The organism is Collinsella sp. AF11-11 (genome assembly GCF_003465485.1).
In the GTDB taxonomy this organism is placed as follows: Bacteria; Actinomycetota; Coriobacteriia; order Coriobacteriales; family Coriobacteriaceae; genus Collinsella.
On record NZ_QSAS01000002.1, the window covers coordinates 1 to 57,671 of the forward strand.

Consider the following 57,671-nt stretch of genomic DNA (forward strand, 5'->3'; position numbering starts at 1 on the left):
GTTATACCCTAAGAGCAAACCACCCTTTTTAAGGGTGGTTCTGATTGTGGGTCAAATATGAACGTTGTGTTAACGACTCGGTGGACGGTGGTGTTTTTCGGTGAGCGGCGTATCCTTCCAACGGTTTATCTAGTGTGTCAGTTGAAAGGAAGAGGGCGCTCGTCATTGTTTGAATGTGAACTACCGTTTGACCATAAGACGTTGCATCTAGAGCTCGAGGATAAGAACTTCGCGGGTGTGATGGAAGGCCATCAAAACGAGTTTAAGACTACAAAATCGCAGGAAGAGCTGGTAGAGGAGTCGCTTGCCAACCCTTATGGCTCACCTTCGCTCGAGGAGCTTTGTGCTGGCAAGAAGGATATCGTCATCATTAGCTCCGACCATACGCGCCCCGTTCCCTCGCGTGTGACGATGCCTATTCTGCTGCATCACATCCACTCCGCTGCGCCTGAGGCACGCGTTCGCATTCTGGTTGCTACGGGTATGCATCGTCCGTCGACGCACGAGGAGCTCGTCAACAAGTACGGCGAGGAGATCGTTGCCAACGAGGAAATCGTTATGCACGTCGCGACTGACGACAGCATGATGAAAAAGATCGGCACCCTGCCTTCTGGCGGCGAGTGCATCATCAACAAGATTGCCGCCGATTGTGATCTGCTGCTTGCCGAGGGCTTTATTGAGCCGCACTTCTTTGCCGGTTTCTCTGGCAGCCGCAAGTCCGTGCTGCCCGGCATTGCCAGCTACAAGACCATCATGTACAACCACAACGGTCAGTTTGTGAACGATTCCCATTCGCGTGCCGGCAACCTGTGCCACAACCACGTGAACGAGGATATGTTTGCCGCTGCCGAGATGGCTCACCTTGCCTTTGTGCTTAACGTGGTGCTCAACGGCAAGCACGAGGTCATCGGCTCCTTTGCCGGCGACATCCACAAGGCGCACGAGGCCGGCTGCGAGTTCGTGAAGAGCCTTGCCGGCGTTGAGCCCGTCGAGTGCGAGATTGCCATCACCACCAACGGCGGCTACCCGCTCGACCAGAACATCTACCAGGCCGTGAAGGGCATGTGCGCTGCCGAGGCCACGCTTCCCGAGGGCGGCGTGATCATCGATGTCGCCGGTTGCGCCGACGGTCACGGTGGCGAGGGCTTCTATCACAACATTGCCGACAACGATCCGGCAGAGTTTGAGCGCGCCTGCATCGACCGTCCTAAGGACGAGACCCTGCCCGACCAGTGGACGAGTCAGATCTTTGCCCGCATCCTGGCGCATCACCCCGTGATCATGGTCACCGACCTGTGCGATCACCAGATGATCAAGGATATGCACATGACGCCGGTCAACACCCTCGAGGAGGCGCTCAAGCTCGCCTTTGAGATGAAGGGTGCCGATGCCAAGGTTGCCGTCATTCCCGATGGCCTGGGCGTTGTCGTCGCGCAGCACTAGTACGCGGCCTAAACGAATCGTTTATAACCGACAAGAAAGATAAGGTTTTATGCTTACCAAACTCCTCTGTGAATTCGGCGCAACGGCCCTCATGATCATCTTTGGCGTGGGCGTGCACTGCGATACCGTGCTCAAGGGCACTAAGTATCAGGGCTCCGGCCATATGTTTGCCATCACCACCTGGTCTTTTGGCATCTCGGTCTGCCTGTTTGTCTTTGGCGGCGCCGTGTGCATGAACCCGGCTATGGTGCTTGCCCAGTGCATCGTAGGCCTGGTGCCGTGGAGCAGCTGCATCCCCTTCATGATTGCCGATATGCTCGGCGGCTTTGTGGGCGCCGTAATCGCTTGGCTTATGTATGCCGATGAGTTCAAGGCTTCCGAGGGCGTCGTCGACCCCATTGCCCAGCGCAACATCTTCTCGACCAACCCCACCACCGAGGGCACCAACTATGCCCGCAACTTCTTCTGCGAGGCTATCTGCACCTTCGTGTTCATCAGCGCCATCCTTGCTGCCGCTAGCCGCGCCGGCGAGAACGTTCTGATGCTCGCCATCTGCGTCGGCCTGATCGTTTGGGCCGTTGGCATGGGCATGGGCGGCATCACCGGCTTCGCCATGAACCAGGCTCGTGACCTTGGTCCTCGCATGGCCTATCAGGTGCTGCCGATTAAGAACAAGGCCGACAACAACTGGAAGTACGGCCTGCTTGTTCCTGGCATCGCACCGTTTATCGGTGCCGCTCTGGCCGCACTGTTTGTGCACGGTTTCTTGGGCATGTTCTAGCCCAAGGCTACATAGGTTGTTCGCCGTCCGCATGGGGTAACTTCCCAGCGCGTCTTCGGACATGCAAAAAGGCTCGCTGCGCACTTTGTGCGGCGAGCCTTTTTGCGTCCTGCGGAGTGCGCTGGGAAGTTACCCCATGCGGACGGCTGCGGGGTCTTCGTTGCGTTCGTGCAAGCAACCCAACATATATATCTGAATTTGGATGGGAGGGGCTTGTTGCTGGTAGGGGCGTTGGGCTGTTGTTGACACTTTGGGATGGATTGTGCTTTGGGTTGGGGCGGGGCTTTGAGATGAGGGCGGAACTTTGGGATGAGGGGTTTACTTAGTTGAAGAGGGGTTTTATGGCTGAGAGGTAGTCTTTGGCTACGTTGGCTTTGTCTGCTTGAAAGTTGTGCCAGGCCCACCATTGGACGGTGGCTACGAAGCTTGAGGCTATGTGGTGTAGTAAGAAGCTGCGGTCCATGGTGCCGGCAGGACCTGCGGGGTCGACGGGGACGGTTTCGGCTGCTCGTGACATGATGGTCTTGCGTAAGCAGTCGGCAAAGACGCGTGAGCCGGCGCCGGCTACGAGGGCGCGTACGCCCTGGCGGCGCTCCCAGAGGTTGTTGAGGATATGCTCGACCTGCACGAGTGGGTCGTCGAGGGGCGTACCGTCATCGTCGAGGGCATGGGTGCAGATATCGCACACGAGCTCAGCGAGTAGGTCATCTTTGCTCTTGAAGAGGCCGTAGAACGTGGCCCGACCCACATGGGCGCGAGCGATGATGTCACCGACGGTGATCTTGCCGTAGTCCTCTTCGCGCAGCAGCTCGGAGAACGCCGTAACGATGGCGGCGCGGCTTTTTGCCTTGCGGGCATCCATGGCTAGGCGTCCGCGTGAACGAGCAGGCAGCGGAGCGTACCGGAACAACCCTCGTAGGGGCGCTTGCCGGCGCCGTAGCCGACGGCTTCGATGCGGTAGCGTGAGGGCAGTTGGTCGGACGTGCGCAGCGCGGTGACGATGGCGGCGCCCGTGGGCGTCACGATCTCGCCGGCGACCGGTGCAGGCGTGAGGGCGATATTGCCCGCCTGGCACAGGTTGACGACAGCGGGGACGGGAATGGGCATGAGACCGTGGGCGCAGCGAATGGTGCCGTGGCCCTCGGAAAGCGACTCGACCACGATGTCCTCAATACCCAGGTCGTCGAGGCAGATGGCGACCGAGCAGACGTCGACGATGGAGTCGACGGCGCCCACCTCGTGAAACAGGACGGTGTCGGGCGTTTTGCCGTGAGCCTTGGCCTCGGCAGCAGCGAGTACGGAAAAAATGGCGAGGGCGCGACGCTTGGCGCCATCGCTTAGCTGCGAGCCATCGATGATGGCGGTGATGTCCGCCAAAGAACGGTGGTGATGGTGGTGGGCGTGATGATGGCCCTCGTGGCCATGACCGTGGGCCTCATGGTCATGGTCGTGGCAGTGCTCGTGCTCGCCATGGTCATGATGGTGGTGTTCGTGTTCGTGCATATGCTCGACAGCTGCTTCGTTGCCGTAGAGCCAGGCCATATCGTGATCGTGGTTCTCGAGCTCCTCTGCAAGCTGGACATCGAAATCGCAGGCGTCGATGCCGTGCTTGTTTACGCGCGTCACGGCAATCGAAAAGCCGTCGACCGGCAGCGTGGCGAGCTGCTCGTGCAGATGCTCCTCGCTGGCGCCCAGGTCGAGCAGGGCCGCGACGGTCATATCGCCGCTGATGCCCGAGGTGCCGTCGATGATAAGCGTATGCTGATGGTTGGACATGGAATGCTCCTTAGCGGGCGCGGGGTGTGCCGGCGCTCAGATGATTGATAAGACTTGCCTGGTATGCGGCACCAAAGCCGTTGTCGATATTGACGACCGAAACGCCGCTGGCGCAGGAGTTGAGCATGGCGAGCAGTGCGGCTACGCCACCAAAGCTCGCGCCGTAGCCCACGCTGGTGGGAACGGCAATGACCGGACAGCTCACCAGGCCGCCGATAACGCTCGCCAGCGCGCCTTCCATGCCGGCGATGGCGATGACCACCTGCGCCTGGGCAAGTTCCTCGGCATGCGCGAGCAAGCGGTGCAGGCCGGCGACGCCTACGTCGTAGAGGCGGTCGACCTCGTTGCCATAGAACTCGGCCGTCAACGCGGCTTCCTCGGCGACGGGCAAGTCGCTCGTGCCGGCGCAGGCGACGACGATGCGTCCGTTACCGGTGGGGGAGGGCTTGCCGCCCACGAGGGCGAGCTGCGCGTCCGGGACATATCCCAGGTCGATGCCGTTGTCGAGGAGCTCCGAGATGCGGGCTGCTTTTTCGCTGTCCAGGCGTGTGACCAGGATGCGCTCCTGGCCGGCATCGCGCAGCGCTTCGATAATGGCGGCAATCTGCTTGGCGGTTTTACCCGCACCGTAGACAACCTCGCCGGCTCCCTGGCGCACCCCGCGCGAAAGATCGAGCTGCGCAAAGCCCAAATCGGCGGTCGGAGCCGTCTGGATGCGCGTAAGGGCGTCGGCGGGGGTGACTGATCCGCCGGCAACATCGCTCAGCAGCTGCTCTAGATCTCGCTTATCCATATATGTTCCCTTCGACGGCGCAAAGTCTAGCACTCAAAGGGTATGTTTCCGAACACTAAGACAAAATTGTTCGGAAACTATAGGACGGATTGATTCAATTGTTAGACGGATCGATTAGTCACGCAGGATGATGTCCATGGCGAGCATCAGGTTGCGCTCGTCGATGGCAAACGGGGCAGCTTCGCGCGTCTTGGGCTTGGCGCAAAACGCGATGCCCGTGCCCGCGGCCTGAATCATGGGGATGTCGTTGGCGCCGTCGCCGATCGCGACGGTATGGGCCATATCGACGCCGCACTCAACTGCCCAGTCCAGCAGCTGGATGAGCTTGGACTCCTTGGTCACAATGCCGGCAGCCAACTTACCGGTGAGCTTGCCGTCCACGACTTCCAGGCGGTTGGCCAGGCAAAAATCGATACCCGCGGCGGCTACGATCTTGTCAGCGATCTCGTGGAAGCCGCCGCTTACCACGCCGACCTTCCAGCCCTTGCTGTGTGCCGAACGCACAAGCTCCAGCGCGCCGGGGGTAAATGTCACGCGTTCAAAGGTGCGCTCGAACACACTCTCGTCCAGGCCGGCGAGCAGCCCCACGCGCTCCTCGAGCGCTTGCTTAAAGTCCAGCTCGCCGCGCATGGCGCGTTCGGTGATCCGCGCAACTTGCTCGCCCACGCCTGCCTCCTCGCCCAACAGGTCGATGACCTCCTGGTTGATGAGCGTGGAGTCGATATCCATAACGATGAGGCGTGCAGTCATGGCGGGCCTTTCCGAGTGCAGTTGTATTGGGGCACATTGTCGCACGCGGCGCGCCTTGGCGACGGCCAGGCCGCGTCAATTGTTTCGTCTCCGTCAAGTCTTTGGGCGAGAACTACTTTTCCGCGGCACATCGACACAGGTGCGATAAGATAGAACGCCATGTCTGGCTGCGCGGTTTACGCAGGCTGGGCAAATCTGTACGACGCCGCCCGGAACGACACGGGGCGGCACAGATCCATAAAGGAGGATCACTGGTATGAGCCAGACCCGTCCCATCGACGAGCATTCCATGCACACCCGTACCTGCGGCGAGCTTCGCCGCGAGAACGTGGGCGAAGAGGTCACCCTCACCGGTTGGGTGAGCCGTCGCCGTGACCACGGCGGCCTTATTTTCTGCGACCTTCGTGACCGCGAGGGCATCACGCAGCTCACCTTCGACCCCGAGCACTCTGACGGCGACGCATTTAAGATCGCCGAGACCATGCGTCCCGAGTGGCCCATCAAGATCCACGGCGTCGTGCGCTCCCGTGGCGAGGAGACCACCAACGCCAAGCTCGCGACCGGCGAGATCGAGGTCCTGACCGACCACGCCGAGGTGCTCAACACGTCCGTCACCCCGCCGTTCCAGATTGAGGACGGCATCGAGACCAGCGAGGACACCCGTCTGCGCTATCGCTATCTGGACCTCCGTCGTCCCGAGATGATGGCCAACCTCAAGCTGCGCTCCGACTTTACCTTTGCCATTCGCGAGGCGCTGCACAACCGTGAGTTCATGGAGGTCGAGACGCCCTCCCTGTTTAAGTCCACGCCCGAGGGCGCTCGTGACTTCATCGTTCCCAGCCGTATTCAGCCGGGCAACTTCTACGCCCTGCCGCAGTCCCCGCAGCTCCTGAAGCAGCTGCTTATGGTCGGTGGCGTCGAGCGCTACTATCAGGTTGCCAAGTGCTTCCGCGACGAGGACCTGCGTGCCGACCGTCAGCCCGAGTTCACTCAGGTCGATATCGAGATGTCCTTCGTGGACCAGAACGACGTTATGAGCGCGCTCGAAGAGGTCCTGGCCGATGCCTTCGGCCGCATGGGTGTCGAGATGCCCACGCCGCTGCGTCGCATGAACTACTGGGAGGCCATGGACACCTATGGCTCCGACAAGCCCGATACCCGCTATGGCATGCATCTGGTCGACCTGACCGACATCTTTGCCAACTCCAAGTTCAAGGTCTTTGCGACTGCGGCAAACGAGGAGGGCTCTGTCGTCAAGGCCATCAACGCCAAGGGCGCCGGTGCCTGGGCACGTGCCAAGATCGATAAGCTTGCCGGCGTGGCCTCCACGTTTGGCGCCAAGGGTCTGGCGTGGATCGCTTTCCGCGAGGACGGCTCCATCAACAGCCCCATCGTCAAGTTCTTCTCGGACGAGGAGATGGCGGCTCTGCGCGAGCGCATGGATGTCGAGCCCGGCGACCTTGTGATGTTCGCCGCCGGCCCGCGCCTGCTTTCCGACGAGATCCTGGGCGGCATGCGTTCCCACATGGCCAACGCGCTTGAGATCAAGCGCGAGGGCCACGACTTCCTGTGGGTCGTCAACTTCCCGCTGTTCCACTGGGATGAGGACCGCAAGGCCTATGCAGCCGAGCACCAGCCCTTTACCCTGCCGACCGAGACCGACATCGCCAAGATCGAGGCCGACCCGTTGGCAGCCGGTTCTTGCACCTACGACTTTGTCATGGACGGCTTTGAGGCCGGCGGCGGCGGTATGCGTATCCACAACGCCGAGATGCAGATGTCCATGCTCAAGCTCCTGGGCTTCACCGAGGAGCGCGCCGAGTCTCAGTTTGGCTTCCTCATGGAGGCCCTCAAGTTTGGTGCGCCCCCGATGGGCGGTTTCGCTCTGGGCCTGGACCGCGTGTGCATGCTGCTCACCGGCTCCGACTCCATCCGCGACGTCATGGCGTTCCCCAAGACGGCCAGCGGCTCCGACCTCATGTCGGGCGCTCCGAGTGCCGTTTCCGGCGCCCAGCTCAAGGACGTCAGCCTGCGCCTGATGTAGGCAAGCGGCTACATATTGCTTGCAACGAGGGAAGGACGTGTGCTTTCCCTCGTTTTTTATACGCCGAGGTTGCGAGGGCATAGGGTGACCGGACGTCGCGGAAACTGCGACCCAGAATCCAGCCAAATAACGGGTCGCACTTTCCGGTTGAGCTTCTGGCGGAAAGTACATCCCAGAATCGGCGTTCGGAATGGGCCGGGCTTTCCGCTAAAGCAGCCTAGCGGAAAGCCCGGCCCAGTTTCCTACAGTGAGTCTCTCTGAACGAGCTGCATGTGCATGACGGTGGTGGTGGGTACGGCGCCATTGATCATATCGAGCGCAATGCCTGCGGCCATGTGGCCTTCCTCGCGAAGCGGCTGACGAATGGTCGTCAACGCGGGGACGCTGCGAGCTGCGACCTCGTGGTCATCGAAGCCCACGACCGAAACGTCTTTGGGTACGCTAATTCCTGCTTCGTTGAATGCGGCGATAACGCCGGTTGCGATACGGTCCGATCCGCATAGCACGCCGTCGGCACGTATTTCGCGCGCGAGCAACCGCCGCGTGGCTTGGTAGCCGTCTCCGCTGCTCCATCCGGTATAGATGACATTTTCATCCGGAAGGCTTTCGCCCAAAATTGCACGGTAGCCGCGAAGGCGGTCGATGACGGCGGGGTTATCCTGCGGCCCCAGCACGGCAACGATGTCCTTGCGTCCGCGATCTTTCATAGCGAGCGCCGCAAAGCGTCCGCCCTCTTCGTCGTCGGAGTAGACCGTCGAGAACACGTCGCGATAGGGATGGCCCTCGAGCTGGCCGCATAACACAGTGGGTACGCCCAGCTCGCGCAGCACCTCGAGCAGCTCACTGCCCTTGTAGGGCGAGACGTCGATGACGGCGTCAAACGAGCGGCGCTCAAAATGCTCGCGTGCGCGGTTGCGCTCATGCGAGGAAGATGCCTGCAAGATCACGGGCAAGTAAGACGACTCCGAAAGTTCCTCGGTAATGCCGCTTAAAAACTCACTGTAGGTGGGATCGCTAAACAGCTCGCTCAAAGGCTCGGTAACCAGCACGGCGATAATTTCCGTGCGTCCGACGGCGAGCGCCCGGCCGCGTGCGTTGGGAACGAAGTTAACCTTTTTCGCCGCTGCGCGGACACGCTTTTTAGTTTCCTCGCTAATGCGGGGGGAGTCGTTGAGGGCGCGCGATGCCGTGGAGCGCGAAACACCGGCAGCTTCAGCAACCTCGGCAAGCGTGGGTGCGGTGCGTGCTGGTTGGGTCATGGCGTCTCCTGTGCAATTGGGTCGGTGGGCTATCGATAAAGGCTAATGCGGATACAGATTACTATAGCGCGCGTGAACGGCGTCCATGGTATCCGGTGACCGGTGTCGTTTTGCAATCAAACTGCGACTGAGCACGGCATGTATGGGCGAGACATAGGCAGGCGCGACAGTTGCCTGTGAGTTCAAGAACGATGCCCCGTGCTGTGCGCCTAAGCTTAGGGTGACATAAGTAGCATGGTTGTACAACCGGTTGCACCGTTAATCCGACAAAATCGACCGTTCGGCGGACAACCGGTTGCACAGATTTTTGTACCGCCCGTAAGATAAGGACAACCGGTTGCACAAAGAAGCACTACGATGACGAAGGAGCATCACCATGGACGCCATTAACGATTGGGAAAACCAAGCGCTCACCCACAGGAACCGCCTGGCACCCCATGCGTACTTTATGGGTTATGAGGCCGCCGATCTCGCCGCTACGTACAGCCGCGAGCTGTCGCGCGGATTTGTCCAGCTGTCCGGCTCGTGGCAGTTCCGCCTTTTTGAGGGCCCCGCGGCCGTCTCCAACGAAGCACTTTGCACGTACAAGCCCGAGTGGGATCACGTGGAGGTTCCGCACCTGTGGCAGGTAGACGGCTATGGCAACCTTGCCTACACCGACGAGGGTTTTCCGTTCCCGGTGGATCAGCCGTTCGTTCCCTCCGACGACCCTACGGGCGTCTACCAGCGCATCGTCAAACTTCCCGCCGTGCCTGCCGGCGCTCGCGAGATTATTCGCTTCGACGGTATCGAGAGCTACGGCGAGCTGTATGTCAACGGCAAGTTTATCGGCATGACCAAGGGTTCGCGCCTGTCCGCCGAGTTTGACGTGACCGACGCGCTCGTCGAGGGCGACAACCTGTTTGCGGTCAAGGTTCTGCAGTACAGCGATGGTAGCTACATCGAGGACCAGGACATGTGGTGGGCATCGGGCATCTTCCGCGATGTGTACCTCATGCAGCGTCCCGCCGCGCATCTGGTCGACTTTAGGTTCCGCACGCACCGCGAGGGCGATGCCGCTCTGATCACGCTCGATACGGTTGCCGAGGGCGCAAGTCGCGTCGTGTATACGCTCAGCGATGGCCAGAATGTGGTCGCTACGGGCGAGTGCGTCGACGGCCATGCCGAGTGCAGCGTTGCCGATGCCCACTTCTGGAACCCCGAGGACCCCTTCCTCTATGACCTTACGCTTGAGGTCTACGACGGCGACGAGGTCAGCGAGTACGTTCCGCATCGCCAAGGCCTTGCCGAGGTGACGGTCGAGGGCAATCATATCTACCTCAACGGCACCTACTTTAAGATGCATGGCGTCAACCGCCACGACCACGACGATCACAAGGGCCGCGCCGTGGGTCTCGAGCGCATGCGCCGCGACCTGGAGCTCATGAAGCAGCACAACATCAACGCGGTGCGCACGTCCCACTACGCCAACGATCCGCGCTTCTACGAGCTGTGCGACGAGTACGGCATCATGCTGGTCGCCGAGACCGATATGGAGAGCCACGGCTTCGAGAATATCGGCAATATCGCCCTGGTCACCGACGACCCTGCCTGGGAGCCGGCTTACGTTGACCGTGTTGAGCGCCTGGTGATGCAGGAACGCAACCACGCGTGCATCATCATGTGGTCGATGGGCAACGAGAGCGGCTATGGCTGCAACATCCGCGCGATGTACGCCAAAGCTCACGAGCTCGACGGTCGTCCGGTCCACTACGAGGAGGATCGCAACGCCGATACCGTCGACGTCATTTCCACCATGTACTCCCGCGTGTCGCAGATGAACGACTTTGGCGAGCATCCGTTCCCCAAGCCGCGCATCAACTGCGAGTACGGCCACTCCATGGGTAATGGTCCCGGAGGCCTGTCCGAGTACCAGGAGGTCTTCGATCGCTGGGATTGCATCCAAGGCCAGTTTATTTGGGAATGGTGCGACCACGGTTTGGCTGCTGTGACCGAGGACGGCGTTGCCTACGACATGTATGGCGGCGACAACGGCGATTACCCCAACAACAGCAACTTCTGCATCGACGGCATGGTGTTCCCCTGGCAGCAGCCGAGCCCGGGCCTTACCGAGTACGGCCAGGTCATCTGCCCGGTTCGCATGGCCTACGATGCCGAGGCGGGCGAGCTGACCGTCACCAACAAGCGTTGGTTTACCACCCTCGAGGATGTCTGCCTGTCGGCGGAGACCCTGGTGGACGGCGACGTGGTCTGCCGCAAGACGCTCATGCCCGGTGCGGTTGCCCCCGGCGAGTCCGTCCAGCTTCCGCTGGTGATTCGCGAGGCCGCAGTGGGCGAGACCCTGCTGACCGTGCACGCCTACACCATGGCGGCTCACGCCTGGTGCGAGCCGATGTTCCAACTGGGTGCAAGCCAGTTTGCCATCGCAAACCATCCGGCGCCGGCAATTGCCGCCCCCACTCGTCCTGAGCTTACGGTCGAGGAGACCGAGCAGGAGATTCGTATTCGCTCCCTCAACGGCGAGCTGACCTTCAGCAAGGTCAACGGTACCGTGAGCGAGTGGAAGGCATCCGGTCGCGACGTCATGACCTCCGGTCCCCAGGTTGGTTTTTGGCATCCGCTCGTCGATAACCACGCCCAGGAGTACGACTCCCTGTGGAAGGATAACTTCATCGATGTGATGCAGACGTCTACCCGCAATGTTTCTTGGAAGCAGGACGACAATGCGGTTGTCGTTACCGTGAGCCAGCGTATCGCTCCTCCCGTCCGCGCGTTCGGCATGCGCGTCGAGCTCGTCTATACCGTGCTTCCGAGTGGCCGCGTCGACCTCAAGGTTTCCGGCGAGCCCTACGGCGACTATTCGGACATTATCCCGCGCATCGGCATCTCCTTCGAGGTCCCCGGTTGTGATCGTGCCGTCGAGTGGTATGGCCACGGCCCGGGCGAGAACTATCCGGACTCGCTGCGCGCCAACCCGGTCGGTCATTACCGCACTACGGTCGACGACATGTTCACGCCCTACGTTATGCCCCAGGACTGCGCCAACCGCGAGGGTACCCGCTGGGTCGCCCTGCGCTCCAGCCACGGTGACGGTCTGGTCGTGACGCGTCCGAGCGACGCCGCTTCCAATCCGTTCTCGTTCTCCGCATGGCCCTATAGCTGCGAGGCTATCGATAATGCCAAGCATGTCTACGATCTTGTCCCGGGCGACACGGTTACGGTCAACATCAACGACCAGCTGCTCGGCCTTGGCTCGAACTCTTGGGGTTCCGAGGTGCTCGATTCCTATCGCACCCGTTTTGAGAGCTTCAGCTTTGAGGTGTCCCTGCGACCGCTGACGTCTGCCGATCTGGCTCAGGCGCTGGCACCCATTAAGGAGGCATAAGTCATGCATATCTTTAACTCGCGTGCCGATTTCGACGCCCAGATGAAGTCCGTCAAGAAGTGGATGCGTACCGGTCAGGCACTCGACGGCGTTTCTGAACTGCAGCACGATGTGGCGTACTCTATCGGCGACTCGCTGGTGTATTGGTGGGTGAACGCCCACGAGGCGGCTACTGCCGATCTGGTCGGTCACCGTCGCTACCATGCCGTGCTCGCCCCGCTCGACGGCAATCTGACCGTTGAGGTGGCTTCCAAGGCCGATCTTACCTGTACGCGCGCCTACAGCGATATCGAAGATCGCGAGCGCTTTGAGGGTACGGGGGAGACCGTGACGATTCCCACCGGCGGCGTTGCCGTCGTCGAAATTGACGAGGCCTACCGTGTCGTGGCCGATGCCGCGGATCCCCGCGTCGTGGTGCTGCACGTGACAGTCGAAGGTTATTCCTTCCCCAACAAGTAGTATTCGTCCGCCTGGACGTTTGCTTCGCGCCGTTAAGGGGGATGGCTTTGTTGACTCCCTTTTCCCCATTCCCCTTAGCAGGTGCGCCGTCCGTGTTTGCACTTGCAGCTCGGACGGTTTTAGATGACATTTAACAGATGATTGGGAGGGCTTATGAGCTCTGAAAAACGAGGAACGATTGGTTCGTTCGCTCTGCTGGGCATGACGGTCGCCGCCGTGTTCGGTATCAAGAACATCATCAACAACAACGCGGCCATCGGCTTGGCAGCTGCGCCGTCGTTCTTCTTCGCCACGCTTTTGTACTTTGTCCCCTATACCCTGGTTACCGCCGAGTTCGTCGGCCTCAACAAGGACTCCGAGTCTGGCGTGTACGCATGGGTTAAGACCTCGATGGGTGGTCGCTGGGCGTTCCTGACGGCATTTAGCTACTGGTTCGTTAACCTGTTCTTCTTTGCGTCCGTCCTGCCCAACGTCATCATCTACGCGAGCTACGTGTTCTTTGGTGCCAACGCCGAGCTTTCGCAGCTGTGGATCACCATTATCGAGATCGTCGTCTTTGCTATCGCCACGTGGGTTTCGACCAAGGGCGCTAAGTGGATCGGCTCCATTTCCTCCTTCGGTTCGACCGCGGCTCTCGGCCTGACCGCCGTGTTCATCCTGCTGTCCCTGGCTGCTGCCTTTGGCGGCGTTGAGTTCGCTACGGCTCCTACTCCCGCTAACATGGCTCCCGACATGAGCAACTTCGCAACTGCGTGGGGCTTCTTCGGTACGCTTGCCTGGATCATCCAGGGCGTTGGCGGCGCTGAGTCTGTCGGCGTGTTCCTTAACGACCTTAAGGGTGGCGTCAAGGCCTTCGTGCGCACCGTCGTTATCGCCGGCCTGACCATCGGCCTTCTGTATGCAGGCGCTTCGCTGCTGGTTAACCTGTTCATCCCCGAGGGCGGCGTTGCCATCTCCACCGGTATCTTCGACGTATTCGGCGCTGTCTTTGCCCACTTTGGCATTCCCATGGAAGTGTCTACGCGCGCCATCGGCTTGATCCTTCTCGCCGCCACGCTGGGCTCCCTCATGATGTGGACCTCTGCTCCCATCAAGGTTTTCTTCACCGAGATCCCCAAGGGCGTCTTTGGTAGCAAGATCGTCGAGCTCAACGAGCATGGCATTCCTGCCCGCGCTGCTTGGCTGCAGTTCGCCATCGTCGTCCCCATCCTGATCATTCCGGCCCTGGGCTCCGGTAACCTCGACGACCTGCTCATGATCGTTACCAACATGACTGCTGCCACCGCTCTGCTCCCACCGCTGCTGATTTTGCTTGCCTACTTTATGCTGCGCAAGAACTTTGACGCCGCTCCCCGTGGCTTCCGCATGGGTTCGCGCCGCTTTGGCCTGGTCGTTGCCGCATTCCTGCTTGTGGTCTTCTGCTTCGTGCTTATCTGCGGCACCATTCCGCTCGATCAGCCGCTGTGGCTGACGCTGGTCTACAACGTTGGCGGCGTGGTTGTCTTCTTGGGCCTTGCCGTGATGTGGTACAACCGCTACATCAACCGCCTGCGCGAGACCGATCCCGAGGCCGCCGAGAACGAGCTTCGCCCTTCCGTCCTCGATATGATGGAGTAGCGGCTAGGATTAATCTACGGCTGTGGAATAAATCGATTCCCTTTCCTAAGGAGGGGCCTTACGAGGCCCCTCCTTTTGTGTTTTGGGGCATGGTTTTGGCCCCCGTGGTCAAAAAATGCCAAATATGAGTACTGTTGCAAAAGAAGTGCCATATTTTTCGGCCTGCTCTGAGCGAAAATGGGCTCAAAATCGATTTATCTAACTCCCTTTAAAGGGCGTTTGACGGCTTTCAACCTCTTCGAATCGCTCAAGCTAGGCAATTTGCTCTCGATTTTGCTGCTACTAAATTTGTGACAGTACTCATATTTGCCACTTTTTGACCACGGGGTATCCGGAGGGGCCCTCGATAAGCATCTAACGCTACAATAACTACCACGTGGCTGGGTTTGCCGGCCGAATGTGTGATGTCGTGGGAGGGGACATGGTCGAGTTTACAAAGACGATTAAAGATCCGTTGGGACTACACGCCCGCCCGGTTGCGCTGCTCTATGACATCATTGCCAAGCACCGTAGCGACGTGTCGGTCAGCATCGGCGACCGCCATACCGACGGTCGCGATGTCATGGGCCTCATGGCTCTCTACGGCGAGTGCGGCGAGGACATCATCTTTCGCGTTTCGGGCGTAGACGAGGCTTCCTGCGTTACGTCGATCAGAAACCTCTCGCTCTAAGCATGACAGGGCGCGGCAAAGGACAGCTCTTTGCCGCGCCTTTTTGTTTCATATAGGAAACTTTTTCGAAATCTGAATAGGGACCCTTTCCAAAAAGTTAACCACGTGCTAGTTTACTAAAGCGAACATAGACGTGGTTAACTTTTATCGCGTCGATGTTGAGGACGAACTGACGTTAGGAGCCACTCATGTCTTGCGGACCGCAGATGCCGGCCATGCCGCTTTCGATGGTAAAAGCGGGCGAAACCGTGCGCGTGTCTCGTGTAAAGGGCAATGAGGACATGAAGCACCACCTCAAGGACCTCGGCTTTGTCGAGGGCAACGAAATCCACGTGGTGAGCTCGAGTGGCGCCAATATCATCGTCACGGTGCTGGGCGCACGCTTTGGCATCGATTCCAAGGTTGCCATGCACATCATGACCGTCGGTTAGTCCGCAGCATTTCATAAAAACTGAAAGGGGGACAAGAGGATGAAGACGTTGGGTGACGTTAAGGTGGGCGAGAGCTCTACCATCGTCAAGCTTCACGGTGAGGGTGCGCTTCGCCGTCACCTTATGGACCTGGGGCTCATCAAGGGCACTTCGTTCAAGGTCGTGAAGGTTGCACCGCTCGGTGATCCGGTCGAGATCAACGTGCGCGGCTACGAGCTTTCCATCCGCAAGGAGGAGGCTGCCGTCGTCGAGGTCCAGTAAGGGCTCGCGGCGCATATATCTGCAGATAAAGTTAGGTTTTTCTAACTTAATGCAGCATCTTTGAAGCACATTATCCAGCCTGCGCGGAGAAAGCAGCGCAGGCACACAAGGAAGAAGGATTGAATGGCGGATTCTCAGATCCATGTCGCGCTGGCGGGTAACCCCAACTGCGGCAAGACCACGCTTTTCAACCTGATCACCGGCGCCAACGGCTACGTTGGCAACTGGCCCGGCGTCACGGTTGAGAAAAAGGAGGCCAAGCTCCTAAGCGACAAGAACGTTACCATCACGGACCTCCCTGGCATCTACTCGCTTTCCCCCTACAGCCCTGAGGAGCAGTGCTCGCGCGATTACCTCATGAGCGGCGAGCCCGATGTCGTCGTCCAGGTGGTCGACGCCACCAACCTCGAGCGTAACCTGTACCTGGCGCTTCAGGTTATCGAGACCGGCCTGCCCGTGGTCGTTGCCCTCAACATGGCCGACCTGGTCGAGAAGAACGGCGATAAGATCGACACGGACAAGCTCTCCAAGAAGCTCGGTTGTCCGGTCATGATGATCTCGGCCCTTAAGAACAAGGGCATCAAGGAGCTGTTCGAGCAGGTCAAGAAGTCCGCTGCTTCCAAGGGCCAGGTGCCGGAGCACAAGTTCGATTCCTCCATCGAGGACGTTCTGGACCACATCGAGAACAATCTGCCGGCGAGCGTTCCCGCCAACAAGCGCCGCTACTACGCTGTCAAGCTGTTCGAGCGCGATGCGGACGCCTGCAAGCTCATCAACCTCACCAAGGAGAAGGCCGCTCGCGTCGAAGGTCTGGTCGCTCAGTGCGAGCAGGACTGCGACGATGACGCCGAGTCCATCATCACCGGCGAGCGTTACGGCGTGATTGCCCACATCATTGACGAGTGCCTCACCAAGGCTCCGGCAAAGATGAGCACCTCCGAGAAGATCGACCGCGTGGTTACCAACCGTATCCTGGGCCTGCCGATCTTTGTGGTCATCATGTTCTGCGTGTACTACATCGCCGTTTCTACCTTGGGCGGCACGGTGACCGACTTCACCAACGACCAGCTCTTCGGTACCGACGGTTGGTACGTGCTCGGTCAGGGCCGCGACGCCTACGACGCGGCCGTCGAGGCTGCGGGCGACAATGCCGACTCGGTCGACCCGGCACAGTACGGCCCCTATGTTCCTGGTATTACCACCATGGTCCACGACGCCCTTGTGGCGGGCGGCACCGAGGACGGTGGCCTGGTCGATTCGCTGGTCTGCGACGGCATCGTCGGCGGCCTGGGCGCCATCTTCGGCTTTGTCCCGCAGATGTTCCTGCTGTTCGTCATGCTGTCCTTCCTGGAGGACTGCGGCTATATGGCCCGCGTCGCCTTCATCATGGACCGCGTGTTCCGTCGCTTTGGCCTGTCCGGTAAGTCGTTCATCCCCATGCTCGTATCCTCGGGCTGCGGCGTCCCCGGCGTCATGGCCACCAAGACCATCGAGAACGAGAAGGACCGCCGCATGACGGTCATGACCACCACGTTTATTCCCTGTGGCGCTAAGCTGCCGATCATCGCCCTGCTCATGGGTTCCATCATCGGCGATTCTTCCACCACCGCCGCGTGGATCAGCCCGCTCTTCTACTTCCTGGGCGTCTTTGCCGTCATCGCTTCGGGCCTCATGCTCAAGAAGACCAAGCTCTTCGCCGGCCGCCCGACGCCGTTCGTTATGGAGCTTCCCGCCTACCACTTCCCGGCGATCCGCTCTTGGGCGCTGCACGTGTGGGAGCGCTGCTGGGCCTTTATCAAGAAGGCCGGCACGGTCATCTTCGCGTCCACCGTCGTTGTTTGGTTCCTGTCCAACTTTGGTAGCTACAACGGCACGTTTGGCTTCCTGCCTGCTATGGAGGGCATCCCCGAGGAGTTCATGGACTACTCCGTGCTTGCCATGCTGGGCAACCTGGTCGCCTGGATCTTCGCCCCGCTCGGCTTTAGCACCTGGCAGGCAACTGCGCTGACCGTCTCGGGCCTTGTCGCTAAGGAGAACGTCGTCGCCACCGCCGGTTCGCTGCTGTCCGTCGCCGACGCCGGCGAGACCGACCCGAGCCTGTGGACCGCGTTCGCCGGCATGTTCCCGACTATGGGCGCTTGCGTTGCCTTTGGTGCGTTCAACCTGCTGTGCGCTCCGTGCTTTGCCGCCATGGGCACTATCCGCAACCAGATGGATTCCGGCAAGTGGACCGCCATCGCGATCGGTTACGAGTGCGCCTTTGCTTGGGTCATTGGTCTGTTCATCAACCAGTTCTACAACCTGTTCGTTCTTGGACAGTTTGGTATCTGGACGGTTGTGGCCATCGTGCTGCTGGTTGCGATGCTCTTCCAGATCTTCCGTCCCATGCCTAAACATGCTTGGACCGACGAGGACGAGACCAACACTGCTTCCGCCGCAGTTTCCGCTTAAGTCCGAATAAGGATTAGCCCCTTTCCATGAGCCCGGGTGTCCCAGCGACACTCGGGCTTTTTGGTGCAATGGGGGACAGATTGCTTTGCTCCAGAAGTAAGATGTGGCGTTTCCGCAGATAAAACCGACCAAAACAAACCTGTCCCTTTTTGGCAGGTGGAAGATGGGGTAAAGTAAGTGGTGGTTAACTAGAGGAGGCTTACTATGGCACCTATCGATATTGTTGTGTTGGCTGTTATCGGCATTGCGTTTGTCGCCGTGTGCGTGCGTATCTACCGAAAGGGCACCTGCGCCGACTGCGCCCAGGGTGGCGTTTGTACGGGGCATTGCTCCAACAAAAAGACCTGCGCCGCACTTAAGGGCGTAGACAAAATCGCCGAAGACTTGGGCCGCGGTATCAAATAAAGGTCCAGGCACCCAAGCGCCTCGCGAGCATCCGTTCGCGGGGCGCTTTGCACATTTGGGGGAGAGTGTGGCGAGTTGAAGAGTATTTTTGGGTATCGCTAACTATGTGGTCAACGGCCCGCTCACCGTGGTCCATGCCGTAGCGAGCGCCAATCTCGCCGTCGAAGGCATGACCAACTACCTGGGCCTCTAACTCCATCCCGCCCATCAGTTGCGGTGAAATACAGACTGTTTTGGCCGTCAAAGGCCTTATCTACTCCGTATTCCACCGCAACTTTTTTGTGGGGTGGGCTAGAGACGCTGCATGCGGTACCCGACACCCATGTGCGTCTGAATCATCTTGGGGTGAGAGGGGTCTGCCTCGATCTTCTTGCGCAGGGTGCGCATGAACACGCGCAGGCTCGCCAGATCGCTGTCCCAGCTCGTGCCCCATATCTCGCGGGTGATGAAGGTGTGGGTGAGCACCTTGTCGACGTTTTTCGCCAGAAGGACGAGCAATTTGTACTCGGTTGGGGTGAGCGAGAGCTCGCGTCCGTCTTTCGTCGCGTATCCCGCGGCGTAGTCGATATGCAGCGGACCGTTGTCGAACGTGCTCGCTTCTGTCGATTCGCTTGACGCCATCGAGGAGCGCCTCAAATTCGCACGGACGCGCGCGAGCAACTCATCCACAGAAAAGGGCTTGGTGAGGTAGTCGTCTGCCCCTGCGTCAAGTGCTGCAATCTTGTCGGAATCTTCGGTGCGCGCCGAAATGACGATAATGGGGACTGCCGACCAGCTTCGGATCTTCGTGATGACCTCGATACCGTCAATGTCGGGAAGGCCGAGGTCGAGCATGATGAGGCTGGGGCCGTGCGACACCGCATCCATGATGGCGGCCTGGCCGTTGCAAACCTTGCTCACGACATAGCCGTGGAGGTCAAGCGCGGTCGAAACGAGGTTTTGAACGGTCAGGTCATCTTCGACCAGGAGGATGCGTGGCTTAGCGGCATTATTCATGAATCTCGATCTCCTCGGCGGGCAGGGTAAAACGGAAGACGGCCCCATGGGGGTGGTTGTCGCGAGCTTCGATGACGCCGCCATGCGCCTCCACGATGGAGCGGCAGAGCGACAGCCCAAGGCCGATGCTTCGACGCGAATCCACGGGCCGCGTATTGCGTGAGGTGAAGAAGCGCTCAAAGATATGAGGCTTGTCGCAGTCTGCCACACCCGGCCCATCGTCTGCGACGTCCACCACGACGAACGCACCCTCGCGACGTGCGCTGATGGTGACAGTCGAGTCCTCGGGCGTGTATTTGAAGGCGTTCATGATGAGATTCGTAAGCACCTGCATGATGAGATGGACGTCGATGCGTACCAGCAGGATGTCGTCAGTGTGCTCGATGGTGACGGTACGTCCATGCGATGCTTGGGCGACATGGCTGAGGGCGGCCTCGATGACCTCGTCGATGAGCTCGGATGTGAAGTTGAGGCAAATGGTGCCATCCTCGACGCGTGTGATGGCGAGGAGGTTCTCCACGGTATCGATAAGCCAGAGGGAGTCGTCGTAGATGGCATCGGCAAGATCGCAGCGTTGTTCGAGGCTGAGCTTCTCGTCGCTCTTCCGAAGGATTGCCGCAGATCCGGATATAGCCGTGAGTGGTGTCCTCAAATCGTGGCCGATGGAGCGCAAAAGGTTGGCGCGCAGCTGCTCGTTTTTCGCCAAGACCGCAGCCTCTTCGCGCTCTTGCGCCGCCCGGTCGCTTTCGAGCGCCAAGGCGCATTCGCCTACGATAGATAGGACGATCGAATGCTCGAAGGCTTCGATCTCGCGCCCCTCCAGGTCGATGCCGATGACACCGAATACCTTGTCGCCGGTGCGAACCGCGAGGTAGAGGCAGCGCGCCTCGGGCAGGGTCCGCGTGCTTGCGCCCGCGCGTTTGTTGTTGGTGTAGGTCCAGGTTGCAACAGCGCGCTCGTAGTCGGTGAGCAGCGACGCGGATCGGTTTTCGGTGCCAGCGGACTCATAGAGCGTCTTGCCGAGCGTGCCGTGTTCGGCGGTGTAGAAGACCACGTCGAGTTTTAGCAGTTTGATGAGTTGGTTCATGGCGACGCGGGCACACTCCTCCGCGCTATGGGCTTGCTGCAAGAGCTGGTTCGTTTCGAGGAGTACGCGCGTTTTGAATGCGTTCTCGGCGGAGGTACGGGCGTTGTCGGCGATGCGCGCAGTTAACTCGCCGGCGACCATAGCGGTAGCGAACATGATGCCGAACGTGACCAGATAGCTTCGGTCGTAGCTGGCGAGCGAAAACAGAGGCGTTACGAAGCAGAAGTTGTAAAGCACTACAGAGAGCACGCTCGATACGATCGTGCAGATACGCCCCGTCGTGGTGACGGCGGTCAGCAGGGCCGTGAGGATATAGAGGGATATGATGCTGGAATCGGCAAATCCCAGATGGCGGAAAGCCGTGCCGATCGCTGTGGCGACAAGAGAGAGGGCCAGCGTGCGAAGCACGTTTCGGCTGCTGGGCGGCTGCAGGGCGAGCGCATGGCGGCGTCCTTTGGGTCGGGAGGGCGGAGTCGACTGGTCTGGAATGATGTAAATGTCGAGGTTCGGGGCGAATGTTATGAGCTGTTCTACGAGAGATTTGCGGCCAAAGAGGGCCTGACGGACGCTGCTGTGCTCGCCCGTGCGCCCCATGACGATCTTCGAAATACCCGACAGGCGTGCGAACTCGGAGATCTGAAACGCGACGTCGTCGCCATAGACGGTTTCCATATGTGCTCCGAGCTGCTCGGCTAGGGCGATATTGTCTGCAAGCTTGGCGCGCTCATCATCGCTCATGGCTTGCGTGCGCGGGCTCTCTACGAACAGGGCGACGAGCTCGCTGCGAAACGCTTTCGCCATGCGTGCGGCGGCACGGACGATGCGGGGATTGGTCGGCGCCGGGGAGACACAGACTAAGATACGCTCCCTGGTGTAGTAGTCACGGTTTCCCAGCACGCGTGCGGCGTCTGTGAGGTGGCCGGTGCGATCGGCGCAGCGGCGCAGCGCGATTTCTCGGAGTGCGGTGAGGTTCTCGACGGTAAAAAAATGCTGTTGCGCTCGCTCGGCTTGTGCGGGACGGTAGACGAGGCCGGCGCGAAGGCGCTCAAGTAGGTCTTCGGGCTCTATGTCAACGAGCTCGACCTGGTCGGCATCATCGAAGATGCGGTCGGGGATTCGTTCGCTCACGACAACGCCGGTGATGGATGCAACCATGTCGTTTAGGCTCTCGATATGCTGAACGTTCACAGTCGTATAGACGTCGATGCCTGCATGTAGAAGTTCCTCGACGTCTTGATAACGTTTGTCGTGGCGAGACCCCGGCGCATTCGTATGGGCGAGCTCGTCGACAAGGATGAGCTGAGGGGCGCGTTCGATAGCCGCATCTAGATCGAACTCGCTGAGCGCAATGCCGTTGTGCTCAGCGAGTTTACAGGGCACGTTCTCAAGCCCTTGTGCAAGATGGGCAGTTGCCGGACGTTCGTGCGGCTCGATGTATCCCGCGACGACGTCGACACCTCGCCGCTTGGCGGCGTGGGCGGCTTGAAGCATCGCATAGGTTTTGCCTGCACCAGCAGCGTAGCCAAAGAAAATCTTGAGGTGTCCCCGGCTGGTTCGAGCGTCATCGGCGGCCTCGTCTTTCTCAATTGCCTTGAGGATGAGGTCTGGATTGACGCGAGTGTCCGATGCGTCGCGCTGCATAGCGTAGCCTTTCTGAAACGTTGCCCATGCGTGCATACGCGGTGAGGACGCCACTGTATGCTCGCGAGGTCGAGTATAGGCGCACTGCAGCCGCAATAGTGCTTTCTACCTGCATCTTTACGGCATCTTAAGGTCGTGAGCCCCGGCCCTCACGCCTCTTTAATCTCTAGAAGCGTTTACTGTCCCCAGGCGCTTGCGAGAGCAGGCGTCCGAGACATCGGACCGCGCGTGAAAGGGGCGGTAAATGAACATCCTCATTCCCATCATCGGAGTCGTCTGCATTGGACTCCTTATCTATTACATCTACATTCTGATGAGGAGTGATTCGTAAACTATGGACGCTGCGATTCAGTACATCTTGTACTTTGCCGTGCTCGTCGTCCTGGCCGTTCCGCTCGGTCGGTTCATGGCCCATATCATGGATGGTGAGCATACGTTCCTGTCGCCTGTGATTGCTCCTGTGGAGCGTGGCGTCTATCGTCTGCTTCGCATCGACGCGGCAGAGCAGATGGGGTGTAGGCGCTACCTGGCGAGCGTGCTGGTCTTTTCGGGGATCGGCCTCGTGGTCCTTGTGGCACTTCAAGCGCTTCAGTCCTTCTTGCCAGGCAATCCCCAGCACCTGCCGGGTGTGCCATGGGACCTGTCGTTCAATACGGCTGCTTCCTTCATAACCAACACCAACTGGCAGTCCTACTCCGACGAGACCACCCTGTCCTACCTTGTGCAGTTCATGGGTCTCACCGTGCAGAACTTCGTTTCCGCTGGCACCGGTATCGCGGTCATGTTCGCGCTGATTCGTGGCTTCCGTCAGGTCAAGGAGCAGAGCTTGGGTTCCTTCTGGGTCGACCTCACCCGCACCGTCCTGTATGTGCTCATCCCGCTGAACCTCGTGTTCGGCATCTGCCTGGCTGCCGGTGGCGTCATCTCCAACTTCCAGCCGGCTCAGAAGGCTGAGCTCGTAGAGCCCGTCGCCGTCCAGCCTAATGCAGACGGCGGCTGGAGCGTCCTCGACGGCGCCCAGATCGAGGGCGACACGGTCAAGGTCGACGGCAAGGTTGTCGAGGGCGCGCGCGTGGTCACCGAGCAGTTCCTGCCCCAGGGTCCTGCGGCTCCTCAGGTCGCCATCAAGCAGTCCGGAACCAACGGCGGCGGCTTCTTCGGCGTGAACTCCGCCCATCCGTATGAGAACCCCAGTGCCTTCACCAACATCATCGAGATGACCAGCCTGCTGCTGATCCCGGCTGCCTGCTGCTTCACCTTCGGTATCGGCGTCAAGAACACCAAGCAGGGCAAGGCCATCTTTGCCGCCATGTTCATCCTGCTGGTGATCTTCACCGGCATCATCGCCGTCAACGAGCATGCGGGCACCCCGCAGCTGGCCGATGGCGGAGCGGTCAATATCGAGATGACCGACGGCCAAGCCGGCGGCAACATGGAGGGCAAGGAGAGCCGCTTCGGTATCGTCACCTCCTCCACGTGGTCGGCTTACACCACCGCCGCTTCCAACGGCTCGGTTAACTCCATGCACGACTCCTACACCCCGCTGGGCGGTTTTGTCCAGATGCTCCAGATGGCTCTGGGCGAGGTTGTCTTCGGCGGCGTGGGCTGCGGCCTGTACGGCATGATCGGCTTCGCCATCCTCACAGTGTTCATCGCCGGCCTTATGGTCGGCCGCACGCCCGAGTTCCTGGGCAAGAAGATCGAGCCGGGCGAGATGCGCTGGGCAGTTGTCCTGTGCCTGGCAACTCCGTTTGCCATTCTGGTGTGCTCGGCCATCGCCTGCATGGTGCCCGGTCTTGCCGACCAGCTCAACAATGGTGGCGCGCACGGCTTCTCCGAGGTGCTGTATGCCTTCACCTCATGCGGCGGCAACAACGGCTCGGCGTTTGCAGGTATGAACTGCAACATTCCCTGGATCAACGTCATGCTCGGCCTCGAGATGCTGTTCGCCCGCTTCATGCCCATCATCGGTACGCTGGCTATCGCCGGCTCGCTGGCCAAGAAGGGTAAGGTCGCCGAGAGCGCCGGTACCCTGTCTACCACCAACGGCATGTTCGTATTCCTGCTCGTGTTCATCGTTCTGCTGATCGGTGCCCTGAGCTTCTTCCCGGCCCTGGCGCTTGGCCCCGTTGCCGAGTTCTTCCAGATGATTGCGTAAAGGAGGGCGCAGATTTATGACTATGCAAAAAGACATGATGGGCCGCGCGGTCCGCGACTCGTTTGCCAAGCTGGACCCTCGCGTCCAGATTCAAAACCCGGTCATGTTCCTGGTGTGGCTTTCAGCCGTCATGACCTCCGTCCTGGTCGTCGCTTCCATCTTCGGTGTGCGGGACGCGGGTGTGCCCACCTACTATGTGGTCGCCATCGCGGTCATCCTGTGGCTCACCGACCTGTTCTCGAACTTCGCCGAGGCGCTTGCCGAGGGCCGCGGTAAGGCTCAGGCTGATTCTCTGCGTGCGGCCAAGAAGGATGTCGAGGCCCATCGCATCGAGTCCGTTGAGGACAAGGAGCACTTCACCGTCGTTCCCGGCACCGAGCTCACGCGCGGCGACCTGGTGATCGTACGCGCCGGCGAGCAGATTCCCGGCGACGGCGACGTCATCGAGGGCGCTGCCTCCGTTGACGAGTCCGCCATCACCGGCGAGTCCGCCCCCGTGGTCCGCGAGGCCGGCGGCGACCGCTCTGCCGTTACCGGCGGTACCACGGTGCTGTCCGACTGGATCATCGTCAAGATCTCCAGTGAGCCCGGCCAGAGCTTCCTGGACAAGATGATCGCGATGGTCGAGGGTGCCGCGCGCAAGAAGACCCCTAACGAGATCGCTCTGGAGATCTTCCTGGTGGCCCTTTCCATCGTCTTTATTCTGGTCACGCTGGCCCTGTATTGTTACTCCTGCTTCTCGGTCGGTCTTAACGACATGGTCAACCCCACGGCCGTGACCACGCTCGTGGCGCTGCTCGTGTGCCTGGCTCCCACTACCATCGGCGCCCTTCTGTCCGCCATCGGCATCGCCGGCATGAGCCGTCTGAACGAGGCCAACGTGCTGGCCATGTCCGGCCGCGCCATCGAGGCCGCCGGCGACGTCGACATCCTCATGCTCGACAAGACCGGCACCATCACCCTGGGTAACCGCCAAGCCGCCGAGTTCATCCCGGTCGACGGCGTCGATCCCGCGGAGCTGGCCGATGCCGCCCAGCTTTCCTCGCTGGCCGACGAGACCCCCGAGGGCCGTTCCATCGTCGTGCTCGCCAAGGAGCAGTTCGGTCTGCGCGGCCGCACGCTCGAGGATAAGGGCATGGAGTTCATCCCGTTCACCGCGGCAACGCGTATGTCCGGCGTGAACTACGAGGGCAATGAGATCCGCAAGGGCGCTGCCGATTCCGTGCGCACCTATCTGGAGGCAGCCGGCGGCGTGTTCTCCCAGGAGTGCGAAGAGGCCGTCGAACGCATCGCCAAGGCCGGCGGCACCCCGCTGGTCGTGACCAAGAACTGCCGCGTGCTGGGCGTTGTGTACCTCAAGGACATCATCAAGTCCGGCGTTAAGGAGAAGTTCGCCGACCTGCGCAAGATGGGCATCAAGACCATCATGGTGACGGGCGACAATCCGCTCACCGCCGCGGCAATCGCCGCCGAGGCCGGCGTTGACGACTTCCTGGCCGAGGCCACCCCTGAAGGCAAACTCGAGAAGATCCGCGAGTTCCAGCGTGAGGGTCACCTGGTCGCCATGACCGGCGACGGCACCAACGACGCGCCCGCTCTGGCCCAGGCCGACGTCGCCGTGGCCATGAACACGGGCACCCAGGCTGCCAAGGAGGCCGGCAACATGGTCGACCTCGACTCCAGCCCCACCAAGCTCATCGAGGTCGTGCGTATTGGCAAGCAGCTGCTCATGACCCGCGGCTCGCTCACGACCTTCTCGGTGGCCAACGACGTGGCGAAGTACTTCGCTATCATCCCGGCCCTGTTCTCGCCGATCTATTCGGGACTGGGCGCCCTCAACATCCTGAGCCTCACCAACCCGTTGACGGCCGTGCTGTCCGCCATCATCTACAACGCGCTGGTCATCGTCGCGCTAATTCCGGCGGCTCTCAAGGGCGTCAAGTACCGCGAGGTTCCATCCGGCCAGCTGTTGACCCATAACCTGCTGGTGTGGGGTCTGGGCGGCATCGTGGCGCCGTTCGTATTCATCAAGATTATCGACATGCTGCTGGCCTTGTTCGGCATTGGCATGATGTAGACGGAGGTTTGTATGTTCAAAGGTATCGCATCGCGCGCACTTGGCGTGTTCGCGCTGTTTACCATCGTCTGCGGCCTGGGATACACGCTCGTGGTGACCGGCGTCGTGCAGCTTGCGTTTCCGTACCAGGCGAACGGATCGCTTATTACGGTCGACGGCAAGGTTGTGGGTTCCGAGCTCATCGGCCAGAACTTCGATGACGAAGCCCACATGTGGGGTCGTATCCAGAACGTGTCAATTGTCGAAGGCGAAGACGGCGAGCTCATGGCGTATGGTGCCCCGTCCAACCTGTCCCCGGCGAGTGAGAAGTATCGGCAGCTTGTGGATGCGCGCGTGAAGAAGATTCGCGCCGCCAACTCCGATGCCGATATGGACGCTGTGCCCGTCGACCTGGTGACGTGTTCGGGGTCCGGCCTCGACCCGGAGATCTCTCCGGATGCCGCCGAGTACCAGGTCCCGCGCCTTGCCAAGGCCACGGGCAAGAGCGAAGACGAGGTGCGCGAGATCATCGCCCAGTGCACCAAGGGCCGTTTCCTCGGCGTGTTCGGCGAGCCCACGGTTAACGTGCTCAAGGTGAACCTTATGCTGGACGGCGCGCTGTAAGTGAGGGAGTGGCGGATGAGGGCATGACTGACTATCTGAGCCCTCAATTCCACCCCGCCCATCGGTTGCGGTGAAATACGGACTGTTTTGGCTGTCAAAAGTCTCATCTACTCCGTATTCCACCGCAACTTTTTTGTGAGGGTCGGGATTGAAGGTGGGGAGTGCGAGCGAGTGCGAATGCGGCGGATACTGATACGATAAGTACGTTAGTAACTGCCGCCGAGCGGCTCAAACGAAAGGAAGCCTGCATGGAGTCTTCTGCCTATCCAATGCTCTTTAGCCCGATCAAGGTCGGTACGACCGAGGTCAAGAACCGCGTCTTTATGCCGCCAGTGTCAACCAACCTGGCCGATCATGGCTATGTGACCGACGACTTGGTCGATCATTACCGCGCCCGCGCCAAGGGCGGCGTGGGCCTCATCATCACCGAGGTCGTGACGGTCGAGCCCACCTATACCTATCTGCCGGGTGACATGTGCTGCTACGACGACACGTTTATCCCCGGCTGGGAAAAGCTCGCCGCGGCCGTCCACGAGTACGGCTGCAAGATCATGCCGCAGCTCTTCCACCCCGCCTACATGGCCTTTAACATTCCAGGCACGCCGCGCCTGATCGCCCCGTCCTTTGTGGGCCCGTCCTATGCCCGCGAGGCACCGCGTCCCATCACGGTTGACGAGATCCACGAGCTCACGCATCAGTTCGGCGACGCTGCCGTGCGTATGCAGAAGGCCGGCGTCGATGGCGTCGAGGTCCATGCGGCGCACGCCCACGGTATGCTCGGCGGCTTTTTGACTCCGCTCTACAACAAGCGTACCGACGAGTACGGCGGCTCGCTCGACGCCCGCATGCGCTTCCTGCTCGAGGTCATCGCCGAGATTCGCGAGCGCTGCGGCAAGGACTTCATTATCGACGTCCGTATCTCGGGCGACGAGTACACCGATGGCGGCCTGACCCTCAACGACATGATCTACGTCTCGCGTCGCCTGGAGAAGGCCGGCGTCGACATGATTCATGTGTCGGGCGGCACCACCATCAAGCGTGGCTCCGCAATTCCCGCCGCCGGTACGCAGCAGGCCTCGCATGCCGCCTGCTCGCGCGAGATTAAGAAGCACGTCAACATTCCCGTTGCCACGGTCGGCCGCATCAACGAGGCCTGGATCGCCGAGGAGCTGATCGAGGACGGCGCCGCCGACATCTGCATGATGGGCCGCGCCAATCTGTGCGATGCCGAGTTCTGCAATAAGGCGGCTGCCGGCAACGCCGACGAGATCCGTCCCTGCATCGGCTGCCTGCGCTGCCTGAACGGCATCATGTTTGGCAAGCGCATCTCCTGCACCGTCAACCCGGACGTCGAGCGCGACGAGGCCGGCTACGAGCCTGCCGCCGAGGCCAAGAACGTGCTCGTCGTGGGCGCCGGTCCCGCTGGCATGGAGGCGGCCTACATTGCCGCCAAGCGCGGCCATAACGTGGTGCTCGTGGATAAGCAGGACGAACCGGGCGGCGAGATGCGCATCGCGGCCGTTCCGCCGGCAAAGCAGGAGCTCACTCGTGTGATCAAGTACCAGTACCGTCGCCTGGCCGAGGCCGGCGTCACGTGCGTATTTGGCACTGAGCTTACTGCCGAGGACATTCAGCGTGACTACGCCGGCTACGAGGTCGTCCTAGCTTATGGCGCCGAGCCCATCGCTCCGGCCTTCATGCAGGGCTTTAAGCAGGTTATGACGGCTGACGACCTGTTGGGCGGCAAGGCTTTTCCGGGCAAGAAGATCGTCATCGTGGGCGGCGGCACCGTCGGCTGCGAGACGGCCGATTACCTGGCCCCGTTGGTCAACGACCTGTCGCCGGCCAATCGCGATGTCACCGTCATCGAGATGACCAAGACGCTCGCCGCCAACGAGGGCGGTGCCGGCCGCGCGGTGCTCATCACGCGCATGCTCTCCAAGGGTGTCCACGTGCTGACTGAGGCCAAGGTGACCGAGATTACCGAGGATGCTATCAGCTACGAGAAGGACGGCGAGGTCCACACCATCACCGGTGCCGATACGCTGGTGCTTGCCATGGGCTATCGTCCCAATACCAAGCTGGCAGACGACCTGGCTGCAGCCGGTGTTGCCACCCACGTGCTGGGCGATGCCAACAAGTGCGGTAACATTCGCGACGCCATCGGCGATGGCTACAAGGTTGCCTGTGAGCTCTAGTTAACCCTTTGTTGCGTGGGGGCCAGGTTACTTTGCGCTAAGTTGATGCATGTAAACCTGACCCCATTGCACCATTTGATAAAACGCAAGCGCTCGCTGCCTGCGTTTTATCAAAGAAAGATTATTGTCGAGCCTTAAATGCCTTTTGTTTGTGTGCCTTCCGCAATCATATTGCGGTTGTAGACCAGGTGCAGATACATCGCATCGTGAGCGGCGGTGGGGTTGCGCGTCTCAATGGCGTCGGCCACACCGTGGTGCGTGCGGATGGTCTCCTCGACGAACTTTTTTGCCCGTTACGTCGATAAAGAGGGGAACGGATGCCTTGAGCACACCCATCAGACGGGTAACGGCGAGGTTGCCGCCATCCCAGGGCGGCTTCATGGGGTAGCGCCCGTACGCATCGAATTTTTCCTCTCATAGATGTGCGGCACAAAGAGCCCCGAGTTCATACGAGCTCGGGGCTCTTTTCGTTTGGATTTCAGACGTATTGACAGACGAAAACAGTCTGCGTCCGGTATTGAGCCATACGAAAGCGAAATTATGCGTCTTAATTCCGTACGCAAATCAAGACGAAAACAGTTTGCGTCTTATATAAATCAGTACGCAAACGGTTTTCGTCTTATAATACGGTTATGAATGGTACGAAACGAGGGGGTTGTGCATATGGTTGTTAGAGAGAGCCCTACAGTCGAATACAAGGAAAGCGTTACGCCGACGTTTCTTAAAACGGTGAGCGCCTATGCAAACTATGGGACGGGCAAGATTGAGTTTGGCGTTGATGACGAGGGCGTGGTTGTCGGCCTTGCAGATCCGGTCGCAGAGTGTCTCCGCATCGAGAACATGATTAATGACAGCTTGGACCCCGCTCCCCGTTACACGCTCGAGCCCGATGAGAAACACGGGACCGTAATCCTTACGGTTTATGAGGGACAGGACAAACCCTATCGAAGCAAGGGAAAGGCCTACAGGCGAAACGATTCGGCAACGGTGGAGGTCGACCGGTTTGAGTATGGCAGGCTGACGCTCGAAGGCAGCAACGTAACGTTCGACGCGCTCACGTCGGCTCGCCAGGACTTGAGCTTTCATACGCTCGAGCATAAGTGTGTTGAACACCTCGGCATTTCCGAGCTAACGTCGGATATCTTGCGTACGCTCCGCTTGCTCGGCAAGGATGGCTATACCAATGCCGCGGCGATTTTAGCGGATAAGAATGATTTTCCAGGCATCGACTGCGTCCGTTTTGGCGATACCGAGGATGTGATCTTGGATCGCGAGGCGGCGACAAATGTATCCGCAATTGAGCAGGCGGACAGGGCGGTGGCTATGTTTGCACGCTACTACCGTTATGAGCGTATCGAAGGGATGGAGCGCGTCCAAACCGATCGAATTCCTCTTGAGGCATTCCGCGAAGCTGTTGCAAACGCTTTAGTGCATCGGACGTGGGACGTTCGAGCGAACGTTCAAATTGCCCTGTACGATGATCGCGTCGTTGTGACCTCCCCCGGATCGCTGCCCGCCGGTTTGACGACGGAACAATACCTGTATGGGCAGATATCCGTGCTCAGAAACCCCATCGTTGCAGAGGCCTTCTTAAAGCTGGATTACATCGAGAAATTTGGTACGGGAATTGCGCGCATTAGACGTGCCTATCGCGATTCGATCAATCAACCAATTTTTGATGTTCGCGGCGGCATGGTGGCCGTCACATTGCCCGTTACCGATGCCTTTGAAGGGTCCGAGGAAGAGGTCCAGGTTCTCAAGGCCTTGTCGGGCGGGCGAATTATGTCGCGAAGCGAGATTGAAAAACAGACGGGGCTGAGCCGCATGCGGACGTTGGCGGCACTCGAATCTCTGCTTGAACGGAATGCAATCGTAAGGCAGGGAACCGGGCGGGCCACGAAATACAAGCGCTCATAGTCCAAAAGAGCCCCGTCCCAAAAAGACTGATTGGGAGCTGGGGCGTGTCGATGCGATAGTATTACGTGGTGATATTCGACAAACCGTGAGCTTCATCCGAGGGCTTTATGGAACAGCATCAGCATTATCAGAGCCTGCAAGATCAGGCATACAACGCATTGCGCTCCAAGATCATCTATGCCGAGCTCAAGCCCGGCACGCGCCTTTCGGCGATTGGTCTGGAAAAGGAGACGGGAATCGGGCGCACGCCCATTCGCGAGTCCTTTGTGCGTCTGCGTGAACAGGAGCTGGTGGAAACGCGTCCCAAAAGCGGCACCTATGTCTCAAAAATCAGCATGGAGCGCGCCGAGAACGCCTGTTTCTTGCGCGAGAAACTCGAGAGAAGCGTGCTCATTAAATGCTGCTCTGCCGTCACGCCCGAGCAAAAGCAGCGGCTCGAGCGGATTCTTGCCGAGTCCGAGTCGCTCGACCATAGCGAAACGCGTCGCTTTTTCGATCTGGACAACCTGTTCCATGAGACGTGTTTTGAGATTGCCGGCCGCCACATGTTGTGGGATTGGATGAAGAGCGTCAACACACATTTTGAGCGATACAACTGGTTGCGTATGGTGTCGCAGGATCTGGATTGGGAGCCGATTCGTCGGCAGCATCGCCGAATTCTCGAGGCCATTAAGAAGGGCGATACCGACGCGGCGAGCTACCTGGCAGAGACGCACCTGCATCTGATGCCCGAGGAACAGGGCCCGGTTATCGCCTTGCATCCCGACTACTTTGAGCTGTCGAAAGACTCGTCAATCTAGCCCATCGCCGCATCTGCTCGAGACACAAAAACGATGCTGCTCACCTACAGCGTTTTGCAACCGAGATTTTTAAAAAATGCCTAAAATGGCTCAGATTGCTGACAATTGGGAAACGGGGTGCGCTATGGCGCAGATGAGGATTAAGGACATTGCCGCCGAGGCGGGCGTGAGCCCGGCCACGGTCTCGCGCTATCTCAATAACCGCCCCGGGCAGATGACCGAGGAGACCCGCGCCCGCATCGCGGCGGTTATCGAGCGCACCGGCTATCGCCCACGTGCCGCCGCACGCAATCTGCGCAGCTCGCGCGCCAACCTCATCGGCGTAATCTTGGCCGACATCGCCAACCCGTTCTCCAGCGCCATGCTCGAAGGGCTTTCCGCCAGCGCCGCCGCGCGCGGCTGCTCGCTCATGACGGCCATTAGCGGCAACGACCCCGCCAAGGAAGCGGAGTCGCTCACCAGACTTATCGATGCCGGCGTGGACGGCCTGGTCGTCAACACCTGCGGAGGCAATGACGAGGCGATCGCCGCGGCAGCGGGACGCCTACCCGTTGTGCTGCTCGACCGCGATGTTGCCGATGGCGGCATCGATCTGGTGACATCTAACAACCGTGAGCTGGTCGCCGGCCTGGTGGACGCCTTGGCCGCTGCGGGCAGCGAGCGCCTGTGCCTGCTCACCGAGGCAAGCGACGACAGCCCCGTGCGTCGTGAGCGCGCCGAGGCCTTTGCCGACGAGCTCTCGCGTCGCGGTCTGGCAGGCGAGGTCGTTACCCTGGCCGATGGTGGCGCCACGGGCGTCGGCCGCCTGGACGAGGCCATCCGCGAGTACGCGGGTAAAAAGCTCGGCCTTATCGCCGTCAACGGCTTGGTCTTTCTGCGTCTGACCGAGGCGCTGGCGCAGCTGGGTCCCTCGCTGCCGGCGGGTCTCAGGGTCGCGACGTTTGACGATTACCCCTGGAACCACGTGCTCTTTGGCGGTGTGACCACGGCCGCGCAGGACACCCTCACCATTGCCGAGCGCGTGGTCGAGCGCCTGTCCGAGCGCATCGACATCGTTACCACTACGGTGGGCGACGCCGCAAAGCTCGCTCCCAAACGCATCGAGATCCCCGGCCACATCGAACACCGCGCTTCGACCTCGCGCTAGCCGCTCGTTCGCAACTGCCTGTTCGCGCACGTTTTTTGAGCGCTTGATACGCTTTAACCCTGCGGAAACATTTTTCTGCGATAGTATCTGCGATATAGACCAGTCGAAACCCGCCCGAAAGAAAGGGGAGCGACATGAACCAGCAGAACATCGATTACGTACTCCGCTCCGTAGAGCAGCGTGATATCCGCTTTGTGCGTCTGTGGTTTGTCGACATTCTCGGCCGCCTCAAGAACTTTGCCATTAGCCCCGAGGACCTCGAGGTCGCTTTTGAGGAGGGTATTGGCTTTGACGGCTCCGCCATCGAGGGCTTTGCCACGCCCGAGGAAGCCGACATGCTGGCGTTCCCCGATGCTTCGACCTTCCAGATTTTGCCGTGGCGCCCGAGCCACAACGGCGTCGCGCGCGTGTTCTGCGACGTGTGTACTCCCGATCGCAAACCGTTCGCCGGCGACCCGCGCGATGCCCTGCGCCGCATGTTCCGCAAGGCCGAGAAGGCTGGCTATCTGCTCAACGTGGGCGCCGAGCTGGAGTACTATTACTTCCCCGACGAGCACACGCCCGAGCCGCTCGACAACGTGGGCTACTTCGATCTTTCGGTAAGCGATGCCGCTCGCGACCTGCGCCGCAACACGGTCCTCACGCTCGAGAAGATGTCCGTGCCCGTGGAGTACACCTTCCACGCCGCCGGTCGCTCGCAGCACGGCATGAGCCTGCGCCACGCCGAGGCCCTGAGCATGTCCGACGCCATCACCACGGCTAAACTCATCATTAAGCAGCAGGCCTACGAGAGCGGTTGCCACGCCTCCTTTATGCCCAAGCCGTTGGCAGGCGAGGACGGCAGTGCTATGTTCCTGTGCCAGTCGCTATTCGACCACGACGGCAACAACGTCTTTTGGGGCGAGGACGACGAGAAGTACCATCTCTCCGATATCGCCAAGCACTACATGGCCGGCATCCTGGCGCACGCGCGCGAGATCAGCGCCATCACCAACCCCACGGTCAACTCGTACAAGCGCATCACCACGGGTGGCGACTCCGTGCCGCAGTACGCCACGTGGGGCCTGCGCAACCGCGCGAGTATGGTCCGCATCCCGGTCTACAAGCCCGGCAAGCCGCTGTCCACGCGCATCGAGCTGCGCAGTCCCGACCCCATGGCCAACCCGTACCTGGTCAACGCCGTTACGCTGGCGGCTGGTCTGGATGGCATCGAGCGCAAGCTGGAGCTCCCACCCGAGGCCACGGCAGAGACGCTCAAGCTTACCGACCGTCAGATGGTCGAGGCCGGCTACACGCCGCTGCCGCGCTCGCTCAAAGAGGCGCTCGACGTGTTTGAGGACTCGCAGTTTATGAAGGATGCCCTCGGCGAGCACATCCACAGCTTCTTCCTCAAAAAGAAGCGCGATGAGTGGCATAAGTTTGAGTCTACGATCACCGAGTGGGAGATCAAGCACTACCTGGCGAACTCCTAATCGCGCTGGCTTGTTTCAGTACGATTGAGCTCATTTCTTTGGAGGCCGATATGTCCGATAAGAGTGCCCTGTTCATGGCGCGCACGACGCGCTTCCACGAGTTTGCCCGCAGCTTGACGACCACCCTGGGTGTCGAGGTGAGCCTGGCAACCCCCGATTCGCCGACTGCGGCGCACGACTTTGACCTGCTGATCCTCGACTCCGACGGCATCCGCAGCGACCGCATCGATCAGATTGCCAAGTGGCTTGACGATCGCGGCGGTGTCCCCATGTTGGTGATCGTTGACGACGAGGCGCTCGGTACCCTGCGCCTGCCCAATCACGCGCATGCCGACTTTGTGTGCCCCACGGCGACGCCCAACGAGCTCAAGGCTCGCGCGCAGCGCCTGATGGGCGAGGAGGAGACCGTCACCGCCGACGATGTGCTCAACATCGATAACCTCGAGATTAATCTGGCTACCTACCAGGTGACACTCGATAGCGAGCCCATCGACCTGACGCTGATGGAGTACTCGCTGCTGAGCTTTTTGGCGACGCACCCCAACCGCGCCTACAGCCGCGAAGTGCTGCTGCACCGCGTGTGGGGCTTTGAGTACTGCGGCGGCACACGCACCGTCGACGTGCACATTCGACGCATCCGCTCCAAGGTGGGCCCGCAGATCGCGGCACACATCACCACCGTCCGCGGCGTGGGCTATCTGTTTAAGGACTAGATTTCCGCCACAAAGGGAACAGGCGCCTTTGTGGTGGTTTTACCGCAGGTGCGGGTTCCTTTCGAGTTTGCAGCAGAACTTAAGCCTTCCTAAAAGATTGCGTTCTCGTACACGTACGCCCGCATATTGGGGTACAACTCAACGTGAACAATGATGGCCCGCCACATGTTTGGCGGGCCTTTGGTTATTTGACGAAAGGATCGCAGCTATGAGCGAGTACGATTCCCAGCGTCCCCAGGATGCGGGCAACGCCGGCGAGACCCAACAGCAGCCGCGTGTGCAGGTGGAGTCGACGCCTGCCGATGGCAACAACATTCCTTACGTGCAGGCCTACGACACGCAGACCGGAAAGCCGCTGGGCAGCCAGCAGGTTGTAAGCAAGCACACGGTGGTCAAGACTAAGACCAAAAAGCTGCCGATCTTTATTACGGCACTCGCCGGCTGTGCCTGCGGAGCCCTGCTGGTCATTGCACTCATTATGAGTGGCACGCTCAACATTGGCGGCGGCAAGAATGCCGTGACGGCGGGTGCTTCGGGTTCATCGACGCAAAAGATTACGATTGATTCCGAGGACACCACGCTGGCCGAGGCCGTTTCTGCCAAGGCCCTGCCCTCCGTGGTTTCCATTACCGCCACTTCGAGCGGCGGCCAGAATGGCTCGCTTTCGCAGTCTGCCGACGAGTCGGACAACTCGGGCAGCGTCGGTTCGGGCGTGGTGCTCGATACCGAGGGCCACATCCTCACCAACAACCACGTGGTCGATGGCTATGACCAGTACGTGGTGACCATGGACGACGGCACCACCTACGAGGCCGAGTTCGTGGGCAACGATGCCTCGAGCGACCTAGCCGTCATCAAGCTCAAGGACGCCGACGCCTCCAAGCTCACGCCGATCGAGATTGGTGACTCCTCCAAGCTCAACGTGGGCGAGTGGGTCATGGCGATCGGTTCGCCGTTTGGCAACGAGCAGTCTGTCTCCACCGGTATCGTCTCGGCGCTCTACCGCTCCACGGCCATGAGCTCTACCAACGGTAACACCATCTATGCCAACATGATCCAGACCGATGCCGCCATCAACCCGGGCAACTCCGGCGGCGCGCTCGTTAACGACAATGGCGAGCTTGTGGGCATTAATTCGCTCATCGAGAGCTATTCGGGCTCCAGCTCGGGCGTGGGCTTTGCCATTCCGGTCAACTATGCCAAGAACATTGCCGACCAGATCATCGACGGCAAGACGCCGGTGCATCCGTACCTGGGCGCCACGCTTTCGAGCGTCAATGCACTTAACGCCCGCACCAACAAGCTGAGCACCGATAGCGGCGCGTATGTGGCGAGCGTCGTCGAGGACGGTCCTGCTGCCAAGGCCGGCATTCAGGAGGGCGATGTCATTACCAAGCTGGGCGACGACGAGATTACGAGCGCCGATGGCCTGATCATCGCACTGCGCAGCCACGAGGTGGGCGAGAAGGTCGAGATCACGCTCATGCGCGGCAAGGAAGAGAAGAAGGTCACGGTCGAGCTGGGTTCCGACGAGGAGTTGCAGAACCAGCAGCAGAACGACAGCGCGACCGATACCGGCAACGGCGGTATTACCGACGAGCAGCTGCGCCAGTATCTGGAGGAGCTGCTTGGCCAGCAGGGCCAGGGCTACGGCCAGGGTTACTAACGAGTCATATCGCACATACCGAAGCCAGGGGGCTGTCCCATCAACGTGGGACAGCCCCCCTTCACATTGATCCGTTGGGGACGGAGGAAAACGGATCATTTAGAAATGGCAAGGGCATAGTTTGATCGCGCAATCCACCCCGGTCCGGCCGCTGCCGATTCGGTGCGGTTCGAGACCGCTATTCGGCCTCATTGCGACCGGTGGTACTCTAGTATCCGTTTGAAATCGAGCGAAGGAGTGCCGCTATGGAGCAATCGAGCCTGTTTGGTGACGGCGTGGACATCGATACCGAAACGCCCGCGAGCACGGATACCGCTGCACCGGCCGATGCCCGTGCCCAGGCGTCAGCGCGTGCGGCCGAGCTGCGCCACGAGCTCGATTACCACGCCTACCGCTACTACATGCTCGATGCGCCCGAGATCACGGACGCCGCCTTTGACAAAATGCTCGTTGAGCTGCAGGAAATCGAGGCGACCTACCCCGATCTGGTGACGCCCGACAGCTATACCCAGCGCGTGGGCGGCTACGTGAGCGAGCAATTTATGCCGGTCACGCACATGGCGCGCATGTATTCCATGGACGATGCCATGGACCTGGATGAGCTCGACGCGTGGCTCCGGCGCACCGAGGATGCGCTCGGTGCTGGTAGCGTCACCTATACCTGCGAGCTTAAGATCGACGGTCTGGGCGTGGCACTTACCTACCAAAACGGCACCTTCGTACGTGCGGCCACACGTGGCGACGGCACCACGGGCGAGGATGTGTCGCTCAACGTCCGTACCATCAAGGGCGTGCCCATGCACCTGTCCGAGCCGGCGCTCGCCCACATGGGCGCCGACCGCGAGCGCGCCATCGAGGTACGCGGCGAGGTCTACATGCCCAAGGGCAGCTTTGTTCGTCTGAACGACGAGGCCGATGCCGAGGGCCGCGACCCCTTCGCCAACCCGCGCAACGCCGCCGCCGGCAGCCTGCGTCAAAAGGATCCCAAGGTCACGGCGCGCCGCGATCTGGCCACCTTTATCTACGCAATCGCCGATACCGATCCGCTGCACGTCCACAGCCAGCGTGAGTTTCTGGACTGGCTGCGTGGCGCCGGCTTTAGCGTCAACCCCAACGTGGCGCGCTGCGCCACGCCGGCCGAGGTCCACGAGTTCTGCGCCCAGGCCCTCGAGCATCGCGGTGACCTGGACTACGACATCGATGGCGTGGTCGTAAAGGTCGACAGCTTCCAGCAGCAGCTTGACTTGGGCTTTACCGCCCGCGCGCCGCGCTGGGCCATTGCCTTTAAGTTCCCGCCCGAGGAAAAGCAGACCGTCCTGCGCGAAATTCGCATCCAGGTGGGCCGCACCGGTGTGCTCACGCCGGTCGCCGAGTTCGACCCGGTGACGGTCGCCGGCTCTACCATCGCGCGCGCCACGCTGCACAACATCGACGAGATTCGCCGCAAAAACGTGCGCGAGGGCGACACCATCATCGTGCACAAGGCGGGTGACGTGATTCCCGAGGTCGTGGGTCCCGTGCTCGACAAGCGCCCGGCTGATTCGGTCGACTGGCACATGCCCGAGGTTTGCCCCGTGTGCGGCAGCCCCGTGGTTCACGAGGATGGCGAGGTGGCCTACCGCTGCGTGTCCATCGACTGTCCCGCGCAGCTCAAGGAGCGCCTGCTCCACTGGGTGAGCCGCGGCTGCATGGACGTCGATGGCCTGGGCGACGAAATCGTCGACAAGATGATCGCCGCCGGACTGATCCACGATGTTGCGGACTTCTACCAGCTCACAGTCGACGACATCGCCGGCCTGGACACGGGGCGCACCTATGCCAGCTCCAACAGCAAAAAGGGCGTCAAGAAGGGCGATCCCATTCCGGTGGGCCTCAAGACGGCCGAGAAAATTATCGCCGAGCTCAACAAGTCCAAGAGCCAGCCGCTCGGTCGCGTGCTGTTTGCCCTGGGCATCCGCCACGTGGGCAAAAGCGTGGGCGAGGTCATCGCCGAGCGATTCCTGTCGATTGACAAGCTTATCTTGGCGAGCGAAGAGGATATCGCCGAGTGCGAGGGCATCGGTCCCAAGATTGCGGCGAGCGTCAAGCAGTTCCTGGCCGTGCCCGAAAACCTTGCCGTGCTGGAGCGCCTGCGCCAGGCGGGCCTGTCGCTCGAGGTCGACTTGGGCGCCGCGCATGCACAAGCCGCAGCCGACGCGGGCGTGGCGGGCGAGCTCGCCGATGCACAGCCGCTCGCGGGTCTGACCTTCGTGCTCACCGGCACGCTCGTCAACCGCACGCGCGACGAGGCGGGCGCGGCGCTCAAGGTACTCGGCGCCAAGGTTTCGGGCAGTGTTTCAAAGAAGACGAGCTATCTGGTCGCCGGTCCCAAAGCAGGCTCCAAGCTCGCCAAGGCCGAGCAGCTGGGTGTGCCCGTGCTGGATGAGGACGCACTCGAGCAGATCTTGGCTACTGGTCAGGTGCCCCAGGCGTAAGGCATCGATAGCCAAATTGAAGAACCGCCCGGAAGCACGATGCCTTCCGGGCGGTTCTTATTTTGACGGGGCAACGGGCACGGTGATCTGCGTCACGTAGGTTGCCGGATCATCGCTGATGATGTCGTCGATAAGGGCGATTTCGCGTTGCCCCGCTACGCCACCAGTTTGTCAAAAGCCCCGCGCCGGTTGAGCACGGTAAACGCGACAACACAGATGACTGCCGACAAAATCGATCCGCACGGCGAAGCGATGCCCATGGGGAACAGCGTGTCGGAATAGGCGTTCGACAGCAGCCATGCGCCGGGCACGCGAATGAGCGCCACGGCCAGCACGTTGTGCGCAAAGCCGATGTAGCTCTTGCCGTATGCAGCGAAAAAGCCGCTAAAGCAAATGTGGATGCCGGCAAAGATTGCATCGAAAATATAACTGTGCATATAGCCGGTACCGGCCGCGACCACCGCAGGGTCCTTGGCAAAAAAGCCAATAAACGCCGGCGCCACCAGCCACATCAGCACTGTGATCAGACAGCCATACACTACCGAGATGGTCATGGCGTCTTTGAGTACCTGGCGCGCGCGGTCGCCCTTGCCCGCGCCGGCATTTTGCGCCGTGAGTGCGCTGACGGTGGCACCCATGGAGCTCGGCACAATGAACAAAAAGCTGATCATCTTCTCGACCAGGCCCACGGCGGCGGCGTCGACGAGCCCTCGGTGGTTGGCGATGACGGTGATAAACATAAACGCCACCTGGATGCAGCCGTCCTGCACGGCCACAGGCACGCCGATCTTAAGAATGCTGCCAAGCACTTCGGGCTGGGGGCGCAGATCGCTGCGCTTAACGTGGATGTTCGTGCGGCGGCTCTTGAGCCACACGAGCGCGAGGGCAACGCTGGCCGTCTGCGCGGTTACCGTGCCGAGCGCCGCGCCCACGGGGCCGAGCCCCATGTGGCCGATAAACAGAAAATCGAGCGCGATGTTGATGATGCATGCCACGCCGATCACGTACATGGGCGAGCGCGAATCGCCCAGCCCGCGAAAGATGGCCGAAAGAATGTTGTATGCGGCGATAAACGGAATGCCGACAAAGCAGATACGCAGGTAGGCGGCGGTGCCTTCGACCGCCTCGGCCGGCGTGCCAATGAGCGCCACGATCTGCGGGCACAGTGCGAGCAGGACGGCGGCCAGCACCACCGAGACACCCATAAAGAGCGTGATGGTGTTGCCGATGGCGGTCTCAGCGCGGTCAAACCGGCGCGAGCCCACGGCGTGGCCGACGATGACCGTCGTTCCCATGGCCAGGCCCACGAGCGTTACGGTAATGATATAGAGCGTCTGCGCGCCATTGCCCACGGCGGTGATGCCGGCGGCGCCGCTAAACTGCCCCATCATGTACAGGTCGGCCATGCCGTAGAGCATCTGCAAAAAGTACGAGAGCATATAGGGCAGGGCAAAGACCGCGATGGTCTTGAGGACATTGCCGCGTGTGAGGTCGTGTTCCATGGGCGGGGCTTTCTGGCTGGGTTTGTTTACGTACCAGTGTAGTGAAAACCCTATAACGATTGTAGAGTCAAGGTTTGTGATGACGACGGGGCGAAAATAGTCACGCTCCAAGCACGATGCTTTGACCCCTCCATGCCCCTCACCTAGCCTCAAACCATCACAACATTCGCCGTTTTTTGCCAAAATCGGGAAAAGCATCGAATGTTGTGATGGTTTTTCTGCCACTCGGCCGGGTGGAATCGCTTTCTTGTGCACGAAGGTGTGCGGACCCGTGGGCAGGGGAATAAGGTTGGTTATCCGACTCCATTGGAGGGCTCATGGACCTGCCGATCGTCTTGTCCCATAAGACTGCCTGGCTGTACCACAACGTGGCGCGCCCGTCCGAGCCGCTCTCGCGGGCAAGCAGCCTATACGATGAGGACTCGCTTGCTAACGAGGCGGAGCCGACCGCGAGCCTGCCCAAATTGGGACTCGATGCCAAGGGGCTGAGGGCTTCAACGGCAGTTGGGATCGTTACCGACTATCTGGTTTCGCTTGGTATTCCACGGGAAGAGCTCGATCATATCGACACGCTCGTCAACTTCGATTTTGAGCGCTCGACGCCGGCTGGATTTAGGTGCCACGTGTTTGGAGCGCCGGTACCTCCAGGCCATCTTATCGAGGTGGCGGAGGGCCTTCTGGTGGTTGATGAGGCCATGTGCTTTGTCCAGGCGGGTTCGTGGATGAGCGAGCCCGAGCAGCTGGAATATGGCTACGAAATCTGTGCCCGATACCATTTGAATCATCTGTCGACAGGCGATTATATCGAGATGGGGCAGAGGTATACCGTTGCCGACTTGATTGCTTATTGCAATGAGAACCGATCTCGCCAGGGGGCTACACGCGCGGCCGCCGTGCTCAAGCGCGTGCACGATGGCACGCGGTCGCCCATGGAGACGGCCACCGCAATCATGGTCGTAGCAAAACGTTCCCAGGGCGGGCTGGGATACGCCAAGATCGAGCTCAACCATCGGGTCGATGTTCCCAACGAGTTCAAGTATCTCGCAAAGGCCGGGTATTTCGAGATCGACGTATATGCGCCTGCGAGCGGTACGGGGATTGAATACAACGGCTCGGACCATCTTGATAAACAGCGCAGCGCGTTGGATGCGGAGCGTATGACCGTGCTGAGCGCGCTGGGCTTTAGGATGATCGTCCTCACCGGGACTCAGTTTGCCCACCAGCTGCAATTGCACCGGGCGATGAACGCCATTGCACTCGCTATGGGTCTCAAGTGCGACCGAAGCGAAGCGTTCCAAAAGCGGCAGAACGACCTGCGAGAATTCGTGATTCGTCACTGGGACGACGGCCTTTAGGGGCGTTCCGGCCCTTCTACGGGGTGCCGTGGGCAGGCAAACCATCACAACATTCGACGTTTTTTGTCAAAATCGGGAAAAGTATCGAATGTTGTGATGGTCTGTGCTGAGGATGGGCTCGGAAAGTCCGTTTTGCTCGAAGCGACCTGTCCTGTCGTACGGGTGTCGGCATGATTCTCGCGTGGGGTATTATGTTTTCCGAAGAATAAAACGCCGCGTGAGGGGAGGGCTGCGTGGACGGGCACGTGCAACATGACGGTTTTGGCCGCGATATCAACTACCTGCGCATTGCCGTTACCGACAAGTGCAATTTTCGCTGCATTTACTGCATGCCGGCCGATGGCGTGGCACCCCGCGCACACGACGAGCTGCTCAGCGCCGAGGAAATCGCCCGTTTTGTGCGCTTGGTGGCGGGGGAGGGCATTTGCCGCGTGCGCCTGACGGGCGGCGAGCCGCTGGTCAGCCGCCGTATCATTCCGCTCATTCGCGACATCCGCGCGATCCCGCGGATCGAGGACATCTCGCTTACCACCAATGGCGCCCTGCTGCCCAAGCTGGCACCGCAGCTCAAAGATGCCGGGCTTAACCGCGTTAACATCTCGCTCGACACACTCGACCCTACGCTCTTTGGAAAGATCACGCGCCTGGGTCGACTCGAGCAGACCATGGCTGGCATCGACGCGGCGCTGGCTTGGGGCTTTGAGCCCGTTAAGGTCAACTGCGTTGTGGTGCGCCGGCTCAGCCAGGATGTGGCGGCTCTCGCGCGTCTGACTATCGACCGTCCCATTCACCTGCGCTTTATCGAATACATGCCTATTGGCGACGAGCACACGAGCTCGCATTGCGCTGTGGGCCCGCATGCGCCCGCGCTCAATCCGGCGCTGTGGGATGCGAGCGACACCGTGCCGAGCGACGAGCTGCGGGCGCGCATCAATGCTGGGGCCGCCGCGACGGGGCTGGGCGAGCTCGAGCCGCTCGACATCAACGACGCTCCTGCCGGCGCGGGCCCTGCGCGCTATTGGCACTTTCCGGGCGCGGCGGGAACGGTCGGTTTTATTAGCGCCATGTCCAATCATTTTTGTACGAATTGCAACCGTCTGCGCCTGACGGCCGATGGCAACGTGCGTCCGTGCCTGTTCAGCGATGCCGAATATTCGGTGCGCGACGCCCTACGCCGTGGTGATGATATGCAGGTACTTTCGATTTGGCGCGATGCCGTCGCCCACAAACCGCAGGAACACGCGATAATTGAGGGCACGCAACGATTTATGTCCCAAATCGGAGGATGATCATATGGCCAAGAGCAGGTACGCCGATGCCACCAAGGCCGCTCGCAGGGCCGCGATGTCTGCCCACAAAGTCACGGCTGCGGCGAATGCTGGCAACGCCGACGCGTCCGCACAGCCGTCTGCCAGTGCTGCCACCGAGTCCGCCCGCGACGCCCGTCGCGACGAGCTGACGCACGTGGACGCCAAGGGCGAGGTACGCATGGTCGACGTGTCCGACAAGGCCGAGACCCATCGCATTGCCATCGCCGAGGGCACCATCCTCATGCACCCCGAGACGCAGACCATGGTGCTGCAGGACCGCGCCAAAAAGGGCGATGTGCTCGCATGCGCGCGCGTGGCGGGCATCATGGCCATCAAACGCACAAGCGACATCATCCCCATGTGCCATCCGCTGCTCATTACCAAGAGCAAGTGCGACATTGCGCCCATCGCTCCGGCGGGGACGCCGGCCGATGACGTGCCCGAGGGCTGGGCGCCGGCGCGCGCGGACGGGCAGGTTGGTTTTCACGTACTGGTTACGGCGGGCGTGACGGGCAAGACGGGTATTGAGATGGAGGCGCTGACCGGCGCGAGTGCCGCGTGTCTGACCATCTACGACATGTGCAAGGCGGTCGATCGCGGCATGGAGATCGTTGACGTTCGCCTGCTGCACAAGGAGGGCGGCCGCTCGGGCGTGTGGGACCGCGCAGAGCGTCAGGCCGCTGCCGTTGAGTCCGTGGCCGCTGACGGTGCCGCACCCGCGAGCGCGCCCGTCGCCGTCGCGTCCGCAGCTCCGGCCCCGGCCGTCCCCGCGATCGCGTTTATCGGCTACCAAAACTCGGGCAAGACCACGCTCGTCGAGAAGGTTATCGCCGAGCTCACCCGCCGCGGCCTGCGCGTGGGTTCGCTCAAGCATCATGGGCATCACGGCTTTGATATCGACGTGCCCGCTAAGGACACCTGGCGCCATCACCAAGCCGGATCAAAGCACGTGGGCCTCATCTGCGCCACGCGCTGGGCGGAGTACGCCGACACGCGCGAGGAGGACGAGATGCCCGCGCGCGAGCTGCTGTCGCGTTACAACGATGTCGACGTGGTGATCATCGAGGGCTACAAGACCGAGGGCTTCGACAACATCGTCGTCGCGCGCTCCGGTGTCGACCGTCTACGCGGCAAGAGCTCGCTCGACCTGGTCGACGGTCACACGCTGGCCCTTGCCTGCAACGAGGCCCTGGCACGCCAGGCATTCGACGCCGGCTTAGCGACCCGAGCCATCAACATCAACGACGCCCGAGCCATCTGCGATCTTATCCAAGATCATCTTTAAGGCTTGACGCTGCGCCGGCCCCAAGCACTCCATCTCGCCCCTCAAGCCGTCGCTCGCGTACCAAAGTACGCGGCGCTCCTCTTTCGGGGCGACCTGGGGCACTTGGAACCGGCTCGCTGCGCTGCCATAACATGCCAAAAAGGGACAGGTTTATTTTGGCAGGTTTTATCTGGGCAAACGTCATTTCCACCACAAAGGGGCCAGGCACCTTTGTGGTGGTTTTTGCTTTGGTAGATGTGTGGGACATGCCTTACAATCTACCAAGTAGTTCATGACGGGCGAAAAACGGAGAAAAGGGGCTTGATGCGTCCTTAACGTTTCATGCGGATAGATTGATTTGACAGACGGTGGCGAATGCCCGCCGTCCGCATTCGTATGAAACAAGGAGTCTCCATGCTCGTCTCTCTATTCTCAAAGCCTCAATCGTCGCTGTCCGTGCAGGCCAAGCGCCTGGTGGCAATGCGCTTCCTCATCTACACCGGTTTTCAGACCAGCTACTTTATCGGCGTCATCGGAACGCTCACCTATGCAGACGATGCCTCAGTCGTGGCGACATCGCTGGCCGTCCTGTTTATGAATGTATTTGTGATCCTGGGGTCCTTTGCGGGCGGCGCGGCGCTCGACGCCTGGGGTCCGCGCCGCCATTTCTTGCTGAGCATCATCGGCGCTCTCGCAACTGGCGCGGCAATCATCGCCTTTGGTAGCGCGACCGGCGTCGTCCTACTCGGCGCGGTGTTTCTGGGCTTTACGATGGGATTCGCCCAGCCCATTGCCACATCCTATCCGGCCTACCTCACCGATGATCCCGTCGAGCTCAAAGACATCAACTCCGCCATCGCCATGTTCTCAAACGTGAGTATCATCGTCGGGCCCACGTTGGGTGGCTTTGTCGCGGCGGCTGCGTCGTCGCGCGCGGTGTTTGTGCTCATGATGCTCTTTACCGTGCTGACGTTCGTCGTCGGTTGGGGCTTTAGGCCGCAGACCAGCCATGTCGCTGGGCATGCGGATGCCGATTCGGCAGAGGAAGGGGAGCGTGCGGGACAAAGCTCCAACCCCAGCACGTCCGCCCGTGCCACCTTCGCGGCTAGCATCAAGACGGTCTTTACCAACAGCGTTCTCGCCCTGCTGTTTTGCATTATCTTTCTTTCGAACTTTGGCTATGGAGCCTTCGACCCGCTCGAGTCGTTCTTCTATCGCGATGTCCTGCATATCGGCGTTGAGTGGATGGGCTGGCTCTCGTCGGCCTCGGGCGTGGGCGCGGTGCTGGGTGCCGTGCTCGCGCTCCGCTTGCCGCCGCACCTGGTCAACCTTAAAACGCTGCTCGTGGCACTTATGTCCGTGGGCGTGGGAAGTCTGATTTACGTGGGTACGCCGCATGTGGGCGTGGCCCTCGTCGGCCAGATTGCCCTGGGCATAGCTTGGGGCGTCGTCAACCCGCTCCACAACACCATTGTGCAAACGACGGCACCGCTCGAACAACTCGGCCGCGTGAACTCGGTCATGGGTTTTGGCAACATGTTCGCCGGCGTGGCCCCGCTGGCGATTGCCCCCTGGCTGGCGGCGACATTTGGCGTGCAGCAGACACTCGTAGGGGCGGGTATGGTCGTGACAGCAGTTCCCGCGGCGCTGCTGCTGTTTGGACGCCGGCATCTGGATCGTGCCGTAAAGCGGTAAGAAACAGGTAAAAAACCATCACAACATTCGATGAAAATCGCGATTTTGCCGAAAAACATCGAATGTTGTGATGGTTTGGCCCGCAAACGTCATTTCCACCACAAAGGAGCCAGGCACCTTTGTGGTGGTTTTTGCTTTAACGGGCCGCGCCTGCGCCTTGGTATACCATGTACGCCGTTTGCGAATATACCCCACACCGCCGCACAACCCAGAAAGGCCCCCATGGACACTACCTTCAGCCACATCAAAGCCGTGTTCTGCGATATCGACGGCACACTGCTCACGAGCCAGCACACGGTGTCCCCGCGCACCGTGGCGGCGATCCGCGCCCTGCGCGAGCGCGGTGTGCTCTTTGGCCTGTGCACCGGGCGCGACGCCCACGCGACCGAGGCCATGTACGAGCTCTGGGGCATCGAAGGCCTGGTGGACGTGCTCGTGGGTTGCGGTGGCGCCGAGGTCATCGACCGTGCGCACGACATCAACGAGCTGAGCTATCCGCTGCCGGGCGAGACCATCGCGCGCATCTGCAAGCACATGGCGGACCTTCCGGCAACGCCCGTCTGCCCCCGAGACGGCGTGTTCTACGTGCCCGAGAGCAATGCGTGCGTCGAGCACCTGTCGCGCGTCGACGGCGTGCCCTACCAGGTGGTCGATTTTGCCGAGTTCTTGCGCGGGCCGCAGCCCAAGGTGATGTTTACCATGGCACCCGAGGTAATGCCGCGGGTGATTGAGCGGGCGTCGACGTTTGCCGATGACACTGTTAAGGCGGCAGCTCTGCAAACCACGCAGCGGCTCTACGAATTCAAGGATCCGCGCGTGTCCAAGACTCGCGGCCTTGTGCGCGTGGCGGAGCTCAACGACATGGAGCTCCAGAACATCTGCGTGTTTGGCGATGCCGATAACGACACCTGCATGGTGGCCGACGCCGGCGTGGGCGTTGCCATGGCAAACGGCAGCGCCGCCACCCGCGCCGCCGCCGATTTTGTAACCGCCAGCAACGACAATGACGGCATTGCGGTCTTTATCGAGGAACATCTTCTGTAGCGCCGGGGGAGAGCCACCGCAAAGGGGACAGGCGCCTTTGCGGTGGCCTCAGGCGATTTGGGCGAATTGATGCCTAAAATCTGCGCGAAAATTCAAATTTAGTTGTCTGAACATTACGCTTCTAACCACCGATGGGTTAAAGATATTCTCATCAGTTTGGTAGGGTATTCCTCCCGGTTGATGACCTACCGCTCACTGTCGTTATTCGACCGTTCACAGGATGTTTGCTCTTGAGCAAAAGGTTGTGCAAATAAATAAAATGCTATTAAAAAACTGATAACTAACTTAATTACCAGTAGAAACAGATGTTTTATAGCGAATAAACGAAGGCAAATCTAAACAATTGTCAAGAGAATTAAGAACTTGCACAAAAATGTCGGTTTTGCTGCTCAGATGTTCAAACAATCGTTATAATTGCATCACTTAGCGAGCGCAATTACAGATTGCGCAGATACGTTTGATAGGGAAAGAGCAAGATCGCGGTCTCTTGGGGAGGAGACATCGATGAAAGCGAATTCGGACAAATCTAAGCAGAGTAATAAAGCGACGCGCCGTGTACTGGCAGGCGTTTTGTGCGGAGCCTCCGTGTTGAGCCTGGTACTGTCGCTCGTCATGCCTCCGATCTCGCAGGCCATCGCCAACGATGCCGAGGCGGTTTCTACCGAGGAAACTGTGATGGGGGGGGGGTTCCTCAAGTGAGTCTACTGGTATAGACAACAGTACTAACGGGGATGCCGGCACAGACGCCGATAACCAGAACAGCGACGATGCTGCGAGCGACGACGATGCTCGGCCGGAGGAGCAGTCCAAGTACGAGTCGCAGGCGGAAGATAATGATGCGATGGATGTTAACGCTGTCGCGTCAGCCGAGGAGGCTGCAGAGAGCGAAGAGACAACCACAGCTATTACTAACATTACTAACGCCGATGATTTGTCAGCTAAGCTTCAAGGCGTTGGGGAAAACCAAACTGCCTGCTTCGAGCTTACAGCTGATATTGACTATGCTGGTGAAATCAAACTTGAGAAGAGCGGCAGCAATATAACGCTGAACTTAAACGGTCATAAGATCAAGTGCTTGAACACCGACAAGCCGTTATTTGATGTTGCTAACGGCGCAACACTTACAATTAAGGACGAAATTAAGGACTCCGCGCCGGTGACTGAGACGGTCAACGATGTCCAACAGCTGACTGATCAGGGGCAGAAGCTGGATCCCAATAATTATGGCAAGAAAGTCGAGCTAAATTACGTTGGTGGCATTCCGTCTAATCTTACCTACTACGTGACCAAATCGACTCCGAGTGGTACAGGGACAATCGAGACGCTTGTCAGACATAACGTCGATATTAAGGGCGCCATCGTGGCGTGCGACGGCAACACAAATCTAAAGCTCATCAATCTGTATAACAACAACGGCAAGGGTGGCACGTTTAACCTTGTGAGCGGCGTGATCACGCAAAAACAAGGCAGCAGCGTTAGCAGCTTGGTCTATGCCGAGAACGGCTCTACCGTCAACATGCGCGGCGGCTATGTGTGTGGAGCTTCTGGCTCGGGTGCGGGCGGCGGAATTGAAATACACGGTAATTCGACCCTCGAGGTTTCCGGTGGCGTAATTGCCGGCAACAGTGCTCCTAGTGGCGGTGGTGTGTATGCTAAAGACTCCACGGTCAACATAACTAATGGCGTAATCTCCGGCAACAGCACGCTTGCTACTGGTGTTGGTTTCGGCGGCGGCATCATGGCCGAAGGCGGCAGCGTTACTGTTTCTGGTGGCTACATTACTAACAATAAATATGCCAATTACTGTGGTAACGATGGTAATGGCGATCATGGCGGTGCTGGACTTGCCGCTAAAAACGGTACTCATGTCACCATTTCTGGTGGCCAGATTACGGGCAACTATTCTGAGGAAGCTGGCGGTGGCGTCTATGTGACCGACATCGGACACCAAGGGGGGAGAACGGCATGGCTCAACATTACGGGGGGAACTATTGCCTCTAACGTGAGTTTTCGCTCTGAGGGTGCCGGCATTCGCGTGGGCCAGATGGTTGACGCGATGATAAAAGGAGCGTCAAATTCAAATCCAGTCTATATCACTAATAACCACTGCATGTCTCGCTTTGACTGGGGTGGAGGCGGCATCTTCGTCCAGGGCGATTCTAAGGTCGCGTCTAATGCTGGTAGGCTATTTGTCTATAACTCCTATATAAGCAGCAATGAGGCCGGTGGCTACGGTGGCGGCGTTGCGGTTTGCCCGACGGGTAAGACTTTGGTGACAGGCACCGACGGCACGGCGATTTTCGGTAATACTTCTGCCGGAAATGAGCAAAACGCGAACGATTACGAATCCGTGAGTAATACAGGCAATAACGGCACCCCCCATCTTTCCGGCGGTGGTCACGGTAAGGACCAGGACTCCGACGCCTACAATGCCGAAGTGTTTCGCGAAAACGGCCACGCGGACTTCTTCCTTGCGGCGGAGGGTCATACGACTCCGATCGCGGCGGTGATTGGCAAAATGCTTGGCGGCGGCGATGCTAAGTATCGGGGAAGCTTAGAGCTTCAGAAAGCCATTGCTGTCCCCGCTAACGGTGGCGTGCAGGTATATAACAGCATCGGCCTGAGTTCGAATGTTAAGGCTCAAGACCCCGAGGCGATCAATGCGCGAAAGGCTGCGCTAGAGGCGGGCGCGACGTTTATCACGGGCAATTATTCCTGGAACCATGGCGGCGGCATCATGTCGAACGGCGACCTGTACATGGGCGCGCCTGAGGACACGTATGTCTATCCGAGCCTCAAGCTCAAGGCGACCAAGAAGCTGGAAGGCCGCAAGCTCAATGATGGGGAGTTCTCCTTTACGGTGTATCGCAAGGATTCAGACGACCCTTTGGCTGGCACGACAGCTGGCACGACATTCAATCGCGACGTTTGCACCGAGGTTGGAACAGCAGCAAATGATGCAGAAGGCAGCATTACGTTTGACCTTGGTGAACAATTCGCATCGAGTGGCGCGGGTAACGAAATCACATACTACTTGGTCGAAGATCCCGGTGGTGATTCTGGCATCACGTACGACTCCAGCGTGTATAAGATTGTGGTGACGGCCGAAGATACCAAGACCTTGCTCATGTCTGTTCCGAGTAAAGAAAACTCAAGCCAACTGAAGGATCTTTACATCCATAACTACACGATTAAAAACGTCGGTGTAACCAAGTACGAATTCCGCGAGTCGTCTGGGAAGTGGGAGAACGTAAAAGCGAGGAGCAAGGTGCAGAAGAGTGGAGACTATTATCCAATTATCTGTGAGGGTGACTCCACGACTTTCACTAACAAGTTCACTCCGTACGACTCGAAGGGCTCCTGGACGCCTATGGCGACTAAGGTCGTTGAGGGTGGCGAGATGAAGGAGTTCACGCTCCAGCTTGCGACCGACACAGATTTTACGGATATCGTTAGCAGCAAGTCCACCACTGCCGACGGCGACAAGTCCCAGACCCTGAGCTTCGACAAGATTGATTACAAACTCGATCAACTCGACCAGCTCGCGTCTGGCCCCACTGGCCGTGGTGCTTCCAAGACCTTCACGTACTACGTGCGCGAGAAAGACGACGGTTCGCTGTTCTCGCACTATACGTACGACAAGTCGGTCTATCAGATTACGGTTAACGCGACTGACGACTCTAACCACCATATCGACGTCACTGCGACCTACAAGCAGATTCAGGATCGTGATGGCAATGAAGTGACCACTGACACGCCCCACGACCTCACCGGCAAGTCCACTCCCACCTTCACCAACACCTACTCCACCTCTTTGCCCCTTTCTGGTATGTCGGGCGTCACTCTGACGTACCTTGCCGGCGCGGCGGTGCTTTGCGCTGCTGCGGCCTGGATGCACATTCGTCGCAAGGCGAATGCGAAGGGAGGTGAGCGTCGTGAATAAGAAAGTTTGCTCCTTCCCGATCTTGTTTGCGCTGCTTGCCCTCCTGATCGGCATCTGCGCGGTTGTGTTCCCCGCATCCGCGCAGGCCGCGCCGACCTCGACCGGTTCCATCACGGTGAGCGGCGCCGTGGCGAGCAACTACGACGCCTACCAGATCTTTAGCGCCAACGTCGTCGACGGCGACGGCGACGCCAAGACCTTTACCGACCTCGCTTGGGCAAGCGACGCCGCGCGCGACGCTGTCCTGCCTGTGCTGCACAGCGCCGGCATGCCCGATTCCCAGACCACCGCGCAGGAAGCTGCCGAGTGGCTCAACACCGATTCCCACCTTACGAGCGCGCTGAGCGCACAGCTCGCTCGTTCCCTCCAGAGCTCTGGCGCCGTGCCCGTGGCCCTTAACGCGGGCACGGCGGCCGAGCTGCCCTGCGGCTACTGGCTCATCGTCGCCAGAGACGACGCCATCGCCCAGGGCGAGGCCGGCACCGCGCCGATCATGGCGCTGGTGGGCGGCAACGCCGTCACCGTCAAGCCCAAGGCCGCGACGCCCAAGGTCGCCAAGCACGTGCTGGAGGACAACACCGCCGCATGGCAGAAGGCCGCCGACGCCACGGTCGCCGACGACCTGTACTGGCGCCTCTCGGCCACGGTTCCCGCGGGCCTTTCCGCCTATGACACCTACGCGGTGCAGTTCGTCGACACCATGAGCGCGGGGCTCGACCCCTCCAAGGTGGCCGCGAGCATGCGTGTGTACGTGGCGGCGGGCGCGGATGGCACCTTCGACGCCGTCTCGAACGGTAAGGACGGGCGCGCCGGCACCGAGCCCGCGCAGGGCTGGACCGACATCACGGCCCAGTGCGCCACCAAGGTGGCGGCGGACGGGACCTTCACCGTGCGCACCGGCGACCTGATCGCCGCGCTCGGCGGGGCCGACGCCTTCGCCGCGGGCGCCCGCGTGGTCGCCGTGTACAACGCGCCGCTCAACAGCGCGTGCAACCGCGGCATCGCGAAGGGCAACCCCAACGAGGTCTATCTGCGCTACCCGCGCTCTCCCTTTGCCGACCAGTCCGGCGATGCCGGCTTCACCCGCACGCCGAGCGACGATGCGTGCGCCTACACTTGGGATCTCGCGCTCACCAAGCGCGGCAGCGACGGCGACAAGCCGCTTGCCGGGGCGGTCCTGAGCATCGCCGACGACCGCGGCCGCACGCTGGCGGCCGACGGCACGTGGGATGCGGAGGGCAAGGCCACCGTCACCACGGGCGAGGACGGCCGTGTGACCGTCTCGGGCGTGGACTCGGGCAAGCTGGAGGTCCGCGAGCTCAAGGCGCCCAAGGGCTACACCGCCTTTGAGGGCACGCGCTCCGTGACGGTCAAGGCTGAGGGCCTGGACGTCGACCAGGTGGCGGCCGCCAAGCCTAAGGTGACCGTATCGGCCGAAAGCCCTCTGCGAGTTGATGCCGCCGATGCCGGGAAGGGTTTAGTCGAGTTGTCGGTGCTTAACACCCCAAGTAACGAAGTGAGTCGAGGCTTTATGCCCTCGACGGGAGATAGAACGTTGCTGTTGGTAACGGCTTTGGCCGTCATCGGAGTAGTGGCTATTGTCGTCGCGCTCGTCATCAAGCGGGGAGGAGGTCGCCATGATAAATAATTGTCCCCCCCTGCTCAATGGCGTACTGCCTCCGTAGCGATTAGAGCGCAGGGAAATGAGCCTGCTGACTTTTGGTGATGACGAGAATTAAAGCAACCTCCAAGAAAGAGGTCCCAACATGAAAACAACCAAGAACATCGCACGCCTGGCAGTAACCGCCGGCCTCACCGCAGCCCTGAGCTTCGGCGGAGTGATGGCACCGGTGACCATGGCGTTTGCCGAGGGAACGGGGTCGACCGTCACGTTCGAGGACGCCGATTACGCTGCGTCCACGACCTATAAGGGTATCCAGATCTTCAAGGCAAAGGTCACGACGACCGGTGGGAATACGACGGTGAGTAGCATCGAATGGGCCAGCTCCGAAGCCCAAACTGCTGTCGTAAACGCCATCAAGACAAAGGATGCATCCTACGATAGCAAGAACGCACAGGATGCTGCCGATTGGCTTAGCACCAAATCTGAAGTTACCGGGACCGATTCGAAGGTTGCTAGCGACAACGTTCTCAGTCTAATCGCCGATGGCCTGAAGAGCAGCACCGCCTGGGAGGTGACGAGCGAGGGCAGTGCATCCCTTTCCGGACTCGGCGCCGGCTACTGGCTCTTCCTCACCGCTACTCCCGGTAAGCCTGCTGACAAGTCGACCGATGTGTTCACCTCTCCCGTCTACGCCGTGATCGACGGCGTAGACGCGACGACCGTTACGCCAAAGAAGGGCGTGCCCACTGTCGAGAAGAAGGTCCTCGACGATGCCGACGCCGCCGATGCCACCGACATCAAGGGCTCCAACAAATGGAATGATGTCGCCGATTCCCAGATCGGCCAGGAAGTTAACTACAAGCTGACCGGCACGATCGCCAGCAACTACGCTACCTTTGGCACGTATGCTTACAAGTTCACCGACGGGCTTTCCAATGGCCTTGACTATGTCAAAGGCTCGGTTAAGGTGTACGCGCTGAACGGCGAGACTTACAGCGAGATTGAGTCGAACAATTATACCGTGACGGATGCTGATGCTAGCAACAACAACACGCTGACGGTCGAGTTCAAGACCGGAGACGGCAAGAAGGGCCTCAAGGACGTCGCGAGCGTGACCGCCGACACCAAGATCGTTGTCTTCTACAAGGCAAAGCTCAACGGCAACGCCGTGATCGGCAACGCAGCCGACGGCAACAAGCGCGGCAACCCCAACACCGTCAAGCTCGAGTACTCCAACAACCCGTATGCCGAGGACACGGGCGAGACGATCGAGGATACCGTCGCCGACTTCGCTTTCAGGCTCAACCTCAACAAGGTCGACCAGGGCACCGAGAAGGGCCTTGCGGGCGCCGTCTTCACCATCCAGTCCGCTGATGCGAACACTCAAGACCAGTATATCGCCTCGAAGGACGACCCCACCGCGGGCGTCGTCGCGGGCCAGCTCGTGACCGTTGCCGGCACCACCAGCCTTCCCGGTTACGTGAAGTTCACGTCTGGCGATAATGGCCAGATTGCCGTGAAAGGTCTCGATGAAGGCTCCTACAAGGTGACCGAGGTCCAGGCTCCCAATGAGAATTACACCAAGGCCAACCCCTTCACTTTCACCATCACCGCGACGTATGATGACGCGAGCATGAAGGTGACGGGCCTCACGGCGGCGGTTTCCAAGGCCGACGAGGGCCGCACCGACATCGCCTTCGGTAAGCTCGACGGCAATGACGGAGACAATAAGCTGACCGGTACGGATGGCACCGGCACCAACGCCGCCACCGGTGAGATCACCATCAACGTCGGCAACACCAAGTCCGTCGGCCTCCCGCTGACCGGTCTCAACGGCGTGACCTTCACTTGGATCGCTGGTGGCGCGGTGCTGTGCATCGGCGTGGCGCACCTCATCCGCAGCCGTAAGCAGGCTGAGGAGTCCGAGCAGGAGTAACGCTCACTCACCCATCCCTTTGGCAGGTGGGATGTGATGGCCATGAGACTTGCGGACACTTTTCTCGTCCATCTACGTTCTTGCTTTGCCATTCTCTTTTCGGGGCAGACTCCGCACTGGAGTCTGCCCCGTTCTTTTTGGACAACGCAGCCGGGGCGCCGTTGCTCGCAGGATCGGGCGTATGGTTAGCGAACAGATGTTTGCAAATATTGCGTTTACCAGCTGTAAGTGTGAGTGCTCGCAGTAAAATACCCTTGCGACGCATCCCGTGCGCGGGCGGCCGACGACTCGATCGGAGGTTCCCAAATGCTGAAATTCCTTAACGCGCTCGCCGCCCTCGCGGCGGTTGGCACGTTCGTCATCGCGTTTCTTGACTCGTATGAGGTTCGGTTTAAGGTCCGTAGGCGCACGCGCGGTGCGGACGGTAGAAGGCATTTGCGCCGCAACAAGCGCAAATAAGAATGCCCGGGGTTAGAGGCCCGGGCATTTAACAAAACCAGAAAACTAGGCCGCCCGCGCTCCCAAACATTTACGCGGGGTGCGTCGTTTTCTATTGACATTGTATCCCGAATCGCCCCGCCGATTCGGGATATTTTGAAAACGCAAATGCAGACCCATGCTCGCGCCGCGCAATGCTGTTTAGCTGCGTTGTCTGGCGCATGAGTTCGCTAATCGGCTATTATTTGTTTAGACAACTTGAGTTGTAGAGGAGTGACCGGCGATGGTGCAGGGCGCTAAACATATGAAGAGCAATAACGCCGCGGACAACGGCGGCTCAAACCCTCAGCCCAAACCTCAACCAAAGCCCAAGCGCCGTCGCAAGCGGCTGCCGCGCTGGGCCGACCGGCTCATCACCATCGTCATCATCCTTATTGGCGTGGGCCTTATGACCTGGCCGTGGATCTTGGACCGGCTTGAGGCCTCGGGCGTGTTCAACCAGATCAGCACCGTGTCCAGCACCGTGGACGCGCTGTCTGCCGAGGAGCGCGAGCGCATCCTGCTCCAGGCGCGCTCCTTTAACGAGCAGCTGGCGGGCGAGGCCACCGAGCTTCCCGCCGACCAGATCGAGCCCTACGCCCAGCAGCTCATCTTTGACCGCGACCCCATGATGAGCTGGGTCGAGATCCCCTCCATCGACGTGAGCATGCCCATCTACCACGGCACGAGCGAAGAAGTCCTTATGGCAGGCGTCGGCCACCTGGAGGGCACGAGCCTGCCGGTGGGCGGCACCTCGACGCATTGCGTGCTCACCGCGCACTCGGGCATGCGTAACCTGAGCATGTTCGACGACATCCATTCGCTGGAGCCCGGCGACCTGGTGCTGCTGCACACCATGAACAAGACGCTCGCCTACAAGATGGTCGACTCCGAGGTGGTTCTGCCCGAGGAGATGGAGTCGCTGACCATCGAGCCCGGCGCCGACAAGGTGACGCTCGTCACCTGCACGCCCTACGGCGTGAACGACCATCGCCTGCTGGTGCATTGCGTGCGCACCAAGTACAACAAGAAGGACGTCGACAAGCAAAAGTCGCTGGCCGGCCGCCACTGGGGCAAGCGCGAGTTTGCCGTGCTCATCGTGGTCGTGGCCATTGTGCTGTTGCTGCTGGACATCGTGATCCACGCGATCCGCAAGCGCCGCAAGGCCAAGGCCTCGGCATAGGACATTCTCCAGAACCACCACAAAGGGGACAGACACTTTTGTGGTGGCCGGGACTCCCGAACCATCACAACATTCGATGAAAATCTCGATTTTGGCAAAAAGCGTCGAATGTTGTGATGGTCTTCGTTGTGGACGGCGCGGTTTTCGTTATGGGCGAGACGGTTTTCGCTACGGACGGTGCGGTTTCGCTGCAGAATCGCCAGCCCATTACCTGCCAGCCCGCCGTCCTCGTTACGTTTTCGCTGCATTTAGGTAAAGCACCTGCTCCAAGCGGCGTTGCCTTGTATACTAGAGCGGTTTATCTGTTATGCGGAAGGGAGCGCCTATGGCACTCAGCGAGAAAGACGTGCGCGGCATCGCCGAGTACGCAAAGATCGCACTGACCGATGACGAGCTCACCCAGATGACGTCCTACATGAACGACGCCGTCCAGATGCTCGAGCCCGTCTTGCAATATGACTTGCCCGACGTGGAGCCCACGTTCCATCCCATCGGAAGCCTGTCCAACGTGATGGGTGACGACCTGCGCGAGCCCGAGCGCGACCTGCCGCTCGACGTCGCGCTCGAAAACGCTGGCAGCGCGCGCGACCGCTACTTCCGCGTGCCGTCCATTTTGGGAGAGGGGGAGAGCGAGTAATGAAGCTCAATCTCGATCGATTCACGGCCGCGCAGCTGGCCGAGCACGTTGCCGCCGGCGATTTCTCTGCCACCGAGGTCGCGCAGGCCTCGCTCGAGGCCATCGAGGCGCGCGAGGGCGGGGTCCAGGCATTTCTGCAGGTGGCGCCCGAGCTCGCGCTTGAGGCTGCTGCCAAAATTGACGCCCGCCGCGCCGCCGGTGAGGCTCTGCCCCCGCTCGCGGGCGTG

Annotated in this window: 42 protein-coding genes (1 of these 42 running past the window's edge); 34 read left to right on the top strand and 8 right to left on the bottom strand. The window is 60.1% G+C overall.

Annotation, left to right across the window (positions count from 1 at the left end; translation table 11 throughout):
- Positions 1–165 precede the first annotated feature (165 nt).
- Positions 166–1,443 carry a nickel-dependent lactate racemase gene (gene larA, locus DWV58_RS01510; protein ID WP_118205180.1) on the top strand — a complete coding sequence of 426 codons (1,278 nt, stop codon included), beginning with the start codon at positions 166–168 and terminating at the stop codon, positions 1,441–1,443.
- Positions 1,444–1,492: 49 nt separating this feature from the next.
- Entirely contained in the window at positions 1,493–2,224 is a 732-nt protein-coding gene (gene larD, locus DWV58_RS01515) for a D/L-lactic acid transporter LarD (protein ID WP_117640038.1), read from the top strand.
- 322 nt (positions 2,225–2,546) lie between these two features.
- Here the strand turns inward: larD and DWV58_RS01520 are convergent, their stop codons facing one another.
- From DWV58_RS01520 to serB, 4 genes are all read right to left on the bottom strand, one after another.
- Complete coding sequence (locus DWV58_RS01520) at positions 2,547–3,086, bottom strand: TetR/AcrR family transcriptional regulator (RefSeq protein WP_117640040.1); 540 nt, start codon at positions 3,084–3,086, stop codon at positions 2,547–2,549.
- Positions 3,087–3,088: 2 nt separating this feature from the next.
- The gene (locus tag DWV58_RS01525) at positions 3,089–4,000 is read right to left on the bottom strand and encodes a LarC family nickel insertion protein (RefSeq protein WP_117640042.1); all 912 of its coding nucleotides are present in this window, start codon (positions 3,998–4,000) and stop codon (positions 3,089–3,091) included.
- Between the two features lie 10 nt (positions 4,001–4,010).
- Entirely contained in the window at positions 4,011–4,793 is a 783-nt protein-coding gene (larB, locus tag DWV58_RS01530) for a nickel pincer cofactor biosynthesis protein LarB (protein ID WP_117640044.1), read from the bottom strand.
- Between the two features lie 114 nt (positions 4,794–4,907).
- Positions 4,908–5,543 carry a phosphoserine phosphatase SerB gene (gene serB / locus DWV58_RS01535; protein WP_117640046.1) on the bottom strand — a complete coding sequence of 212 codons (636 nt, stop codon included), beginning with the start codon at positions 5,541–5,543 and terminating at the stop codon, positions 4,908–4,910.
- Positions 5,544–5,799: 256 nt separating this feature from the next.
- Here serB and aspS point away from each other — a divergent pair, with 256 nt between their 5' ends.
- Positions 5,800–7,587, top strand: coding sequence for an aspartate--tRNA ligase (gene aspS / locus DWV58_RS01540; RefSeq protein WP_117640048.1), 1,788 nt, complete (start codon positions 5,800–5,802; stop codon positions 7,585–7,587).
- Between the two features lie 242 nt (positions 7,588–7,829).
- On the opposite strand, the gene DWV58_RS01545 is transcribed toward aspS, so the two are convergent.
- Complete coding sequence (locus DWV58_RS01545) at positions 7,830–8,846, bottom strand: LacI family DNA-binding transcriptional regulator (protein WP_117640050.1); 1,017 nt, start codon at positions 8,844–8,846, stop codon at positions 7,830–7,832.
- A gap of 376 nt (positions 8,847–9,222) precedes the next feature.
- Between DWV58_RS01545 and DWV58_RS01550 the strand changes: the two genes are divergently transcribed.
- The 8 genes from DWV58_RS01550 to DWV58_RS01585 all read left to right on the top strand — a co-directional run bounded on the left by DWV58_RS01550 (position 9,223) and on the right by DWV58_RS01585 (position 18,525).
- Positions 9,223–12,231, top strand: a complete 3,009-nt coding sequence (locus DWV58_RS01550) for a glycoside hydrolase family 2 TIM barrel-domain containing protein (protein WP_117583377.1) — start codon at positions 9,223–9,225, stop codon at positions 12,229–12,231.
- A gap of 3 nt (positions 12,232–12,234) precedes the next feature.
- On the top strand, positions 12,235–12,690 hold the full coding sequence (locus DWV58_RS01555) for a hypothetical protein (RefSeq protein WP_117775950.1): 456 nt from the start codon (positions 12,235–12,237) through the stop codon (positions 12,688–12,690).
- A gap of 153 nt (positions 12,691–12,843) precedes the next feature.
- Positions 12,844–14,307, top strand: a complete 1,464-nt coding sequence (locus tag DWV58_RS01560) for an amino acid permease (protein ID WP_117583376.1) — start codon at positions 12,844–12,846, stop codon at positions 14,305–14,307.
- A 421-nt stretch (positions 14,308–14,728) separates the two neighbouring features.
- Positions 14,729–14,977, top strand: a complete 249-nt coding sequence (locus DWV58_RS01565; RefSeq protein ID WP_022094361.1) for an HPr family phosphocarrier protein — start codon at positions 14,729–14,731, stop codon at positions 14,975–14,977.
- 188 nt (positions 14,978–15,165) lie between these two features.
- Positions 15,166–15,408: a FeoA family protein gene (locus tag DWV58_RS01570; protein WP_022094360.1), complete on the top strand. Its 243-nt coding sequence runs from the start codon at positions 15,166–15,168 to the stop codon at positions 15,406–15,408.
- A 39-nt stretch (positions 15,409–15,447) separates the two neighbouring features.
- Complete coding sequence (locus DWV58_RS01575; protein WP_006234774.1) at positions 15,448–15,669, top strand: FeoA family protein; 222 nt, start codon at positions 15,448–15,450, stop codon at positions 15,667–15,669.
- Between the two features lie 123 nt (positions 15,670–15,792).
- A complete protein-coding gene (locus tag DWV58_RS01580; protein ID WP_117628963.1) occupies positions 15,793–18,120 on the top strand; it encodes a ferrous iron transporter B in 2,328 nt (775 codons plus the stop codon).
- A 204-nt stretch (positions 18,121–18,324) separates the two neighbouring features.
- Entirely contained in the window at positions 18,325–18,525 is a 201-nt protein-coding gene (locus DWV58_RS01585; protein WP_035136858.1) for a hypothetical protein, read from the top strand.
- Between the two features lie 291 nt (positions 18,526–18,816).
- Here DWV58_RS01585 and DWV58_RS01590 read toward each other — a convergent pair whose 3' ends face one another.
- Together DWV58_RS01590 and DWV58_RS01595 are read right to left on the bottom strand one after the other, a co-directional pair.
- Positions 18,817–19,521 (bottom strand): response regulator, encoded by a 705-nt coding sequence (locus tag DWV58_RS01590; protein WP_117583373.1) that lies wholly within the window; start codon positions 19,519–19,521, stop codon positions 18,817–18,819.
- Positions 19,514–22,249 (bottom strand): sensor histidine kinase KdpD, encoded by a 2,736-nt coding sequence (locus DWV58_RS01595; RefSeq protein WP_117583372.1) that lies wholly within the window; start codon positions 22,247–22,249, stop codon positions 19,514–19,516. Before DWV58_RS01595 ends, DWV58_RS01590 begins: the two co-directional genes overlap by 8 nt.
- 334 nt (positions 22,250–22,583) lie before the next feature.
- Between DWV58_RS01595 and kdpA the strand changes: the two genes are divergently transcribed.
- From kdpA to ligA, 11 genes are all read left to right on the top strand, one after another.
- Entirely contained in the window at positions 22,584–24,407 is a 1,824-nt protein-coding gene (gene kdpA / locus DWV58_RS01600) for a potassium-transporting ATPase subunit KdpA (RefSeq protein ID WP_117775951.1), read from the top strand.
- 16 nt (positions 24,408–24,423) lie between these two features.
- Complete coding sequence (kdpB, locus tag DWV58_RS01605) at positions 24,424–26,484, top strand: potassium-transporting ATPase subunit KdpB (RefSeq protein WP_117583370.1); 2,061 nt, start codon at positions 24,424–24,426, stop codon at positions 26,482–26,484.
- A 12-nt stretch (positions 26,485–26,496) separates the two neighbouring features.
- Positions 26,497–27,087 (top strand): potassium-transporting ATPase subunit KdpC, encoded by a 591-nt coding sequence (gene kdpC, locus DWV58_RS01610; RefSeq protein WP_117583369.1) that lies wholly within the window; start codon positions 26,497–26,499, stop codon positions 27,085–27,087.
- Positions 27,088–27,335: 248 nt separating this feature from the next.
- Positions 27,336–29,285 carry an NAD(P)/FAD-dependent oxidoreductase gene (locus tag DWV58_RS01615; protein WP_117583368.1) on the top strand — a complete coding sequence of 650 codons (1,950 nt, stop codon included), beginning with the start codon at positions 27,336–27,338 and terminating at the stop codon, positions 29,283–29,285.
- A gap of 663 nt (positions 29,286–29,948) precedes the next feature.
- Positions 29,949–31,202 (top strand): ATP-binding protein, encoded by a 1,254-nt coding sequence (locus DWV58_RS01620; protein WP_117775952.1) that lies wholly within the window; start codon positions 29,949–29,951, stop codon positions 31,200–31,202.
- 107 nt (positions 31,203–31,309) lie between these two features.
- A complete protein-coding gene (locus tag DWV58_RS01625) occupies positions 31,310–32,002 on the top strand; it encodes a GntR family transcriptional regulator (RefSeq protein WP_117775953.1) in 693 nt (230 codons plus the stop codon).
- A 124-nt stretch (positions 32,003–32,126) separates the two neighbouring features.
- Entirely contained in the window at positions 32,127–33,149 is a 1,023-nt protein-coding gene (locus tag DWV58_RS01630) for a LacI family DNA-binding transcriptional regulator (protein WP_158564500.1), read from the top strand.
- Between the two features lie 134 nt (positions 33,150–33,283).
- Entirely contained in the window at positions 33,284–34,621 is a 1,338-nt protein-coding gene (locus tag DWV58_RS01635; protein ID WP_117775955.1) for a glutamine synthetase family protein, read from the top strand.
- A 50-nt stretch (positions 34,622–34,671) separates the two neighbouring features.
- Positions 34,672–35,334: a response regulator transcription factor gene (locus tag DWV58_RS01640; protein WP_117775956.1), complete on the top strand. Its 663-nt coding sequence runs from the start codon at positions 34,672–34,674 to the stop codon at positions 35,332–35,334.
- Positions 35,335–35,542: 208 nt separating this feature from the next.
- Positions 35,543–37,000 (top strand): S1C family serine protease, encoded by a 1,458-nt coding sequence (locus DWV58_RS01645; protein ID WP_117775957.1) that lies wholly within the window; start codon positions 35,543–35,545, stop codon positions 36,998–37,000.
- A gap of 245 nt (positions 37,001–37,245) precedes the next feature.
- Positions 37,246–39,474, top strand: coding sequence for an NAD-dependent DNA ligase LigA (gene ligA / locus DWV58_RS01650; RefSeq protein WP_117775958.1), 2,229 nt, complete (start codon positions 37,246–37,248; stop codon positions 39,472–39,474).
- A 155-nt stretch (positions 39,475–39,629) separates the two neighbouring features.
- Here ligA and DWV58_RS01655 read toward each other — a convergent pair whose 3' ends face one another.
- Positions 39,630–41,174, bottom strand: coding sequence for an MATE family efflux transporter (locus DWV58_RS01655; protein WP_370448354.1), 1,545 nt, complete (start codon positions 41,172–41,174; stop codon positions 39,630–39,632).
- A 119-nt stretch (positions 41,175–41,293) separates the two neighbouring features.
- On the opposite strand from DWV58_RS01655, the gene DWV58_RS01660 reads away from it, so the two are divergent.
- The 12 genes from DWV58_RS01660 to gatA form a co-directional block, all read left to right on the top strand.
- Positions 41,294–42,331, top strand: a complete 1,038-nt coding sequence (locus tag DWV58_RS01660) for a hypothetical protein (protein WP_117775960.1) — start codon at positions 41,294–41,296, stop codon at positions 42,329–42,331.
- A gap of 233 nt (positions 42,332–42,564) precedes the next feature.
- On the top strand, positions 42,565–43,620 hold the full coding sequence (gene moaA / locus DWV58_RS01665) for a GTP 3',8-cyclase MoaA (RefSeq protein WP_233540474.1): 1,056 nt from the start codon (positions 42,565–42,567) through the stop codon (positions 43,618–43,620).
- Between the two features lie 4 nt (positions 43,621–43,624).
- Positions 43,625–44,926, top strand: coding sequence for a molybdopterin-guanine dinucleotide biosynthesis protein B (gene mobB, locus DWV58_RS10105; protein WP_117775961.1), 1,302 nt, complete (start codon positions 43,625–43,627; stop codon positions 44,924–44,926).
- Positions 44,927–45,319: 393 nt separating this feature from the next.
- Positions 45,320–46,600 (top strand): MFS transporter, encoded by a 1,281-nt coding sequence (locus DWV58_RS01675; RefSeq protein WP_158564501.1) that lies wholly within the window; start codon positions 45,320–45,322, stop codon positions 46,598–46,600.
- A gap of 222 nt (positions 46,601–46,822) precedes the next feature.
- On the top strand, positions 46,823–47,644 hold the full coding sequence (locus tag DWV58_RS01680; protein ID WP_117775963.1) for an HAD family hydrolase: 822 nt from the start codon (positions 46,823–46,825) through the stop codon (positions 47,642–47,644).
- Positions 47,645–48,148: 504 nt separating this feature from the next.
- The gene (locus DWV58_RS01685; RefSeq protein ID WP_117775964.1) at positions 48,149–48,343 is read left to right on the top strand and encodes a hypothetical protein; all 195 of its coding nucleotides are present in this window, start codon (positions 48,149–48,151) and stop codon (positions 48,341–48,343) included.
- A gap of 142 nt (positions 48,344–48,485) precedes the next feature.
- Positions 48,486–51,587, top strand: coding sequence for a Spy0128 family protein (locus DWV58_RS01690; RefSeq protein WP_117775965.1), 3,102 nt, complete (start codon positions 48,486–48,488; stop codon positions 51,585–51,587).
- Positions 51,580–53,235 (top strand): SpaA isopeptide-forming pilin-related protein, encoded by a 1,656-nt coding sequence (locus tag DWV58_RS01695; protein WP_158564502.1) that lies wholly within the window; start codon positions 51,580–51,582, stop codon positions 53,233–53,235. The genes DWV58_RS01690 and DWV58_RS01695 overlap by 8 nt, the downstream gene beginning before the upstream one ends.
- A 118-nt stretch (positions 53,236–53,353) precedes the next feature.
- Positions 53,354–55,147, top strand: a complete 1,794-nt coding sequence (locus DWV58_RS01700) for an isopeptide-forming domain-containing fimbrial protein (protein ID WP_117775967.1) — start codon at positions 53,354–53,356, stop codon at positions 55,145–55,147.
- Between the two features lie 742 nt (positions 55,148–55,889).
- Complete coding sequence (locus DWV58_RS01705; RefSeq protein WP_158564503.1) at positions 55,890–56,807, top strand: class C sortase; 918 nt, start codon at positions 55,890–55,892, stop codon at positions 56,805–56,807.
- A 325-nt stretch (positions 56,808–57,132) separates the two neighbouring features.
- Entirely contained in the window at positions 57,133–57,444 is a 312-nt protein-coding gene (gatC, locus tag DWV58_RS01710) for an Asp-tRNA(Asn)/Glu-tRNA(Gln) amidotransferase subunit GatC (protein ID WP_055250987.1), read from the top strand.
- On the top strand, positions 57,444–57,671 hold the start of the coding sequence (gene gatA / locus DWV58_RS01715) for an Asp-tRNA(Asn)/Glu-tRNA(Gln) amidotransferase subunit GatA (RefSeq protein ID WP_117775969.1). Its footprint extends 1,287 nt past the window's final position; 228 of the gene's 1,515 nt are visible here — the first part of the coding sequence; its start codon is at positions 57,444–57,446; its stop codon lies beyond the right edge, outside the window. The genes gatC and gatA overlap by 1 nt, the downstream gene beginning before the upstream one ends.

What these genes read in the sequence shown, in the direction of transcription:
- DWV58_RS01555 (WP_117775950.1), top strand. Translation starts at nt 12,235, where the DNA reads ATGCATATCTTTAACTCGCGTGCCGATTTCGACGCCCAGATGAAGTCC.
- larB (WP_117640044.1), bottom strand. Translation starts at nt 4,793, where the DNA reads ATGGATAAGCGAGATCTAGAGCAGCTGCTGAGCGATGTTGCCGGCGGA.
- DWV58_RS01520 (WP_117640040.1), bottom strand. Translation starts at nt 3,086, where the DNA reads ATGGATGCCCGCAAGGCAAAAAGCCGCGCCGCCATCGTTACGGCGTTC.
- DWV58_RS01690 (WP_117775965.1), top strand. Translation starts at nt 48,486, where the DNA reads ATGGATGTTAACGCTGTCGCGTCAGCCGAGGAGGCTGCAGAGAGCGAA.
- kdpB (WP_117583370.1), top strand. Translation starts at nt 24,424, where the DNA reads ATGACTATGCAAAAAGACATGATGGGCCGCGCGGTCCGCGACTCGTTT.
- DWV58_RS01580 (WP_117628963.1), top strand. Translation starts at nt 15,793, where the DNA reads ATGGCGGATTCTCAGATCCATGTCGCGCTGGCGGGTAACCCCAACTGC.
- DWV58_RS01570 (WP_022094360.1), top strand. Translation starts at nt 15,166, where the DNA reads ATGTCTTGCGGACCGCAGATGCCGGCCATGCCGCTTTCGATGGTAAAA.
- DWV58_RS01700 (WP_117775967.1), top strand. Translation starts at nt 53,354, where the DNA reads ATGAAAACAACCAAGAACATCGCACGCCTGGCAGTAACCGCCGGCCTC.
- DWV58_RS01585 (WP_035136858.1), top strand. Translation starts at nt 18,325, where the DNA reads ATGGCACCTATCGATATTGTTGTGTTGGCTGTTATCGGCATTGCGTTT.
- aspS (WP_117640048.1), top strand. Translation starts at nt 5,800, where the DNA reads ATGAGCCAGACCCGTCCCATCGACGAGCATTCCATGCACACCCGTACC.
- DWV58_RS01685 (WP_117775964.1), top strand. Translation starts at nt 48,149, where the DNA reads ATGAAAGCGAATTCGGACAAATCTAAGCAGAGTAATAAAGCGACGCGC.
- DWV58_RS01620 (WP_117775952.1), top strand. Translation starts at nt 29,949, where the DNA reads ATGGTTGTTAGAGAGAGCCCTACAGTCGAATACAAGGAAAGCGTTACG.
- DWV58_RS01680 (WP_117775963.1), top strand. Translation starts at nt 46,823, where the DNA reads ATGGACACTACCTTCAGCCACATCAAAGCCGTGTTCTGCGATATCGAC.
- serB (WP_117640046.1), bottom strand. Translation starts at nt 5,543, where the DNA reads ATGACTGCACGCCTCATCGTTATGGATATCGACTCCACGCTCATCAAC.
- DWV58_RS01655 (WP_370448354.1), bottom strand. Translation starts at nt 41,174, where the DNA reads ATGCTTTTCCCGATTTTGGCAAAAAACGGCGAATGTTGTGATGGTTTG.
- DWV58_RS01705 (WP_158564503.1), top strand. Translation starts at nt 55,890, where the DNA reads ATGAAGAGCAATAACGCCGCGGACAACGGCGGCTCAAACCCTCAGCCC.
- DWV58_RS01525 (WP_117640042.1), bottom strand. Translation starts at nt 4,000, where the DNA reads ATGTCCAACCATCAGCATACGCTTATCATCGACGGCACCTCGGGCATC.
- DWV58_RS01575 (WP_006234774.1), top strand. Translation starts at nt 15,448, where the DNA reads ATGAAGACGTTGGGTGACGTTAAGGTGGGCGAGAGCTCTACCATCGTC.
- DWV58_RS01550 (WP_117583377.1), top strand. Translation starts at nt 9,223, where the DNA reads ATGGACGCCATTAACGATTGGGAAAACCAAGCGCTCACCCACAGGAAC.
- DWV58_RS01615 (WP_117583368.1), top strand. Translation starts at nt 27,336, where the DNA reads ATGGAGTCTTCTGCCTATCCAATGCTCTTTAGCCCGATCAAGGTCGGT.
- DWV58_RS01635 (WP_117775955.1), top strand. Translation starts at nt 33,284, where the DNA reads ATGAACCAGCAGAACATCGATTACGTACTCCGCTCCGTAGAGCAGCGT.
- DWV58_RS01660 (WP_117775960.1), top strand. Translation starts at nt 41,294, where the DNA reads ATGGACCTGCCGATCGTCTTGTCCCATAAGACTGCCTGGCTGTACCAC.
- DWV58_RS01640 (WP_117775956.1), top strand. Translation starts at nt 34,672, where the DNA reads ATGTCCGATAAGAGTGCCCTGTTCATGGCGCGCACGACGCGCTTCCAC.
- DWV58_RS01625 (WP_117775953.1), top strand. Translation starts at nt 31,310, where the DNA reads ATGGAACAGCATCAGCATTATCAGAGCCTGCAAGATCAGGCATACAAC.
- kdpC (WP_117583369.1), top strand. Translation starts at nt 26,497, where the DNA reads ATGTTCAAAGGTATCGCATCGCGCGCACTTGGCGTGTTCGCGCTGTTT.
- DWV58_RS01565 (WP_022094361.1), top strand. Translation starts at nt 14,729, where the DNA reads ATGGTCGAGTTTACAAAGACGATTAAAGATCCGTTGGGACTACACGCC.
- DWV58_RS01595 (WP_117583372.1), bottom strand. Translation starts at nt 22,249, where the DNA reads ATGCAGCGCGACGCATCGGACACTCGCGTCAATCCAGACCTCATCCTC.
- DWV58_RS01675 (WP_158564501.1), top strand. Translation starts at nt 45,320, where the DNA reads ATGCTCGTCTCTCTATTCTCAAAGCCTCAATCGTCGCTGTCCGTGCAG.
- DWV58_RS01630 (WP_158564500.1), top strand. Translation starts at nt 32,127, where the DNA reads ATGGCGCAGATGAGGATTAAGGACATTGCCGCCGAGGCGGGCGTGAGC.
- mobB (WP_117775961.1), top strand. Translation starts at nt 43,625, where the DNA reads ATGGCCAAGAGCAGGTACGCCGATGCCACCAAGGCCGCTCGCAGGGCC.
- larD (WP_117640038.1), top strand. Translation starts at nt 1,493, where the DNA reads ATGCTTACCAAACTCCTCTGTGAATTCGGCGCAACGGCCCTCATGATC.
- DWV58_RS01545 (WP_117640050.1), bottom strand. Translation starts at nt 8,846, where the DNA reads ATGACCCAACCAGCACGCACCGCACCCACGCTTGCCGAGGTTGCTGAA.
- kdpA (WP_117775951.1), top strand. Translation starts at nt 22,584, where the DNA reads ATGGACGCTGCGATTCAGTACATCTTGTACTTTGCCGTGCTCGTCGTC.
- DWV58_RS01645 (WP_117775957.1), top strand. Translation starts at nt 35,543, where the DNA reads ATGAGCGAGTACGATTCCCAGCGTCCCCAGGATGCGGGCAACGCCGGC.
- DWV58_RS01590 (WP_117583373.1), bottom strand. Translation starts at nt 19,521, where the DNA reads ATGAATAATGCCGCTAAGCCACGCATCCTCCTGGTCGAAGATGACCTG.
- gatC (WP_055250987.1), top strand. Translation starts at nt 57,133, where the DNA reads ATGGCACTCAGCGAGAAAGACGTGCGCGGCATCGCCGAGTACGCAAAG.
- ligA (WP_117775958.1), top strand. Translation starts at nt 37,246, where the DNA reads ATGGAGCAATCGAGCCTGTTTGGTGACGGCGTGGACATCGATACCGAA.
- DWV58_RS01560 (WP_117583376.1), top strand. Translation starts at nt 12,844, where the DNA reads ATGAGCTCTGAAAAACGAGGAACGATTGGTTCGTTCGCTCTGCTGGGC.